The sequence below is a fragment of the Microbulbifer maximicatervae (SeqCode) genome, assembly GCF_052467385.1.
On the sequence record NZ_CP174311.1, the window covers coordinates 3,978,059 to 4,035,729 of the forward strand.

Below are 57,671 nucleotides of genomic sequence, written 5' to 3' on the forward strand. Positions count from 1 at the left end.
CAAACGGGGCGGGCGCACTTTAGCTGACCACTGCCCAGCGGCTTGGTGAAATTGGAACACTACCCAGATATGGCTATTTTGCTCCAGACCGGCAACTGCATCTGGCGTATCCAGGGGAGGTAACAACGCAATACTGGCGCGACTGGCATCCGCCAATAGTGGCTGGCGGGGCACTCCAAACTTTTCTCCAAAGCAGGAATGCACCCGCGCTATAGGCTCTACAACCATTTAAAATCCAAACACCTTAACAAACTACTTATCAATACCGCCGACACACAGATATTTTATTTCCAGGTAATCCTCAATACCGTATTTTGAGCCCTCGCGCCCCTGCCCGGATTCCTTTACACCGCCAAAGGGTGCCATTTCGTTGGAAATAATACCCTCATTGATACCGACCATACCGTATTCAAGCCCCTCTGCAACACGCCAAATACGACCGATATCCCTGGAGTAAAAATAAGAAGCCAGACCAAATTCCGTATCGTTGGCCATTTTAATGACTTCCTCTTCAGAGGAGAATTTATATAGCGGAGCTACCGGACCGAAGATCTCTTCTTTGAACAAGTTCATTTGATCGGTGGCCCCACCCAATACTACGGGAGAATAAAAGCATTCCCCCATAGTACTGGGACCACCAGCAACTAGAGTTTGCGCGCCTTTTTGCAGCGCATCTTCCACCAGAGATTCCGTTTTCTTCACTGCTTTGGTGGTAATCATAGGACCCATGTCGACACCGCTATCAAAACCACTGCCCATGGAAAGCTGGTTTACCGCGGCGGAAAATTTCTGTGCAAATTCATCGTAAACACCTTCTTGCACGAAAATGCGATTGGCGCATACACAGGTTTGACCGGCATTGCGATATTTACAAACAATTGCGCCCTTAACGGCTTCGCCAATGTCAGCATCATCAAAAACAATAAATGGGGCATTACCGCCCAATTCCATAGAGGTTTTTTTCATGGTTGCTGCACACTGGGCTTGCAGCAATTTTCCGACAGCGGTAGAACCGGTAAAAGTAAATTTCCGCACTAAGGGATTGGCCGTCATTTCTGCGCCAATCTCCGGTGCCTTATCCCCTGCGACAATATTAAAAACACCTGGGGGGATTCCTGCTTCCTCAGCGAGAACTGCGAGTGCCAGTGCGGATAGAGGTGTTTCGGAAGCGGGCTTGGCAATAAATGGACAGCCTGCGGCAATAGCGGGAGCCATTTTGCGTGCGATCATAGCGCTGGGGAAATTCCATGGCGTTACAGAACAGGTCACACCAATCGACTGCTTGATAACCAAGAGCCGTTTATCACTGGAAGGCGGGCTAATAACATCCCCGTAGACGCGCTTGGCTTCTTCCGCAAACCATTCGACATAATTAGCACCATACACAATTTCGGTACGGGACTCTGTCAGTGGCTTGCCTTGCTCTGCGGTCAAAATAATGGCTAGATCATCGGCGTTAGCAATTATCAGCTCATACCAGCGTCTGAGAATTTTCGCTCTTTCTTTTACCGGAGTATCGCGCCAGGCAGGCCAGGCTTTATCAGCAGCTTCTATAGCACGGCGAGTCTCATCTGCCCCCAAGTTGGCGATACTGGCAACCGGCTTGCCAGTTGCCGGGTCCAACACATCGAAGGTATCGCCAGAATCAGCGTCAATCCACTGGCCATTGATATAGGACTGGTTGCGCAGCAATGCAGGATTCTTCAGCTTCAACATCGTATTCTCCTTGTGGTTTCTTCCCTGGCCCCGTCAAAAACGGGATCACTGGTACGATAGAAATCCCACAATGCCATTCCACTGTGGGTTAAGGCTGTAGAAGCTGGAGTGGTGCGTAAACCGGCAGTATCCCTTGCCGGCTTACAGGTAACCTAAGTTACCGCCTCTTATTTTTTCTTCTTTTTAACAAACTTCATCAGGCGGCGTTTCTTGGCCTTCTGGCGGTCACTCAGCTTGTTCTTTTTGTCCGCGTAGGGGTTAGCGCTGGTGCGGAACTCAATTTTTACCGGAGTACCGTGCAAATCCAGAGCCTTGCGGAAAGTCTTCTCCAGGTAGCGCACATAATGTGCCGGTACCTGCTCAGTCTGGTTACCGTGGATCACAATAACCGGCGGATTTTGTCCGCCGGCGTGAGCGTAGCGCAATTTGATACGATGTCCGTGCACCAAAGGTGGTTGGTGCTCACTTACCGCCCACTCCAGAATACGAGTGAGGTGATTAGTGGACAGTTTGTCTGTAGCGCTCTGGTAAGCACCCTCAATGGACTCGTACAGATGCCCAACACCGGTGCCATGCAGTGCAGAAATAAAGTGCACATCAGCAAAGTCCACAAAGCGCAGGCGGCGCTCCAACTCGGCTTTCACATAGTCGCGATGATCCGCTTCCAGCCCATCCCACTTGTTCAGGGCAACTACCAGCGCGCGTCCCGCCTGTACTACGCTGCCCATCAGGTGCATATCCTGGTCCACCAGGCCTTCGCGGGCATCGATCACCAGCACCACCACGTTGGCATCTTCCACCGCCTGCAAGGTTTTGACGATAGAGAACTTCTCCACCGATTCCTTGATATTTTTCCGGCGGCGAATGCCCGCAGTATCGATCAGGGTGTAAGGCTTTTCGTCGCGTTCATAATTGATATAGACGCTATCGCGGGTTGTGCCGGGCTGATCGTAGACAACAACCCGGTCCTCACCCAAGAGGCGGTTAACCAGGGTGGATTTACCCACATTGGGGCGGCCCACAATGGCAATCTTGATTCCGGTCGCTTCTTCGGCTTCCTCTTCAACTTCCTGCTCGGGCAGGTCCTCGATAACCCGCTGCATCAGGGAGCGAACACCGCGCCCGTGGGTAGCAGTCGTCGGGAAAAGCTCACCAATACCCAACTCATAGAAAGGTGCCAGGGCAATATCCGGGTTTACCCCATCAACTTTGTTGGCCACCAGGAAAGTGGGCTTGGAGCGGGTGCGCAAGCGTTCGGCAATCATCTCGTCGGCTGGGGTCAGGCCGGCGCGGCTGTCCACCAAAAAGAGTACGAAGTCTGCTTCTTCGATGGCCTGCATAGATTGTTCGGCCATAGCCGCATCGATGCCTTCTTCGCCACCGGAAATACCACCGGTATCGACCAGTAACAGCTTGCGCCCGTCGATCTCCGCCTCACCGTACTTGCGATCGCGGGTAAGCCCGGCGTAGTTGGCCACCAAAGCGTCGCGAGACTTGGTCAACCGGTTAAAAAGTGTGGATTTGCCCACATTGGGGCGCCCGACCAGGGCAATTACTGGCAGCATACAAATTCTAGTTTTAGCCGTATAAAAAAATACAAAAGCCCGCGCGAGGCGGGCGATTTCAACTTGCCTGCGCAGCAGGCTCCTTTTGCGGGCTCTAAGCCCTAAGGCGGACAGCCTGTCCGCCTCTCGTCAGTTGGCTGCGATTATCAGGTATCAGCGAGGCGCAGAGCTGATAACTTGCCGTCATCCGACAGCACAAATATCAGGTCGCCATCAACCAGAATGGGGATGCGAATCGCATCACCGTCCACCTGCTCGCGGCCAATAAATTGTCCGGAATTGGGGTCCAGCACATGCAGGTAGCCTTCCAGATCTCCCACAACGACCACGTCCTGGAAGAAAGCCGGTCCGCTCAATTCGCGGCGCAATAGTTCGTTATTACTCCACTCGATCTGGCCGCTGCCCACATTGTAGGCATAGACGCTACCGGAGGCATCACTGAGGTAGACATGGCCACCACCTACTGCCACTTCGTGGTGGGTAGAGGCATCGCGAGCCCAGAGGCCGCGGCCATTATCTTTGGACAGGGCGACAACACGGCCCTGGTAGCTGGCGGCAAACACCAAATCACCGCGCACTACTGGAGCACCGTCGATATCAACTACCCGCTCCAGCTCCGCAGAGCCCTGGGGAATAGCGACTCGCTGTTCCCAGCGCTGAATGCCATCGCGGGCGTCCAGGGCCAGCAGTTTGCCGTTATCCAGGCCGGCAATCACCATACCACCGCTGATAACAGGTGCTGCAGTACCGCGCAGGGTCAGTACTGGCAAATTGGTATTGTGGCTCCACAACTCTTCACCGCTGGTAGCGTCGAGGCCAACCAGCTTGCCATCTACGGTCTGCAGGACAACCACGCCAGCACCGATCGCTGGAGCGGCAACTACTTCGCCGGAGACTTGGTAATTCCATAGCTCAGCGCCGTTTTCGAGGTCCAGAGCCACGGCGCGGCCGCGGTAGTCAGAGACTACCGCCATGCCCAGGCCAGTGCCCACACCACCGCTCAGATCTACATCCAGATCTGTCTCCCAGAGCTTACGCCCGGAGCTGCGATCAAAAGCACTGATTTCACCATCGCTGCTGGCAGCTATCAGGCGACCATCGATAAGGCTCGGCTGCAGCATCGCGTAACGCTTTTGGTCAATACCGCCAATATCGGCAGACCACACCTCTTGCAGGGCAACAGTGGAGTTAATATCCACCAGTTCGACGGGGTCGACATCTTCCTTCTCGTCATTAGAGGCACAGGCAGCCAGGGCCACCGCTAGCGCCACCGCTGCAGTGCGACCCGCAGCGCGATTCAGAAATCCCATTACTCGTCTCCCTCAGATACAGGCTCGGTTTGGTTCTGAGCGTCACTGCTCTCGGTTACCGCCAGGCTTTCAGCCTTCAGGCGCAGAAGTTGGGTGTTGCCCGCTTGCTCTGGCAGAAGCTCTGTCAGTGCTTGCTCGTACGCGGCACGCGCACCGGCGATGTCACCCTTTTGCTTCAGGATATCACCACGAGTCTCAGAATAAAGGGCCGCGAATGCCGGGGGTATAGTGCCCTCGAGCAATTTCAGGCCTTCATCTGACTCACCGCGGGCCGCCAAAACAGCGGCCAGGCGGCGTTTAGCGAGCAGCTCCAGGCTTGCTTCACTGGTGTTGTTGAGTACCCACTGCAGCTGCTGCTCGGCAGCTTCCAGGTCATTGCTCTCCGCTGAAATAGCCGCGAGACGCAGTGCAGCCTGGCTGGCGTAGATGCGCTTGGCAAAATCATCTTTCAGCTGCTCGGCCACATTCTTGGCAGTGGTAAGCTGCTTGTTGTCCGGTTGATTGTTGTTGGCGGAGACCGCTTCAACGAAAGTCTGGTACAGGTCAGAGGCCGCTTCAGCCTTAGTGCGCTGATCTCCCTGCCACCACTGATAACCGAAATAACCGGCCAGGGCCAGCACGACGCCAGTCACAATTCCCTTGCCATTTTCCGCCCACCAGCGCTTCAGCGTTTCTATTTGTTCTTGTTCGGTAAGATGCTCAGCCATTGGGTAATTTGCCTTTCCTGTAGATTACTAACTTTCCCGGCGGGGGCCTCCGCCTCCCTCAGTGTTTCTTTCAGCCTTGCAGCAGTGCTGCCAGCTCTTTTGGTGCCAGCGTTTGCTGCGGTTGGTCAGCGCGAAGGTACTTCACAGTTATCTGACCATTTGCAGCCTCATCTTCGCCGATAATCAGCGCATAATCGGCGCCGCTCTTATCAGCTTTCTTCATCTGGCTTTTAAAGCTTCCTCCACCACAGTGCAACTGCAGTCGCAACCAGGGCAGCTCGTCGCGCAATTGCTCGGCGGCTGTCATGGCAGCTGATTGTACATCACCAACGGCAACCAGGTAGGCATCTACCTGTTGCGAAAGGGACTCAGGCAACACTTCTAGGGTCTCCAGCATCAATACAAGACGCTCAACACCCAGGCCAAAACCCACTCCCGGAGTGGCTTTGCCACCCATCTGTTCTACCAGGCCGTCATAGCGGCCACCGGCACACACAGTGCCCTGGGCACCGAGGCTGTCGGTCACCCACTCAAATACAGTTTTTCCGTAGTAGTCGAGACCGCGCACCAACTTGGGATTGATCTCATACTTAACGCCAGCCCCGTCCAAAAGTGCCTTTAGCTGACTAAAGTGGGCGGCGGATTCCTCATCGAGGAAGTCCAGTAGACAGGGCGCATCCGCCAGCAGTTCCTGAGTTTGCGCATTTTTACTGTCGAGAATTCGCAGCGGATTGCGCTCCAGACGGCGCTGGCTGTCCTCATCCAGCTGGTCACGACGCTCACTTAAATAAGTGACCAGCGCATCCCGGTAAGCAGCGCGGCTCTCGGCGTTACCCAGGGAATTGAGCTGCAGGGTCACATGTTCGCTGATACCCAGCTGACGCCACAGTCGCGCAGTCATGATCAGGATTTCTGCATCGATATCCGGCCCTTCAATGCCAAACACCTCGACACCAAACTGGTGGAACTGACGCAGGCGCCCCTTCTGTGGGCGCTCATAGCGGAACATAGGGCCGAAATACCACAGGCGCTGTGGCTGGTTCAGCAAGTTGCTCTGGATCGCTGCACGCACAGTGCCCGCTGTGCCCTCAGGGCGCAGGGTAACGCTGTCACCGCTCTTGTCATCAAAGGTGTACATTTCCTTCTCGACAATATCGGTAGCCTCACCCACCGCACGGCAAAATAACTGGGTCGACTCCAGGTAGGGAGTACGAATTTCGGTGTAGCCATAGCGACTAGTAAGTTCACTCAGTGTGGCTTCCACGTACTGCCATACCGGGGACTGTTCCGGTAGCAGATCGTTCATGCCGCGAATTGCGCGAAGCTGTTTCAACGCTGTTCCTTAATTTTTCACTCAATTAATTGGGGCTTGCGCAGGGAGCTGTTGCCCTCTACGCCTTGGCGATGATATCCGCTTCGCGCTCGGCCTTGGCGGCCGCCTTCTCGCGAATCAAACGCTCTAAATCATCCACCAGATTTTCATTCTTAAACTTGCGGTCTGGCTGCCCATCCACATAGATGGCATGGCTCGGGGTACCACCAGTCAGGCCTACATCGGCCTCTTTCGCTTCGCCGGGGCCGTTGACGATACAGCCAATTACTGCCACATCCAGCGGTGTGATCACATCTTCCAGGCGCGTCTCCAGCTCATTCATGGTTTTCACCACATCGAAGTTCTGGCGCGAGCAGCTGGGGCAGGCAATAAAGTTAATACCTTTACTGCGCAGACGCAGGCTTTTGAGCAGATCCCAGCCCACTTTGACCTCTTCCACCGGGTCTGCAGCCAGGGAAACCCGCAGGGTGTCACCGATACCGTTGAGCAGAAGGGCACCGAGACCAATCGCCGACTTCACTGTGCCGGCACGCAAGCCGCCAGCTTCGGTAATACCCAAGTGCAGCGGTTGCTCAATCTGCTGGGCCAGCTTGCGATAGGCAGCCGTGGCCATAAAGATATCGGATGCTTTTACACTGACTTTGAAGTCCTGGAAGTCCAGGCTGTCGAGGATCGATACATGGCGCAGCGCCGACTCTACCAGAGCATCCGGCGTGGGCTCGCCATACTTTTTCTGCAGGTCTTTTTCCAGGGAGCCCGCATTGACACCGATACGAATCGGGATATTCAGATCGCGCGCTTTATCCACTACGGCCCGAATACGCTTCTCTCGGCCAATATTGCCGGGGTTAATACGCAGGCAATCCACCCCCAGGTCTGCAACCCGCAGGGCGATACGGTAATCGAAGTGAATGTCTGCGACTAACGGGACATTCACCTGTTTTTTAATTTCTCCAAACGCCTCTGCGGCATCCATGCTGGGCACAGAAACCCGCACTATATCGGCTCCAGCCTGTTCCAGGCGCTGGATCTGGCCAACAGTAGCTGCTACATCGCAGGTTTCGGTGTTGGTCATACTTTGCACCGAGATCGGGGCATCCCCTCCGACCGGTACATCACCCACCATGATCTGGCGCGACTTGCGGCGGACAATGGGAGATTCAAATTGCATAGGCTGACCTGGTGGTATTACTGATAAAAATCGAGGGGAGATTATAGAGAGATTGGGCGCAAACCTACAGGGTTCGCGCCCAAACGGGGAAGATCATCTTAATCGCCGACAATCAGACGACGAGTGCGGCGGTCGCCAATAGGCTGGCTGTCGATAGTTTCATCGCGGTAAACCACATGGGTTGCACGGGCATTTCCCAACATCAGCTCAAATGGAGCATCTCCATCTAAAGATTTGGCACTGCCAGCAGCTTGGACCCCGGCCAGTAAAATCACACCTTGTGCGTCTTTCACCTCAACCCAGGCATCTTCATCAAAGCGAAGCCGCAATGCGCCTTTCAGGGCCTGGTCCAACTGGGCTACTTGGGCGGGAACAGGCTCAACCACTTTTTCCACAGAAGCAGCGGGTTTATTCTCCACCGTTTCAGCACTGCCAACCTCAAGCTGAACATGAGCAACTCCATTTGATGCTGGTGCAAATGGCTCTGAACTCAACTCTTCAACTGCGACTTCCTGCCGCTCTACTTCAGCAACCGGATCAGTTACAACTTCACTGGCAACGGGGGCTTCGGCAACCAGGTCCGCAGTATCCTCACCCATGGGCATACCGGGAATATTGACTGGAGTACCGTACTTCCACCAGAAGACACCACCTGCGAGCAACAGGGGAATCAGGGCCAGGGCACCATGTCCGCGCTTGCGCTCAGGGCGAAATGCCTCGGCTTTAGTGGTTCGCCGGGATTCACTGCACTGTGCTGGCTGCGGCCGATCCCTATCATAGGCTTCCAAAGCCGGCTCAGCAGGAATATTCAACTCGCGACAAATATTGCGGATATAGCCTCGCGTGTAGACAGCTTCTGGCTGCTTTTCGTAATTATCGCTTTCAATCCACTCAACTGTGTTATCAATAATACACAGGCGCTGCGATAACTCCTCTCGGGACAGCCCGGCCGCTTCCCGAGCCGCCAGCAAAAGATTGCCAGCGGAACCCTTAGAAGTTTGCGTATTGGATACGACCTCACCACCTTCGCAGTGTTCGGGACTACTATCCGTCATTACCACTCAACTCCTGATATTTCAGTGTCTCCGCAGAGTACGGGTACAAATTCTTCAAAGCAAGGGCGTAACTCCGCTCCTTGTCACGATTGCCAAACACCTTCTCGATACGAATCCCAAGCCACAGTGACTGGGGTGTCTGGCGATTCTTTTCACTAAATTGATCCAGGTACGCCTTGGATTTTGCATAATCACCGGCGTTAAATTTCAGCTCAGCCATTTCGATCAACGCCAGCGGCAAATCGGAGTTCAGCGCTAACGCCCTGGCATAGGCCCCTTCCGCCTTGTCAGTGAAACCCAGACGCGCGGCCGTACGGCCGTAGTTAACCAAGGCAAAAGATCGACGATTATAGGTGAGGTCTGTAGAGGCGAGTTCGAACTGTTTGAGGGCCTCTTTGTAGCGCTCTTGTTTATAGAGAAAAACGCCGTAGTTAGTGTGAGCCATGGAAAACCCGTCGCTATAGCGCAAGGCTTTCTTGAAGTGAGACTCCGCAATATCCAGCTCACCATCCGCTTGATAAAGCAGTGCCAGACCGTGATGTGCCAGTGGGTTCTTTTTGCCCAATTCCAAAGCGCGGTTAAAATGACGGCGGGACTGCTCCCTGCTGTTGGGGTCCCGCAAATAGCGAAGCCCCAACTGAACATGGGTCTCCAATGCCTTATCCAGGTCAACTTCCTTGCGCTCGGGCATCCCAGAGGTTACACACCCCCCCAGCAGAGTACCGAGCAGCACCAGGAGCGACAGGCTCTTAAATTTCGCGGACACTACATCACCTGTATCTTTATTTTTCACTTATCGGCCCAGCGAGATTGCGCGGGTGTCACCAATACACCAATGAGTGCTAACGCCAATCCCTGGACAAAGCAAGCCCGCAAAACACAGCAAAACCCAACATCGACCACCGGCATCCACTGGCAGTGGTAAAAGTACATATCGGTATTTTGTGTGAGAAATCTGATCCCGCCTCAGCTGGCACTTTCCAAATCCCTATACTGCCGGAAAGCCTTGCCAGTTGCAGCCCTAAAACCCAATCAATTCCATTTAGTGATGACTTTGTCGAGTATTGTCAATCCGCCAGTACCGGTGTACCGGCGGAATAAGTAAAAAGGGCTTAGAAGAGTTAGAGTTGATTACCTTCCTGGTCAACCGCATCCAGCTGCATGCCATCTGGACCAGTGTCCCGCGGCGGAATCAATGACTGGACTGCATTGGAGTCAGTATTTGCCGCATCTGGATCAGTTAGGGTTTCGAGGAACGCTACCAGTAAATCAACTTCCTCGTCGTCCAAATTCACAGCGCCGTCGCCATTTTCAGCCAACAGTGCTTCAGTCAGTGCCTGGCCATTGGGCGCAACTTTCGCCGCACACTCATCCACCTCTGCAAACTGATCCAAATCGCACATCTCACTGTTGGTGAAATATTGGGAAACAGAGTCGGCTCGACCAGTGTAGTGTTCGACATTTCTTTTCAATGTACCGAACTGACCTGCGTGCCCCCAGGGGCCAGTGAGCGCCACGTTAAGCAGCGTTGGCGTGCGGAAGCTGCCGCTTCCATTACCACCCAAGTCAGCACCACTGCCACTCTCATCTTTACCAACACCAATTTGTGGATAACTGACAGCTCTCAACCCTTGATTAGAGAAAAAGGCTCCTGAGTGGCAATTTGTACACCCTGAATTTCGTGTCATAAAGGTAATTGCCCCTCGCTTTTCATCGTTATTGAGGGCCGCAAGGTCTCCATCAACATAATCAAAGAAGGGGTTATCAATAAAAATTTGCACCGCTTCGTAAGAGGCAATTGCCTCTGCAATTCTGCTGAAGTTAATTGCCGAATCGCCAAATGCTGCGGTAAACATTGCACCCCACGAGTCCTGGGTTAATTTTTCAGCGAGAATATCCTCACGATAATCAGTAAAACCATCATCGCTGGTATCGTCGTAACCGAACTGGGTGATATCCCCCATCTCAGCAGCTTCTGTGACCGGGAAGTGGGCTTGGGCCATCATCAGTGCGAGGGTACCAGTACCCACGGCCGCCTCTGTGTTGCGAGTAACATCCCGGGAGTCTGTCCTGAGCCCTCCATTACCATTGATCGCCACTCGGTTATCCCAAAACAAACCGTTATCCCAAAGGGCTACATTGCAGATAGGCTGGGCATTTCGAGGTACCAGCGGAACTTCATTCTGGCCGTCGGAGCGACCGGGACCGACTAATTCAGCATCAACGGGATCAACGCCAACTGGCATGGATAAGTCATCGCCACCACAACCTATTGCCGGGTGGTGGCAGGAAGAGCAAGATGCATCGCCATCAGCGCTCAGGTTTTTATTGTGAAACAAGCGCATACCCAGCTCTACCATGGCAGGGTCCTGTTCACTTCTGACCCGGGCAGCAAAGGCGCGCATATCTTCCAACTGCTCGGCCATGCCAACGTCATCCAGCACTGCCTGTAAGCAGCTATCGAGACTGCCATCAGCAATATTGACCGCTGAACGCGCATTTTGACATTCATCAAAATCGGAAATTCGGCTATCAGAACCACCTGCATCAGAACCATTACTGAGGCCGTCATTAGTATTATTTACCAATGTTCTGGCAGTGACGCTGGCGGTCTCATCTTCGCTGTCGACATCGCCGGTGGTTACTGAGTAGGTATATTCAGTGTCTGATGAGAGACCCTCATCGACATAGTATCCGCTAGTCGTCTCAGCAATTCGTTCGCTGCCACGATAGATAACATAGGTCGCACCGGTGCTTTCCCAGGAAAGACCGATACTGGTACCGGAAAATGCGTTGCCGATCAGTTCTGCAGGAATAATTCCCTGACCTGAGCCTGTATCGCCATCGCCATCGCCATCGCCATCGCCATCGCCATCGCCATCGCCATCGCCATCGCCATTATCATCATCACCTGAACCAGAATCGCCATCACTGCCAGTATCAGAAGTTTCAGTAGGCGTGTCATTGCCACTACTTGAGGAACCACCTCCTCCGCAGCCCACCATCACAAGAAATAGAGGTAGGACCAGCAGCTTTACCAGAGCCGTTAGCGATAGTGTGATTTGATTTTTATCAACATTCATAGTTCTTGACCTGCCCGTCAATGACCTTTTCTTATTCCGAGTTCTGGACAGCAAATACAGACCTAAGTGCCAGCGCTGGCATCAAAGGGTAAGGAAACACTTACTATATCTAAGAATAAATTCTGCGTTGCAACCTAATGAAAGATCTAGGGAGCCTCGCAGTGATTGCGGACCGTCCTGAAAATCAGCGGCATTGCGAAAATACCCAATTACTCCCAGGGCCTACTGTAATGACTTAAAACAGGAATAACTGCTAATAAGGTCGCAGTAAGCTACTACATCCGTTCTCATAGTCAGAAATTTAATAAAAATTAGTAGTTTCAGTGTTTGCTTAAGAGAATATGTAAATTCAATCAATGAAATTTGGGCGTTAACGCCCAAACCCCAATGAAAATATTTTTGCGCCGTTGAATCAGAGGTGGGAAAAGCAAGGAAAGTTTGTAAAAACAAACTGTGTCAGGATTATTTCAGATAGATTAAAAAAAGCTGCCGGCAATAACCGACAGCTTTTTAGTGGTGACTACCGACAAATAGCCGGCTAATCCAACTTAGGAGAAACGCAAAGCGCTCTTGACGCAACCATTTCCCAAAGAGTTATGGAATGAAGGCTATAAACTTTTACCATCGCTATCTTTTGCATCTAACTGCTTTCCATCTGGTCCACCATCCCGAGGAGGAATCAGAAACTGAATCTCATTAGAGTTGGTATTCGCGGCCTTGGGGTCAGTAAGAGTTCCCAGAAATACCACTATAAGGTCCATCTCTTCTTCGCTCAGGCGATTTATACCCCCACCCTCATTTCCATCTAAGATCGCCTGAGAGTGTGCCAAACCATTGGGAGCCAGTTTACTGGCGCAATTTTCAAGACCCTTGAATTGAGCGAGATCACACATTTCACTATTTTCAAAGTACCTGGAAATGGATGCTCCATGATCACTGTAGTGTTCAACATTTCTCTTCAGCGTGCCAAACTGCCCGTTGTGCCCCCAGGGACCGGTGATCGCCACATTCAGCAAGGTCGGTGCCCTGAATGCTCCGAACCCTAAGGAACCCTCTCCACCCATATCTTCCCCACTGCCACTCTCATCGGTTCCTATACCTATCTGCGGATAATTTGCGGCCATCAAGGCTTCAGACGTGAAGAAAGCTCCCTTGTGACAGAACGTGCACCCAGCATCCTTCGACATAAAAGTAATAGCACCACGCTTTTCCTCTACATCGAGCGCCTCCAGGTTACCGCCCACATAGTCAAAGAAGGGGTTATCGATAAATATTTGCACGGCTTCATAAGCTGCAATTGCTTCAGCAATGCGACTGAAATTGATTTCAGAATCCCCAAAGGCAGACGTAAACAGCGGAGCCCAAGCTTCGACATCCAAATTAGCCGCTAATATATCTTCGCGGTATGCAGTGAAATTTTCATCGACAGAATCATCGTATCCAAAGTCCGCGATGTCACCCATTTCTGGCGGGGCCGTTACCGGGAAATGCGCCTGCGCCATAAGTAGGGCTAACGAACCAGCCCCCACAGCATCATTCGTATTATCGGTAACATCTCTTGAATCCGTACGGAGAACGCCATTCGGACTCAGTGAGACCCGGTTATCCCAAAACAGTCCACGAGACCATAGTGACGCATTACAAATAGCTTGTGAATTTCTCGGCACTAAAGGCACTTCGTTAGTTCCATCAGATCGACCTGGCCCGAGCAAAGCGGTATCTACAGCATTCACTCCAACCGGCATCGAGAGGTCATCTCCCCCACAACCAATCGCAGGGTGGTGACAAGATGAACAAGAAGCATCTTGATTAGCACTGAGAGACTTGTTGTGGAACAGACGCATGCCCAGCTCCACCTTGGCAGGATCCTGCTCACTGCGGACCCGTGCGGCAAAAGCCCGAATGTCTTCGACAAGAGAGACCATGCGATTGTACTCGAGCATGGCTGCCAAACAATTGTCCAAGTCCTCTTCGAGTAGATCTAGTGCCGTCGCAGTATTTTTACACTCTGCAAACGTGGAGATGCGCTCATTTAAAACATCATCTTCTGTACCGTTATTCAGGCCAGCATTGGTGTCATTAACTAATGTCTTGACCGTAACCTGCGAAGCTTCCGATTCGTTTGCAGCATCAACCGTACTGACAGAGTAAACATATTCGGTGTTAACTGAGAGGCCCTGTTCGACATAATAGTTATTGCTGGTTTCCGCGACCTTTTCACCGTTTCGATAGATAAAGTAAGTCTCACCATCTCTTTCCCAGTTAAGACCGATACTGGTTCCCGAGTGGGCATAGCCAATTAGCTCAGCGGGTTCACCGGCTTCTTCAGGCTCAGGCTCAGGCTCAGGATCGGTGCCCGTTCCTGAGCCAGAACCGGAACCGGAACCGGAACCGGAACCGGAACCATCATCACCCTGAACGGTATCTGCAGGCGAATTATCCTCACTACCAGATGACCCGGAGCCGCAACCAACTAACAGCGAAAACAGCGTGAGGAAAAAGAGTCTAAGTAGGACTCTGGGAAAGACTTTTTGATCGAACTTCTGAGCACTCATAAGAATCCTAGTGGTCCCTTCCATATATTTTTAATAGTTCGTAGGTGATAACGCGACACCAATAGATTTGGTTGACCAATTAAGGAAGAAATGTGAACAAAAGTCCTGAGTGAATCCCGGAGGGAACGACCAACTCACCAGAATTTCAGGGGATAGAGTTTTTTTCCAGCAACAATTGACTAAAAACTTTGCAATCCAGACGATGACTTATACCTAGCCCTGATCGCAGGAATTCACTCTCGGATCAACTTCGGCCTGGCTCTGGAAGCAAAATAAGAATGAAACTGTGGTGAATTTTAAGGCAGAAGGTGGTTGCCTGAATGATGAATGCGAATAAAGGTCGCTAATGAAGAGCTGGCATCTCACCAGTAAGTCAATATTAGTGAGATGCTCAAATAAAATGCAGGAATATTAAAGTTCGTTGCCGTCCTGATCCCAGGCATCCAGCTGCATTCCATCGGGTCCGCCGTCACGGGGAGGAATCAGGGATTGGGTTGCATTTGAATTTACATTCTCTGCATCCGGGTCAGTGAGCGCCTCAAGAAATGCCGCTAACAGCTTCACTTCATCGTCGTCTATCGGAAGTGCTGCATCACCATCTATCTCCAGAATTGCCTCGGTCAACTCCAGACCATTGGGCGCAACTTTCGCTGCGCAGTCTGCTAGCTCGGCAAACTGATCCAGGTCGCACATTTCACTATCTGCGAAGTACCGGGACACCGAATCCGCTTGCCCGGCATAGTGCTCAATATTTCTTTCTAAGGAGCCAAACTGCCCGGCGTGCCCCCAGGGACCAGTAATGCCTGCATTGAGCAGTGTTGGAACACGAAAGCCACCGAGTACTGCCCCTCCCCAATCAGCGCCATCATCCTCTTTTCCGACACCAATTTGAGGATAGTTAACGACCCTCAAACCCTGGTTAGTAAAGAAGGCGCCCGTATGGCAAGCAGTACAACCAGAGCCTGGCGTAAAATAAGTAATTGCTCCCCGCTTCGCATCGTCATCCAGCGCTGTCAGGTCACCGTCGATATAGTCAAAGAAGGGGTTATCAATAAAAATATATACCGCTTCATAGGCGGCAATCGCCTGTGCGACCCTACTGTAGTCAATACTGTTGTCTCCATAAGCGGCAGCAAATAAGGGGCCCCAGGACTCCTCATTGAGCTTTGGTATAAGATATTCCTCACGGTAGTCAGTAAGGTCATCGTCGCTACTTTCGTCGTAGCCAAAGTCAGAAATATCCCCCATCTCAGCAGCATCAGTCACCGGAAAATGGGCTTGGGCCATCATAAGTGCCAAAGTACCGGTACCAACCGCCGCTTCAGTATTATTGGTTACATCCCTGGAGTCTGTTTTAAGGCCACCGTCGCTCGTGAAAAGAACGCGGTTGTCCCAGAATAATCCATTATCCCAGAGCGCCACATTACAAATAGGCTGGGCATTGCGTGCAACCAACGGCACTTCGTTTTCACCATCGGAACGCCCTGGGCCAAGCAAATCGGGATCAACGGCATTAACCCCAACAGACATGGAAAGATCATCACCAGCGCAGCCTATTGTCGGGTGGTGGCAAGAAGAGCAGGCGGTATCACCGTTAGCACTAAGACTTTTACTGTGGAATAACCGCATACCCAACTCAACCATCTCCGGGTCTTGCTCACTTCTAACTCGAGCAGCGAAAGCGCGCATATCCTCCAATTGCTCTGCCATTCCCACTTCATCCAGCACAGCCTGCAAGCAACTGTCGAGACTACTATCGTCAACATCTAAGGCTGAGCGCTCATTTTGACATTCATCAAAATCAACAATGCGCTTTTCAATGGCCTCTGCTTCAGTACCATTGCTCAGGCCATCATTCGTGTTATTAACCAGAGTTTTTGCAGTAACACTATTAGTATCACTATCAATACTCCCCACACCGACCCAATAACTATATTCAGTATTAACTGAGAGGACTTCATCCACGTAATGGTTATCTGTAGTTTCTGCGATCAATTCGCCATCGCGATAGATGCTGTAGGTCTCTTCAGAGTCCTCCCAGGAGAGCCCTATGCTGGTGCCGGAGAAGGGATTTGCAATCAGTTCAGCAACCAAGATCCCCTGCTCTGAATCGGAATCATCATCTGGCCCAGTATCACCATCCGAACCACCATCCGAACCACCATCAGTATCACCGTCCGAATCGTCACCATCGTCTGAGCCAGAGCTATCCCCAGAGCCGCTATCATTTTCAGTAGTTTCTGTCGGTGAATCATCCTCACCGCTAGAGGAACCACCTCCCCCACAGCCCACCATAAATAGAAATAAAGAAATGAACAGCAGCTTATTCAGCGCTACAAGCAATTGGGTTAATTGGTTTTTTTCCGCGTTCATAATGTTCGAACAGTCCCGTCGATAACTTTTCTTTTCCTAAGCCAGGCAACTCAGAGAACTCCATGCACTTCAACTCTCAACACAGCTGTGCAAGCATTTCTACACTTTGTTTTTCCTGAACCTAAGCACGCTGTAACAGCTCCAGGCCAAATGAAAATGACTGGATAGCACGCTATAGCGTCATAATGTTTTGATGGATGTTGGAGATACGGGTGTAGCTACTGCAAAGATCCAGTGCCAGACGGTCTAGTGAAGACCTCTCTCCAATGGCCAGCTATTTCATTCAAAGTCAAAATGTTGCAAGCAAAATGCAAATTAAAAAATATGATCGTTTTGACCTAATCTCATGCATATATCCAACGCTCCCTTCCCGGGTAAATTTTCCTCGAGCGTTAAACGTTAGATAAAGCAATTTCGTTGACACGAAAAATAGAATAGAAAGGAACTTTTAGGCTAAACAGAGTTTTTTTGAGAAGGGGAAAATCGAAGCCAATAGGCTGCCAACAATTTGGCAACCTATACAAAAAATTACCAGCGACTAGTTAACAATACGAACGGGGCGCTCTGCATTGCGGTAGCGCTCGGAGCGGCGGGTACGGTCATTAACACTGCCTGCCAACTGACCACAGGCCGCATCAATATCATCGCCGCGTGTAGTGCGCACAGTCACGGTATAACCTTTGTCGAGCAAAATCTGCTGGAAGCGACGCAGTGCGTTATTACTCACTCGCTGGTAGTCGGACAACTCAAACGGGTTAAAGGGAATCAGGTTAATTTTCACCGGAATCTCTTTAAGCAGCTCTGCTAATTGCTCAGCGTGCTCCGGGCGGTCGTTAACCTCGCGCATCAGCGTGTATTCAATGGTCATTTTACGGTGCGTATCCGGCATGCGGTCGATGTAGCGCTTGGCGGAATCCAGTAGCACCGCAATAGGGTATTTTTTATTGATCGGCACCAACTCGTTACGCAATTCATCGTTGGGCGCATGCAGGGAAATTGCCAGGCTCACATCGGTCACATCGGCGAGGCGGTCCAGTGCGGGCACTACACCCGAGGTCGACAGGGTAACGCGGCGCTTGGAAATACCGTAGGCGTTGTCTTCCATCATCAGGTTCATGGAATCGACCACATTGTCGAAATTGAGCAGCGGTTCACCCATGCCCATCATCACCACGTTGGTAACCTTGCGCGGTCCTTTCGGGTCCAATTGACCGAAAGATTTACAGGCAATCCAGACCTGCCCGATAATTTCTGCCGCCGTTAAATCGCGGTTAAAGCCCTGCTTGCCAGTTGCACAAAAGCTGCAATCCAGGGAACAGCCCACCTGGGAGGAGACACAAAGGGTGCCGCGATCACCATCGGGGATATAAACAGTCTCGATAGCATTGCCACCGGAGACTTTAATTAACCATTTCCGTGTGCCATCGGCGGAATCCCACTGATTCAATACTTCCGGGGCACGGACTTCGGCCACTTCCGCCAGCTTTTGACGCAGGGCCTTGCTGACATTGGTCATCTCAGCAAAATCATCAACCCCATTCTGGTGAATCCACTTTAAAACCTGAACAGCGCGGAAGCGCTTCTCGCCCAATGATTCAAAAAAGGCGGCCAGCTTTTCTACCGAAAGGCCGAGCAGGTTGGTTTTCTCTGTGGTCATTCATTTCACCTCGGGGGAAGAATTGCACCGGTCCGGACAGACCGGTGCGATTTGTGGCGCGGATTAAGCGCGCGCGCAGATTTCGTCGTCGGCGAAGAAGTAGCTTACTTCGCGAGCAGCGGACTCTGCGGAGTCGGAACCGTGTACAGCGTTGGCGTCGATGCTGTCAGCGAAGTCAGCGCGGATGGTGCCAGCAGCAGCTTCTTTAGGGTTGGTAGCACCCATCAGGTCGCGGTTTGCCAGGATAGCGTTCTCGCCTTCCAGAACCTGTACAACAACTGGACCGGAAGTCATGAAGTCAACCAGGTCTTTGAAGAAAGGACGCTCTTTGTGCTCAGCGTAGAAACCTTCAGCTTTTTCGCGGGACAGTTGAACCATCTTCATGGCAACAATGCTCAGGCCAGCTTTCTCAAAACGGCTCTCGATTTCACCGATTACATTCTTGGCGACTGCGTCCGGCTTGATGATAGAAAGGGTACGCTCCAGGGCCATGGTTATCTCCAAATTGATTTTTTGTAACTTAACTTAGGAGTCTCCAAACAACTCTGTAAGCCCCGCAGGGCGGGCCTTCAAGGCTCGCAGAGGTGTTGCGGGATTGTTGCGGAGTTGTTCAGAGGCTCCCTACATAAAGAAAGAGCAACCTACTCAGTTGCTCTTCCCTGATATTCCTTTCATACCCACCGGGGGTACTCAATTTTTGATCACCGCATTTCGCGGCCGGCGGATTATACGGGGTATTGATCGACTTTTGTACTCTCTTGCCAATACTGCCCCCGAAGGCCGGTCACTCCTGCTCTTCGATCCAGGCAGCCTGGATCGCTTCGAGGATTTTCTCTCCGCAGCGATCGGGATCGTCATCAAATCCGGGCAGCGCCATCACCCAGTTGCGCAGGTCGACAAAGTTGACCGTCAGAGGGTCCACATCCTCGTGAGCTTCGCTCAACTCTATGGCAATATCGTGAATATCAGTCCACTTCATGATTCGGCTTCCTCAGCGTGCAGGTCAGTGCTTTTCCGACACCTGGTTGATGGTGTACTTGGGAATCTCGACCACCAGGTCTTCATCCTCCACAATCGCCTGACAGGACAGGCGAGACTCCGGTTCCAAGCCCCAGGCTTTATCCAGCAGGTCCTCTTCAAGCTCGTCCGGCTCTTCCAGGGAATCGAAGCCCTCGCGCACAATGACGTGGCAAGTGGTACAAGCACAGGCTTTTTCACAAGCGTGCTCAATTTCAATATCGTTGGCCAGGGCCGCGTCGATCACGCTGACACCGCTCTCCGCTTCCACCACTTTGCCCTCAGGGCACATTTCCGGATGGGGTAAAAATACTATCTTCGGCATGGGGTACTGAACCTCTGTGGTCTCAATCCGACGGGGAGAAAGTAACGACTCCCCGGCCGCCGGCAGCGCAGAGTCTGCGCCTGATCATGGTTATTTATCAAATTCATCCAAGCTGTGGCCCTGCATAGCGCGCTTAATGGAGGCATCCATACGCTTTGCAGCAAAAGGCTCAGACAGCTTATTCAAGGCTTCGATACGTCGACGAATTTCCTCTGCGTCGCCGCCGTTATGGGCCAGGCGCAGAGCTTCCATCGCGTGCTCAAGCTCGTTTAACTCACCTTCGTCCAGCAGCTGGGCACCGTTCTCACGCAGGGCCACCAACATGCTTTCCAGGGTTCTCTCCGCTTCCACCTGGGCCTCGCGCAGGGCACGCAGGGCGATATCCTCAGCGGCGTGGGTGTAGGATTCCTGCAGCATTCGCGCAATATCCTTGTCCTCCAGCCCATAAGACGGTTTAACCGTAATATCGGCACTGACACCACTGCTTTTTTCCATGGCTGTCACCGATAAAAGACCGTCAGCATCCACCTGGAAAGTCACACGGATATGGGCGGCACCGGCCACCATCGGCGGTATGCCGCGCAATTCAAAGCGCGCCAGTGAGCGACAGTCACTCACCAGCTCCCGCTCGCCCTGCACGACATGGATCGCCATGGCAGTCTGGCCATCTTTAAAAGTGGTGAACTCCTGGGCTTTGGTGACGGGGATGGTCGTGTTGCGATCAATCAGTTTTTCCGCGAGGCCGCCCATGGTTTCAATCCCGAGGGAGAGGGGAATAACATCCAACAGCAGCAGTTCTTCGCTGGACTTATTGCCCACCAGTACATCAGCCTGAATCGCAGCGCCGATTGCTACCACTTGGTCGGGGTCAATTTCCGCATGGGGGGGACGGCCAAAATAACCCTCAACCCGCTCGCGCACGCGCAGAGTACGGGTGGAGCCACCCACCAGAACCACTTCCTGCACCTCATCGGCACTGATACCGGCGTCGCGCAGGGCGCGCTTGCAGGCGCGTAGGGTTTTGTCGATCAGGGGGTCCAGCAGTGAAGCCATAGTGTCGCGGTCAAGCACACCGGACCAGTCGCCGTATTGCACTTCCACCTGCTCGACACTGGACAGGGATTCTTTCGCAGCACAGGCGCTGTCTAACAGGACTCGCTGGGTCGCGGCGTCGAGATCGGTACCCAATCCCACTTGCTCGGCGATCCAGGAAGCGATAGTGCGATCGAAATCGTCGCCACCAAGGGCTGTATCGCCGCCGGTAGACATGACTTCAAACACACCCCGGGACAGGCGCAGAATAGAGATATCGAAGGTGCCGCCACCGAGATCATAGACCGCGATCACACCCTCTTCGCCTTTATCCAGGCCGTAGGCAACAGCCGCTGCTGTGGGCTCGTTGAGCAGGCGCAGGACTTTCAGGCCCGCCAGTTGGGCGGCGTCTTTGGTCGCTTGGCGCTGGGCATCATCGAAGTAGGCAGGCACGGTGATCACCGCACCATCCAGCTCACCGCCCGCCTTGCCGTAGAGCGCTTCGCGGCCGCGCGCGGCCAGTTTTTTCAGGATTTCTGCCGATACCTGCACCGGGTTTACCGGTCCGGCTGCAGTTTCAATCGAAGGCATACCGCCACTGCTCTCAGCCAGGCGATAGGGCAACTGTTCACCGAAACTTTTGATATCCGCAACACCTCGCCCCATCAGGCGCTTGATAGAAATCATGGTGTTGTAGGGGTCTTCTGCAGCGCACGCGCGGGCTTCAGCACCCACGGTAATCGCCTCGGCTCCATAGTGCACCGCTGATGGCAGGATCACGTCACCCTGCTCATCGGCAATGGCCTCTGCCGATCCACTGCGCACGGTCGCTACCAGTGAGTTAGTGGTCCCCAAATCGATACCCACTGCATGCTTGCGCTGGTGGGGAGCTGGGCTCTGGCCCGGTTCAGAAATCTGCAGTAATGCCATTAGTTATCTCTTCTTTAAGCGGGGCGCGGTACCGTCTGGCCCTCTCAGTCAGTGCTCTCGCAACTAGTCGTTGAAAAGGTCTTCTTCCAGCTCGTCAATTTGTTTCTCAAGCTTGGCCAGGAACTGAAGCTTGCGCAGAGAATCCTCTGCTGCGCCCAGATCGCCCCCGTCATAAGTTTCGGCAAAGCGCTGTTCCTCATTGGAGATCAGCCCCCGCGCCTCAGCACTGAGCTCATCTAGCGCAGCTGCGGGATCGGGCTGCTCGCGCACTTCTTCCAGGCGCTCGCGCAACATCATCTGCTGCATCAGAAATTCAGTATCTTTGGTGGTCTGCTCAGGTGGCACATCTACCCCGGCCAACTTGAGTAGGTAGGCGGCGCGCTGTACCGGGTCGCGCAAAACGGTGTGCGCCTCATTGATCTGAGCCGCCATTTTGATGGCCAACAATTGTTCGCCCTCGGAATGGGAAGCGTATTTATCCGGGTGGAATTCCCGCTGTAACTCCCGGTAGCGGGTCGCCAGGGCACTGCGATCGACCGCGAACGCGGGTTGCAGACCAAAAACTTCGAAATGGTTCAGGTTGGTTGCCATCTGAATATACCTACTGGGGCACAGCCTGGGACGCGGCTGAAGTTGCCGCTTACTGCTGCACGGCCCCCAACTGTCCGAGGAGCCAATAAAAAGGCCGGTATGCGCAGCGCACCCGGCCTTGTGGGGCGAGAGCGAATCAGACGTGGAAACTCTCGCCGCAGCCACACTCATTTTTTACATTGGGATTCGAGAAGGTGAAGCCTTCATTCAGGCCTTCCTTGACGAAATCCAGCTGGGTGCCGTCGAGGTAAACCAGACTCTTGGGGTCCACCACCAACTTGACGCCGTTTTGCTCAAATACCGTATCTTCGGCTTCGAACGAATCGACAAATTCCAGCACATAGGCGAGACCGGAACAGCCGGCCGTTTTGACACCGACACGAATGCCGATTCCCTTGCCTCGCTTGGCCAATTGACTTTGAATGTGGGCCTCAGCGGCCTCGGTCATACTAATAGCCAAAACAACACCTTCGCTATGTTTAGACGCTACATTTGGACGAAAAGTTAACCCGCCGCAGATTCCTTGGCTTCTACAGCGTCATCGGACTCACCGCGCTTTTCACGGATATCGCGAACCGCAGCCTTGATCGCATCTTCAGCGAGAACCGAGCAGTGGATTTTTACCGGCGGCAGCGCCAGCTCCTCTGCAATGGCAGTGTTCTTGATCTGCTCCGCTTCGTCGATCGTCTTGCCTTTCACCCACTCGGTCAGGAGGGAGCTGGAGGCAATGGCGGAACCACAGCCGTAGGTCTTAAACTTGGCGTCTTCGATAACGCCCTCGTCGCTTACCTGAATCTGTAGGCGCATCACGTCACCACAGGCGGGCGCACCCACCATACCGGTACCTACATTGTCCGCCTTGTCGTCCATACGTCCAACATTGCGGGGGTGCTCGTAGTGGTCAATTACTTTATCGCTATAGGCCATGACTTTTCTCCTAACTCTTGCGCGCGCTTAGTGAGCGGCCCATTCAATCTTGTTCAGGTCTACGCCGTCTTTGTACATATCCCAAAGCGGTGACAGTTCACGTAGTTTCTCCACTGCCTTGCGCACTTCTGCGGCAGCGGTGTCGACATCACTCTCGCTGGTAAAGCGACCGAAGCTGAAGCGCAGTGAGCTGTGCGCCAGTTCGTCGTTAACACCCAGGGCTCGCAGTACGTAACTGGGCTCCAGACTCGCAGAGGTACAGGCGGAACCGGAGGAAATCGCCAGGTCGCGCAGCGACATGATTAGGCTCTCACCTTCTACAAACGCAAAGCTCACGTTCAGGTTGCCCGGAATTCGCTGCTCGGCGGAACCGTTGATATGGACCTCTTCCATATCCTTGATCTGATCCCAGAAACGGTCGCGCAGAGAGCGCAGACGCTCGGCTTCCTGAGCCATTTCTTCTTTAGCAATACCAAAGGCTTCGCCCATACCGACAATCTGGTGAGTCGGCAGGGTACCGGAGCGCATACCGCGCTCGTGGCCGCCACCGTGCATCTGGGCTTCCAGACGGACGCGGGGCTTGCGGCGTACGTAAAGGGCACCGATACCTTTGGGGCCGTATATTTTGTGGCCGGAGAAGGACATCAGGTCAACCTTCATTTCCTGAAGGTCGATCGGCAACTTGCCGGCGCTCTGGGCCGCGTCCACATGGAAAATAACTTTGCGCGAACGACACAGTTCGCCGATTGCAGCGATATCGTTGATCACCCCGATCTCGTTGTTAACGTGCATCAGGCTCACCACGGTGGTGTCCTCGCGCATGGCTTCCTCAACCTGCTCCGGATAGACGATGCCGTCTTCGCGGGGATTCAGGTAGGTCACTTCAAAACCTTCCCGCTCCAGCTGGCGGCAGGTATCCAAAACAGCTTTGTGCTCAATTTTGGAGGTAATGATGTGCTTGCCGCGACTCTGGTAAAAGTGGGCCGCACCCTTGATACCCAGGTTGTCGGACTCGGTGGCACCGCTGGTCCAGACAATTTCGCGCGGATCGGCGTTGATCAGCTCCGCCACTTGGCGTCGGGCATTCTCCACTGCTTCTTCCGCTTTCCAACCAAACAGGTGGGAGCGGGAGGCCGGATTGCCGAAATTGCCTTCCATCGTCAGCTGCTCTGCCATTTTCTTGGCGACGCGTGGGTCAACCGGACAGGTAGCCGAATAGTCCAGATAGATGGGAAGCTTCATAGTCATACCGTTTCCGCTTAGTAAATCTCTAATATCTGTCTGCTGGCCCGTTTGGGCCCCAATCACAGGCCGCCGAGTACAGCGACCCTCTCTTCCGGCGCCTCGCGCATATCTTGCCGACGCGCAACTTCCTGCACCTCAGCTCGGGAAACCAGGTTGGCCAAGCTGATACTGCTGAGGAAGCTATGAATCTGATCGCTCAAATCTGACCAGAGGTAGTGGGTCAGGCACTGTTCGCCATTGGCACAATCCGCATTGCCGCCGCAGCTAGTGGCATCTACAGACTCATTGACTGCATCAATGATCTGCGCCACAAAAATCTCTTCACCATCCCGCGCCAGGCGATAGCCACCACCGGGTCCACGCACACTGGACACCAGCCCAGAATGCCGCAACCGGGAGAACAACTGCTCCAGGTAGGACAGTGATATACCCTGGCGCTTGGATATGTCTGCCAGACTGATCGGTCCGCGATCAGCGTGCAACGCCAGGTCCAGCATGGCAGTCACCGCGTAGCGGCCTTTGGTTGTCAAACGCATATCAGCTCCCAACTGATGTACAGCCCTTTTCCGATCGGGGCGCGAGTATGGAATAACCCACTACTGTAGTCAAGTATATAACCCAGCGGGACACTCGGGTACTCAACTAGTCGGGTCGCCCCTTACCACCAGAGCGATGAATGTAATTCTGGATTGAGGTCAACATACCGCGCAGGATACCCAGCTCCATATCATCGGGGCGCACCCGACTATACAGTCGGCGCAGGCGGGTCATTGTTTGGCGGGGGTTATCCGGGTCAATAAAGCCCAGCTCGCCCAGCGCCTGTTGCAGGTGATCGAAGTACAACTCCATATCGCTAGCCTTGGCCGGTGGGCGATCCCAATCGGTGTAATTCACAGGCTCACCCTTTTCCGCTTCCAGGGCCGCCATACGCACTTCGTAGGCAAGTACCTGAACAGCAGTCGCCAGATTCAGGGAGCTGTATTCCGGGTTGGCAGGAATATGCACATGGTAGTTACAGGCCTGTAACTCTTCGTTGGTAAGCCCTCGATCCTCGCGGCCAAACACCAAAGCAACCGGATGAGACGCGGCCTCGGCGACGGTACGCCCTCCACACTGGCGCGGGGTCAGCAGCGGCCAAGGGATTCGGCGCTCGCGAGCGCTGGTGGCCACAACAAGACCACAATCAGCCACGGCTTCTTCCAGGGTATCCACCACAACGGCGCTATCGAGCAGCTCAGCTGCCCCGGCTGCACGCCAAACCGCATTGGCTGCAGGAAATTCCCGAGGCGCTACCAGGTACAGCTGGCTCAGGCCCATATTCTTGAGCGCGCGCGCCGCACCACCAATATTTCCGGGGTGTGCGCTGTTAACCAGAACCACGCGTACATTGTCGAGTGCAGCAAGTGGAGTCGTGTCTAAAGGTGACTTGGCCATACTGAAAGTAATAAATCGGTGTCATGGGGGCGCGCGAGTGTAGCAAAAACCAATCGGAATCCCTACAATCGCGTCCGTCGCAGTTAACCTGCGGCCTGCTTTTTAACCCCTTTAACCACTTTGTGCGGAATAGTTATGGAACCCATGCTAAATATTGCCCTGCGCGCGGCGCGTAAGGCAGGAGAACTGATCGAACGGGCCTGGGAGCGCGGCGACCTGATGAAATTCGAAGAAAAGACGCGCAACGATTTCGTTACTGAAGTGGATAAGGCCAGCGAACAGGAAATTATCTATCACCTGCGCAAGGCCTACCCCAAGCACAGCATCCGCGCTGAAGAAAGCGGCCTGCAAGAGGGCGCAGAGCCCGATTACGAGTGGATTATCGATCCCCTCGATGGCACCACCAATTTTATCCACGGCGTCCCACAGTTCGCTGTTTCTATCGCCTGTCGCTATCGCGGCCGCATTGAGCACGCAGTCGTACTGGACCCGATCAAACGCGAAGAATTTACCGCAAGTCGCGGTCGCGGCGCTGCCCTGAATGGCCGCCGTATCCGCGTCTCTTCGCGACAAGGCATGCGCGGCTCTCTGATTGGCACCGGCATTCCCTTCAACGGCCTGCCGTTGGATAACATCGACGCCTACCTAGCCGCCCTTAAAGATATCGCTGGGCAAACTGCGGGAATCCGCCGCCCCGGCGCTGCAGCTCTGGATCTTGCCTATGTTGCTGCCGGGCGATTCGATGGCTTCTGGGAAATGTACCTGAACACCTGGGATATCGCAGCGGGCTCCTTGTTGGTCAAAGAAGCCGGCGGCCTGATCAGCGATTTCCGCGGTGGTGAAGACTACCTGGACTCCGGCCACCTGGTCTGTGCAACTCCGAAAGTATTTAAGCCCCTGGTGAAAATCGTGGGCAAACATATGGGGCACATACGCTAAAAGCCTGAACGGCACTCCGGCAAATAAGATGCCGGGGTGCTGATTCCAAAAGCCCAACTCACCTCTTCCCCGTCAAACACTCCATCAAAACTCGCGCAAGCTGCGGTCGATCAAAGTTATCCGGCAAAGCGGTTGTCACCCCCGAGGAAGACTCTCCTCCCATAACCACCAAACAGGTTTTTTGAGTGACTTGATCCTGCTTGAGGATACTTACCAAATCCCCAACCGACATTCCCGGTAAGGTATTGTGAAATAACACCACATCCGGTGCTTGGGTACGCGCCATAAATATGGCCTCAACAACATCTGCGGCCACAGAAAGCTGTACTTGCGGCGCCCCCTGCAAAAGTTTTTCCACCCGAGCCACACTTTCAGGGCGGTTATCCACTAGCAGCAATATACAGTCGGGTAATGTTGACGGGGCATCAACAGAACTTGCAAATGACAGGAAAGACTCCGCAGCATCAACCATTGGGAATTCAACCCAAAATACCGACCCCTGCCCTTCCTGACTGTCAAAATCGATCCGCCCCCCCATCGCCTCCGCCAGACGCTTGGCAATTGCAAGACCGACACCCGTACCCTCGATATGCCCTTTTTCCTCCCCCAGACGGTTAAAGGGCTCAAAAACTTCTTTGCGCCTCTCTGCTGCAATCCCCTTGCCGGTATCCAAAATATTCAGCCTCAACCAGCCATCGGCCTGCGGCGTAAAATTAATAATGACACGGCCATTTTCACGATTGTATTTCACCGCGTTGCCCGCCAGGTTCAATACAACTTGCTTATAGCGCACAGGGTCCGCACAAATATAAGCGGACTCCCAGCCAAGAGGCTCAAACATCAAACTGACACGACGGGTTTCAGCCAGGGGCTCGAGCAAACGTTTACATTCTGCAACCAAATCAGCCGGCCGAATCAATTCCATCGAGGGGCCCAAACGCCTACTGTCGATTCTGGCCAGCTCCAATACATCGCCGACCAAATGCAATAAATGCTGCCCCGCGCGACGAATTTCTGATAAGCGCTGACGTTGGTCTGCGTTGAGACTCTGATCTAATTCGACAATTTGGCTGTAACCTAAAATTGCATTAAGTGGCGTGCGTAATTCATGGCTCAGGCTAAACAATAAATCTGCCCGATGCGCATTTTCCTCCCGCTGCAACTCCAGCTCCCGCTCCATTTGCGAAAGTCTTTCCCGGCTGCGGCTGACGTCTTGTAAAACTCCCAAAACCCGCACGGGCTGACCGCGACTATTTAATTGGGCCTTACCGCGGCAGCGAACCCAAACCACACTGCTATCCGAACGCCAGATGCGAAATTCCACATCGAGCGATAACCCCTCGCGCACATGATCCCGCATGGACTGCTCAACCCGAGGGAAGTCCTCCGCTAAAATTCGAGCCTTCCACTGCTCCGCGGCTGAAATACCGATACTGCGTATCGGGCTCACTTCGTAACCCAGAATCCCCCAGCAGGCATCATCAAGCACCATTTCATCTGCGCGTAGATCCCACTCCCATAAACCATCGCCAACTCCAGACAGTGTTTGTAAGGGGCGCTCGCCAGGCAGGTTGGATAGGTAGCGCTGGGCCAAGGTTTCAGTGAAGTCAGCGCAACTTCCAATCACAACAAATCCACTGTCATCCTCGAGGTTTATTGCGCGTCCCCGCAATCGTAACCAGCGCAGCTGACCGAAACTGTCGTAGGCCCGAAAAGTAGTATCGAAGTATCCACCTTTGTTAGTAAGACGACGCCGCACAGTGATAATTCGATCCCGCTCATCAGAGTGAACCGAACGCAATTCATCACCCGTCCACAGGGAAGTCAAAGAGAGTTCTGCAGTTTCTGCAAACAGGAGCCAAATTTCACCCTGAGCACGCTGGGCACCGGAATCCGGATGCCACTCCCACAACCCGCAATCTGAATCCAAAAACAAATCTTGCAAACAAGCGGTATGACGAGGCAGGCGCGATGCATCCAAAGAAGAGAGCTCATCGCTGGTTGCCAACTGGAACACTACGCTGGACGGATTTGGGGTTAGTGACTCTGACACACAGGGCTCGACTATCGAAATTAGCTCATTAATTACCTGGCTCATGCATCCTTGCCATAAAAGAGAGCCTCTCTCCCGGGGCCGTCAAATTTGGGGACGCCTTGGGAGACCCTAAACTAAAGCATTATGAGCTTTGCGCAAAGTGCGGGCAAAAAAAAGGCCCCGCAATGCGGGGCCGTAATCAGCGATGATGAGAGAAAACGGGAAGTCACCCAGTGTTAATGGTTTGCCATAACCCTAAGAAACTCTCCCGAAATGCGGGTCCTTTGCCCCGCACCTTTACCAATGCAACCCTTATGCCAACTTTTAAAACAGCGTTTTTTAAGGCCTTAGCTTTCATACTCCAGCGCTTCTGTGGAATAGCGAACCAATGCGATCCTTCAGATGGCCAAAATGCACCAAAACAATGCATTCAAGTGAAAAGCTACGAAGAGAAAGTAAAATCTGGCCAAAGGAAATACTTTCACCCCTATCTCAAAATAGTCATGGGCAATACTCAATAAAGGGGGCCTGCTATGAACGCAACTCCTCTAAGTTCCAGCAATCAGCGAAAACGTTTTTGGATTCCCACAATTTTATTTGCCAGCACAGGTTTGTTAGCACTTACCGCAGTACCGATTTATGGATTTGTCTACGGGTACCACTGGTATCAATGGCTTGCATTTGCCATTTTTGGTGCACTTTGCAGCTTTTCTATAGCAGCAGGAAATCACAGGTTGTGGTCACACAAAAGCTACGAAGCCCACTGGTCAATTCGACTTTTATTTATTTTATTCAGTGCGGCAGCCATGCAAAACACCACTTTAAATTGGTGTGCAAGCCATAGATACCATCACCAATTTATCGACGATAACAATCGAGACCCCTATTCAGCAGGGCGCGGCTTCTGGTTCTCCCATATGGACTGGATGATGCACGAATATCCCAGCAGTTATCTCGATTACAAAAATGTTAAGGATCTTCAAAGGGACGAGTTGGTAATGTGGCAACACAATAACTATGTTCCCATCATTATCGCCATGAACCTTGGCCTACCTATAATCTTGGGGATCATTACTGGAGACGTTCTCGGTATGATTTTACTGGCCGGAGTATTGCGCCTTGTGGTTAATCATCACACGACTTTTATGATTAACTCATTTGGGCATTTATGGGGCCGGCGCCCCTATAAGGGATCAATCAGCGCAAGAGATAACGCTTTCCTCAACCTATTTGTATTTGGCGAGGGTTATCACAACTATCACCACACCTTTCAGATAGATTATCGAAGTGGTATTCGCTGGTTCCAGTATGACCCTACCAAATGGTTGATCAAATCATTGAGCCTTGTTGGACTCACCTATAATTTAAGGGTTGCTCCACCTATTCAGATCCAAAAAGTAAAGGTAGAGCAGCTTTTCAAACAAGCCAGGGAGAAAATTGAAAAGATTAAAGATAAAGAGAGCTGGCAAGAGGTTCTGGAAAGTGAGGCTCGTGGATTCGCCAAGTTATTGAAGAACTGGAAATCCCTTCAATTTTTACGCCATGGAGAAAAACATGGTCAGCCACCCAGCGAGTGGGAACTCACTTCGATCCAAACGAAAATCCAAGAACTTGAATATGGACTCAAAATGCAAGGAAAACGCCTAAAGGTTCTAATTGAAAAAATTCGACCAAGCGAAGGAGCGGCCACTCCCTAACCAGACAATAGGTATTGCTTCGCAAGATAATAAAATCGATAAACTATTAGCGGGCTTTCCTAGTCGCTGGCAAATTTGCGCATGGAAAATGCCACCCGTTCATCCACATTTTTCCTGAACATTTCTTCATCAAATTTTTCGATAAAGCCCAAGCGCTCGCGCAAGCCAACACCGTTGGCGATTTGGATTGCCAATCCCGGGCGCGCATTAGCCTCCAATAAGAGGGGGCCACGTTCACGATCCAGGACAATGTCACAGCCTAAATAACCCAGCCCAGTCATTTCGTAACAGCTTGCCGCCAAGCGGACCAACTCGTACCAACCCGGTACCTGCAATGCATCGAAAGGCACTTCAGTATCCGGGTGCTGGTCAATTCGCAACCCGCGCATTACCGCATGACAACTTTTGCCCGTGGCCAGGTCGATACCAACACCTACAGCGCCCTGGTGCAAATTGGCTTTACCATCTGAGGCGTGGGTTGAGCAGCGCAGCATGGCCATCACCGGATAACCGCGAAAAACAATAACCCGCACATCAGGCACACCCTCAACAGAGTAGCGATCGAAGACCGGGTCAAAGTCCACCAGGGCCTCCACCATCACCCTGTCGGGTTTGCCACCGAGACTGTATAGGCCGCTGTGAATATTGCTCACGTGCCGCAAGATATCCAGCGCATCAATTTCAGCACCGGATATCTTTTTATATTTGTCGCCATTGCGACCGGCAATAACGAGAATACCTTTACCACCCGAGCCCCGTGCCGGCTTGATTACAAACTGCCATAGAGGGTCAATCACCTCCATAACTCGCTTGCGGCTGGCAGGGCTTTCAAATGCCTCGATCAACTCGGGCACAGGAATTCCCGCTTTTTTAGCCGCGCGCTTAGTGTTTAGCTTGTCGTCGACGATGGGATATTTTTTGCGGTCGTTATAGCGCGCAATATAGTCAATATTACGCGCGTTCATCCCTAACACCCCCATGCGGCGCAGGGTCAGCGGAGATACCACTCCGCCGCGAACTTTATTGAAGATATGCTTAACTGAAAACTGCAGCATAACGCCCCCTAGCGAACCAGCGGACGGAAACGCATCAACTCACTGAGTCGATATCCGGTGTAGTTGCCCACCACCAGAATAAAGGCCAGCAATACCAACAGTAACTCGGGGAAGTTGAACGTCCAATGCTCAATATAGCGGTTGGTCATTACCCACCAAGCCAGTATCGCCACTAACAAACTGCCCCCGGACTGCACCACCACTTCGTAGGGGCCATCCTCCTCCCACACAATCGACATACGCTCGATAGTCCAGGCAAGGATAATCATCGGGAAGAATGTCACTGTGAGAGCCTGCTCAATGCCCAGCTTATAGCTGACCACACTGATTGCCCCCATTATTATCACCACCGTCACCACGACGGCGGCGATCCTCGATACCAATAGCAAATTGAGCCTACTGAGATAGAACCTCACCCAAAGGCCGAGGATCAGGATCAAAGTAAAAATCGCTAAACCGGTAATCAGCTGGGTTTCGATAAAGGCAATTGCCAGCAGTACCGGCATAAAGGTACCGGAGGTGCGCAGACCTACAAACACACGCAGCAGCACCACCACCAGGGCCCCCACAGGCACCAGCAGAATCAGCTTGAAAATACTCTGCTGCTCAATGGGCAAACTGTAGATCGAGAAATCCACCAGCGCATCTTTCTCATCTTTGGTGCTGCGCATAGAGACATCGCGAGCGGGGACATCATTGGCAATCACAGAGAAAGTCACTTGGGAGTTACGACCGCCCTCAAGATCTAAAAGACTCTTGCCGCCGCGCTGCCAAATAAAGAAATTTTCCGGCACACCAGGCTGGCCACTGCTGGGTTCAAACACGATCCAACGCTTGCCATCATAGACCTCAAGCAGATCTTCTGGAGATAGTCGACGTCGATCATCCTCCAGGTAGAGGCCGCGAATACGGTGGGCGGGGATATCGGCTGTGGCCAGTACAAGCAAGGCAACATCCACAAAAGAGCGGTCAGCGTAATGACGGAAGATCAGGTTGCGATCCTGATTTTCATCGTCATTCAATTCGAATAGTAACTGGGTAGTGAGAGATTCCACATCAGAAGAGCGCTCGCGGGCCTGTTCAACCAGGGAGTAAATCGCCAAGCGTACCGCTTCTTGCTCACGGGCCCCCAGGAAGGGTTTTTGTATCTCAGTGCTCAGATCCAGAGGCTGCGCCAGCGCGGCACCGGGACGCTGGTAGACATCCAGCTGATAGAAGAGAGATTGGGGGCCTCTTGCGGCCCGGCGAGACCAAATGGCCCGATAGGCATCATCTTCTCTCGCGATATAGAAACCAAAACCGGAGGAACTGAAGGTCTCCCCCAGTATTTCCATATTGCGCTGTTCGCGCGGGAGGGTCAGTGCGGCCTTTACCGGACCGCCATCGGCATCGAAACCCACTTTTGCTTCGATAGTCCACACGGTGCGGTACTCACCCGGCAACAGCGGAAAACCCAACTCAAGGTTTTTATAGGCGGTCAGGCCTGCTCCTACCAATGCGAGTAACGCCGCAATTACATAAACTTGGACACGCGGCGACATTCGCCATTCCCCGTAACTCTGAGGTCCCAATTAGGAACCCAATTGGATAACTGGCCTATTTAACCCCGTCTATTTGGGGTTGGCCCTGGACATTGCGCCGGCTCACATCGACAACAGCGGCATCTTTGAGGAAGTTGCGTCCCAGCAGCATCAATAAATCAGAGCCGCCCTCATCGGTCAGGTTAACTTCGACTTGGTGGGTTATACGCCCAACAGTCAGGTTAAGCTCCACTACCGGCCTGCGCTGATTATCAAAGCCCAGGCGCTCCACTCGAACATGGCGTTTTATCGGCAGCTCTACCGAGACCGGGTCCATTTTGCTCGACTGAACAATCTGGAACCTGATCCAGTCCCTGCCATCCCGCTCGAAAGGAGTCAGCTTCCTGACCCGCAGTGTGGAGGTTGGTGAACCTGTATCGACAACGGATTCCAGGATCAGGCCGGGAGGCTCTATGGCCACTTCTTCTACCGATCCCAAAACCAACTTATCTTTGGCAACGGGCACTTCGACTACTTTTTCTACAGTTCGTTCGATTACCCGCTCAACAACCTTCACTTCCGGTTCCGCACAAATCACTTCCGCAGGCTCTGGGCACTGCATCGCAGAATCTGGTGATTCTACCGGTGGTGCAACTTCCGCTGGTTGAGCGGCCCTGTCCCGCCCCGGATACATCAGTGACTCACAACCGGCGAGCACCGAAAGCGTCAACATTAACCACAGAAGGGAAAATCTCTGCATACCGACCAATTACCTCAAGCCCCATTAGCAATGCCATTCGGACCGCTACAAACGCGCGGTGTTCGCTTATCTGACGGAGAAATTGCTCCCCGCCTCAGGCAAAAGGTCGATATTAGCTCATGAGCGCGGCCACTGCACAGCGATGTCCGCTGAGTCGCGGGACTCAACACTAACAATGTGACATGCCGCCCAGAGTGATTGAGAGCACTGGGCTCTGGGGATCAGAAGCTGGTTAGCCCTGCTGCAGGCGCTGGTCGATAGTTTCCAAAATAGCCAGCAGTGCCGCAGCATCATCCCGCCCCTTGAAGAACTCTTCGGCAACCGGAGCAATACCACACTGGCCCGGTAGGGGCATCTCCCCTTCAATCAGGACCTGCATACGCGGCAAAAAAATAAATTGAAGCCACTGGGGCAAGGTCAAAGTATCCACACAAAATGGCTCGGTGCTGGCCAGGGCTTCTGCGGGTGGCGCATTATCCTGCCAAACCTGCAGGCTGCGCAGTTCAGATTCAAGGAACAGGAGCTGATCAGCGATTTCAGAATAAATAGGTTGCATAACTCATAGAACCTTCACATTTACAGCCGTGATAATACGCAATAGCCACCTGCCCAATCTGAGTAACAGCGCAAATACGACTAAAGATTTTCTAAATTTTTCGATTAAAGGGCGGCAGTGAATTGAGTATTGCCTGACCATAGCGACGGGTAACCACTCGGCGATCCAGCAAAGTGACTGTGCCGCTGTCCCCTTCTGCCCGCAGTAAGCGCCCGCAGGCCTGCACCAATTTTAGGGCTGCATCCGGCACTGTGATTTGCATAAATGGATTGCCGCCCTTAGCTTCAATCCACTCCGCCAGCGCCGCCTCAATCGGATCATCGGGCACCGCGAAAGGCAGTTTCGCAATAACCACGTGGCGGCAGTAGTCACCAGGCAAGTCCAATCCCTCAGCAAAACTTGCAAGCCCGAACAGGATACTGCTGCCACCGCCATCGATAATCTCACGGTGGCTATCCAGCAACTGCTGGCGGGATTGCTGCCCCTGCATCAGAATTCGGTTGCGCCAGGTACCAGGGAGCGCCTCGTAAACCGTCTCCATCTGGCGCCGGGAGGAAAACAGCACCAGAGCGCCACCCTCCCCTTTCAATAGGTCTGGCAACGCATCGATAATGGCGTCTGTGTGTTGCTCTGCATTGCCCGCATCTACAGCTTCCGGGGGCACTTGCAGTGTTGCACGGGAAAAATCGAAAGGACTCGGCACCACCTGATAGCTGGCATTGTCTGGAGTACCGGCACGCATTTGCAAACGATCAAATTTCCCCAAAGCTGTGAGTGTGGCCGAAGTCAGTACCGCGCCGTAACAGCGGCGCCACAAGCTGTACTCCAGGGTTTTGCCTGCGAGTATCGGTGAGCTGCAAACCTCAAAATCTGTGGAGCCGCCCCAGTCCACCAGGGTGACCCAGCGCGCCTGGGGCAATGCGCCATCAGCATCGGCACGGGCGTAATTCGCCCACAACAGAAGATTGGCCTCAGCGCGCCCATGCCAACTGCCCAACTGGGGGTACCAGCGCTCCAGATCTGCCAGGGGTACCGGCGAGTGGCCGTCCTCCATCATGCGTTGGGCGGTCTGCAACATCTTGCTGAGCAGGCTTTCCAACTCATCAAAGTCTTCCCGCAGCTTTTCCGCCAGCTGCGACATGGAATCGGGGATTACCCCACCTTCAAAGCGATGGCGGGTGGTATTGCCCCGCTCATCTTCAAATTCACACAACTCTTCAATCAGCGGCCACATCTGCTCCAACCCCTGCTTGGCAGAGGTGAGAACCGCCGGCAGCTGCTCGCCGCAGCGGTCGATCTGGGCGCCGTCACCAATCTCACCCAGCATCTGCCCCAGGGCCTTATTGGTTTGATCCAACCAACCGGTAGAAGCCCCGACGCGACTGTGGTGAGAGAAATGATTGAGAGCCTTTTCCGGTAGATGGTGGGCTTCATCCAGTACATAGATAGTCTCTTCCGGGGGCGGAAGAATTGCGCCACCACCCAGGGCCAGGTCCGCCAGCAACAGGTCGTGGTTAGCAACTATCACCTGTGTCTTGCCCAGGCTCTCTCGCGCTCGGAAGAAGCTGCAATTGGTGACATGGGGGCAGCGGCGGCCACTGCACTGGCGATGGTCAGTGGTAACCCGACTCCAATCATCCGTCTCGATCGTATCCGGCCAGTTATCCCGATCGCCATCCCAGGTACCCGATGTCAGGCTATCCGTCATCTTCTGGTAGAGAGCGACACTCTCCGCTTCCACCTGCGGGAGCTCATCCTCATAGAGACCAAGGGAAAGGCCAGTGCCGGAGGCAGAAAAGCTGGACAAGAGTTGATCCAACTTGGATAAGCAGAGATAGCGGCCACGGCCCTTCGCCAGGGCAAACTCAAATTTGAGCCCGCTGTGACGAGCAACTTCTGGCAGGTCCTTGTGGATAATCTGTTCCTGCAGGGCCACCGTGGCGGTGGATATCACCAAGGTCTTGTCCTGGGCCTGGGCCAGGGGAATAGAGGCGAGAAGGTAAGCAACGGTTTTACCGGTACCCGTACCCGCTTCAACCACACAGATATGCTCGCCATCGGTCTTGTCGCTATCGCGCTCACCACTGGCATTCTGGGTGATAGAACCCAGGGATCGGGCAATGGCGGCTACCATCAGCTTCTGCCCATAGCGGGCTTTCAGCCCTCGGCCGGACAGAAATTGGCTATAGGCGCCCTGAATGGCGCTTTTGTGTTTTTCGTTGAGCACGGGGGTGAGGTCTATTCGCTAAGTGGCTGGCGCAGGGGGCGCTATTATCCACTAAGCGCCCTCTCCCCACCAGCATCTGAACTCAGCGGGCCTCACTCATAGGCGAGGCGAGATACCACGGGGTTAGCGTAGGCCTGAATAGCCTTGTCGCGCCAGCGCTCATCGACCCGAGCCATGCGCGCTTCAAACTTCTCCCGCTCTTCTTTATGTGCAGCGGGGTCCCAGGCTTTAGCCGGATATCCCACCGGTAATTGCGGAACCTCACCGTAAACTATCTCGTAGGCAATCATATTGGATGGATGCAGTGTGTAGTTGCCGATAACTTGTCGATCTATTTCTTCAGCCAGGCTGTTTACATCGTTAAAATCACCTTCAATCGGCGTGCCGAAGGTGGCATGTACACGGCCTTTGTGACCGACAATGCCCTTACCAATCGAGGCCAAGTCCTCGTTTTTACCCTTCTTGTACTCGTCCTTGTGCTCGGTAACGTAAATTTCCTTGGCCTTTTGTGCATCACAGGGGTCCCATTCGTAGGAAATAGACACCGGAACAATATGCAACTTGCGCCAAAAATCGGCAAAGGGCGTTTCCCGGTCCTTAGTCATGGCGAACATGGCGCAGAGTGCTGGATTGGTGCGATCCAGGCCATCTTTGGCGCGCCCGGAACGCTGTGCGATCCACACATGCTCGTTATCGTTGACGATGGAGTGATAGATGTAATTGGACAACTGGGTTGCTGCCTGCAGCTTTTCCCGACGACTGCCAGAACTGCGCACCACGGTGAAGCACTTGTTCAACTTCATCAGGTCGCTGGCAAACTGCTTGCTGAGCAGATTGTCTCCAATCGCAATGCGGGAGGTCTCATGCCCTTCGCGGAACATCGCCTGAATCATCAGCGCCGGGTCCATAGCGATGTCGCGGTGATTGCTGACAAACAGGCAGGCGCGATCCCTGGGCAGGGTGTCCAGACCAGAAATGCTCAGGCCGGAGGTGGTGCGCTTGATCACCTTCTCCATATATTTGCCGACAATCTCTTGAAGATCCCGCACATTGCGAACATTGCGCAGTTCAAAGCGCAGAAACTGACGTACCAACCAGGCGACGGCGCCCTCCAGCTGAGCCAGTTTGGGGACAAGGAAATGCGCAGCTGCGTGGGACATTTCCGGGTCGGCAATTAGCCTTTTGATAACCTCGCGCACTTCATCATCGCGATAGGGGCGCATATCCTCGAATTGAGAGGGGTCTAACTCACTTGCTCTCATGAAATACTACCTGTCGGGCCTGCCTCAGACGGCCCGCACTTATTTATTTTGCGGCTGGGTCAGCCGGGACTACTGGGCGCAGAACATACCGGAAGCGTCGACGAACTGCCAGCACTGGACCCGACCAGATAGTTGACCGCAGTGATAAATCCGGTTTCGACGACCAAGTCAACGCCAAAATACAGCGATGGTGCGATGATACAAAGTGGACTTCACCGCCCCAAGCTATGAGAATAAGGCTATTAACCGCCGCCGACGGCAAAACAACGATAACGAATACGGCGCTAGCCACGCAGTCAAGCAGGAGTTCACCTTGTCTCAATCCAACCCCAGCTCAGAGCCGCGCGCTCCCAGCTTAACGGACGCCCTGATCCCTCTCGGGATTCTCGTCGCCCTGTTGTCACTATCCGTATATTTCTACGGTGCAGACTCCTCCTACGGTCCCAATCAAATAGCGCTACTGCTCTGTGCCTGCGTTGTGGCCCTAATGGGGATGAAGAACGGACACAGCTGGAACGACATGGAAGGTGGGATGCTCCATGGCATTGGCCTGGTATTTGGCGCTATTCTGATCCTACTGTCTGTAGGTGCACTTATCGGTAGCTGGATTCTGGCCGGCACAGTGCCTTCAATGATCTATTACGGCGTGCAGATTCTATCGCCACAGTGGTTCTACGCCGCCAGCTGTATTATTTGTGCCGTAGTAGGACTGAGTATTGGCTCCAGCTGGACCACAGCGGGCACCTTAGGTGTGGCACTGATGGGAATTGCCGGCGCTCTGGGCCTATCCCTTGAGGTCACTGCCGGAGCCGTAATCTCTGGCGCCTACTTCGGCGATAAGATGTCTCCGCTATCTGACACTACCAACGTGGCCGCAGCGGTAACATCCAATGATCTGTTTCAGCATATTCGTCATATGATGTCCACAGCGATCCCGGCCTTCGCGATCGCCCTGGCAGTTTTCGCTTTCCTGGGTTTTACCTCTGAAGCCAGTTCTGCGTCCGCAACTGATATCGAATTATTGCTCACCGCGCTTAGCAGCGAGTTCAAAATTTCCCTGGTTAGCTTGCTGCCTTTGGTCTTGCTGCTAGCAATGGCTTGGCGCAAAGTCCCCGCTTTCCCAACATTGATCATTGGCTCCCTGGTTGGCTGTGCCATCGCACTGATTTTCGAACCGGAAGCCGCCCGTCGCCTCGGTGGCGGTGAAGGTGCTTTGGCCCCCCTGAAGGGCGCCTGGTACAGCCTGTTCGATGGCTATAAGTCCACTTCCACCAACGAGAACGTGGCTGAACTGCTGTCCAAAGGCGGTATGAGCAGCATGCTCAACACCGTATGGCTAATCACCTCCGCCATGGCCTTCGGCGGCGCAATGGAGCGGGCCGGATTCCTTCAGGTCATCGTCCAGGGAGTTTTGTCACTGGTTAAAACAGTGGGCGGCCTGGTAACTGCCACCGTCTTCACCTGCTTTGGAATGAACCTGGCCGCAGGCGATCAGTACATGGCGATTATTATTCCGGGCCGTATGTTCCGCGAAGCCTTCAAGGAAAAGGGCCTACACGGGCTTAACTTGTCTCGCACCCTCGAGGATTCCGGCACCATCACCTCTGTGCTGATTCCCTGGAATACTTGTGGTGCCTTTATGGCGGCAACACTGGGTATTGCTACCTGGGAGTATTTACCTTTTGCCCTATTCAATATTATCTGCCCTCTGTTGGCGATCGCCTATGGCTGGCTGCACTTTAAACAGAAGCCCATTTCTGTAGCGGCTACGGCATCTTAAGGAAATAGACAAAACCCCTATGAGTGAAAGCGGTACCCTAAGCGCCCTGATCGAGCAGGCTGACTTCAAATTGCGCTGGTTCAATCTGGGCCGGCGCTTGCAGTCGGTTTCGAAATCCACTGCGGCATCCTTCGAAGCAGGTCTGGCTCCCTGGCCACACCCATACTTGCGCCAGGCTTGGACGGGCCTGCTGCTGCAACCAGCCGAAGGCGGTGAACCCATCGTCTGGTTCCTGCGCTTTCCGCTGGACGAGCAGGGCAAGCTGCAACTTCAAGCCCGAGATGGATTACTTCGCGCTCTGGCACAGGAACTCAAGCAGGGACCCGCTTCTGAATCTGCTGCGCAGCTGGACCAGCTGCTGCAGCAAAGTGGCTTGCTGTTTACCCCATCAACTGAGCGGCAGGCAGCATTTCACTCCCAAACAGCGCTTCTGCTGGGCCGCCAGCCCAGCGAACATTACGAGCCTGTCCTGCGCTATTTTGGCGACCCGGAAAATCACCGCTGGGACAACCTTGCGCTGCAAGGGATTGCCGACTTGGCCGTGCGCTGGGAAAAAGAAAGCACTTTGCTAATGCGCCAGATTGGAAAAGTCGCGGCTCCGGTTTTTATTAACATTTGCCATTGCCTGGAAAACCAGCCGGTCGACCACCGTCTTGCAGCAGCCATTATTGAGCGAGCAGAGCAAGAACTGACCGCAAACACGCCGGATATCTCGGTGGCCGCTGCTGCTATCAGGGGTATCTCTCACTCACCAGCCACAGGATTGAGACAGGCATTTATACAGTCACTTTTGGCTGAAGATGCCAGCAACCGGAATAAAGAAGTCCTGGCCGCAATAGGCAGTCGCTGCGTCCAAGATTTGGAAGGACAAGAATTGGCCGCACAGTGGGTTGGCAAGCTGGCCGATGCCGCTGACCAGCAGACTTTTAACTTACTGCTTTCCGATTTAATGTTCATTCCGAAAGTGCGGATCGCCCTATTGAGTGCTCTCCGTGACCCGGCAAGAAAAGAAAGTCTCGCAGTAGCCTTTGGCAATTTTTTGCACGGACCCAAACCGACACACTGAAGGCCTAAAGATAACGCCTCAGCTGGTGCTCCCTCACCCATTAAAGCTACTTTCACGAGTGAGAATTTTTAACAGAAAAAACTCTTACTCGTGAAACCATTTTCTTTGCATCGCAAAAAAACTCCCCAATCCATCAAGCGGCATTGTCAGCCACAATAATAATTCTTAGAGTCTGCCTCAAAACTGGCGCGATCAGTTTCAGCGCGTAGATTAAACAACCGAAATTCACCATAAAAAATGGTCAGCACAAACCACATTTTTTAAAAAAGCCCTTATTTAAGTAGTTTTTTAAAATAAATTGGCGCACCTCTTTTCATAACTTGATCATTGACAGACATTTAAACCCAACGCCTATTACACTCAAATAGGCGGTACCTTTGTAGAACAGATTTTACAAAGCTGACCAACAGGTGACGTTTTATTGGCTATGCTAATGGCTAACATCAACGGAAAGGAGTTAGGGGATGAATTTCACTCCAGCCAAGTACTTAATTGGAATTATCAGTGCACTGGTTCTTGCAGGTTGCTGTAGCCCTCCGGCACCTCCAGCTTACTGCCCACCCGGCGCTGAACAAATTCCTCTATCCATGGCTTGTCCTGCAGATGCCGACTGCTGGATGGCTTCCGACAGAGTGCGCTGCATGAAGGTGGTCAAGTAAAATCTTTTTCTTGCCCGACAGCGTGGTGATTCATACTAAATGAAGTTTTGACCAAATCACCGCTGACAGACACCCGATTTACAAAGCCTTATTTAGTATGGATCACCACAAAATGCCGCTCTAACGAGCGGCATTTGTCTTTCCCCACACAGTTCCTTATCTCGAAACATTCCCTGTAATAGACTGTGATGCCCGCGGCGCTGGCCCGGCAAAGAAAATGCCGTTAGCATTGCCGCCCAGAAATAATAAATAAAATTTGATTTGTGTACGTTTTAGCCAAGTGGCAATAAAAAGGCTCAGAAGAGAACAAACCGAATACCATGACTAGTGAAACCCTGGCTTTAAGCCGTGTAGCGGCAATCTCACGGTTGAAGTCCCATTTTGACCAACATAAGTGGTCCTTGAGAGAGCTGTTTGCAACGGATCCCCAAAGGACAGATAAGTTCAGCTCAGACGCAGCCGGAATCTATCTGGATTACAGTAAGAACCACTTGCGTGAAGACACCCTTAAGTTGCTGTTGGAATATGCAGAAGAGCAGGGTCTGAACAACCAAATTACTGCGCTAGTGAACGGGGCCATTGTCAACAATACCGAACACCGCCCTGCCCTGCACACCGCACTGCGATTTCAGGGGCAACCGAAAACTGAACAAGAGCGGGCGGTAAAAGATTGCCGCGAGCAAATGAAACAGTTTGCCGAATCGGTGCACAACCATAGCTGGCGCAGCTTCTCAGATAAACCGATCCGCCATATCGTGAGTATCGGTATCGGCGGTTCCGACCTGGGTCCGCGCATGGCGGTAGAGGCCCTCAGTCCTTGGCACAAAGACTCTATCGATGTGCACTTTGTAGCAAATATCGATGGCGCAGACCTTAGCGACACCTTGGCTGGTATCGATGCGGAAGAAACCCTTTTTGTAATTGCTTCCAAGTCCTTTTCCACCTTGGAAACCCGTGAAAATGCGCTGTCCGCACGCCGTTGGATGTTATCTGCCGGTTGCGATGAGTCGCAGTTGGCCAAACACTTTGTTGCGGTGAGCAGTAATATTACTGCTGCTCAGGATTTCGGAATTGCTCCTGAGAATATTTTCCCAATGTGGGATTGGGTGGGTGGTCGCTACTCACTCTGGTCTGCTATCGGCCTGCCCATTGTTCTTGCTTGCGGCTATGAAGTTTTTGAACAGCTTCTGCAAGGCGCCAATGCAATGGACCAGCACTTCGCCACTACTCCACTGGAGTCCAATCTACCCGTACTGATGGCGTTGACCCAGTTCTGGTATCGCCAGTGCTGGCATACGACCAGCCATGTCGTGCTGCCCTACGCGCAGCGCCTGGCCCGATTCCCCGCCTGGTTACAGCAGCTGGATATGGAGAGCCTGGGTAAAAGTGTCGACAAGGACGGGCAGGCGCTGGGCTACCCCAGTGGCAGCGTTATCTGGGGCAGTGAGGGTACGAATGGCCAACACTCTTTCCACCAATTATTGCACCAGGGAACCGACCTTATTCCAGCAGACTTTATCGCAGTCAAGGAACCGACGTCTGAACTCCTCGAACAGCACCGCTGGCTGCAGGCCTGTTGTATTAGCCAGAGCCAGGCGCTACTGCGAGGCAAAAGCCTGCATGAGGCCCGCCAGGAGCTGGAAGAAGCTGGTCACACTCATCGTGAGGCCCACGCCCTAGCCCCACATAAAGTAATCCCTGGTAATCGCTCCAGCAACACCCTGATTCTGGAAAAGTTAGATCCTTTCCACCTGGGCTCGCTCCTGGCACTGTACGAGCACAAGGTCTACGTTGGCGGCTGCCTGCTGGGGATCAACCCCTTTGATCAGTGGGGCGTCGAACTTGGTAAGCAGTTGAGTTCAAAAATCCATAAGGCTGCCAAGGGTGAAATTCCTCAGGATGACTGGGATAGTTCAACCCGCAGCCTGATGAAAAAGCTGCTCTAAACTCTACAAAAAAGGCCGCACTAATTAGTGCGGCCTTTTTTGATCTTTGCTAAGGACATCGTTAACTGGATGCAGAGCCCCGCTTCAGCATTGGCTCAATTAGATCCAGTGGCAACGGAAATACAATTGTAGAGCTGTTATTTGCGCCGGCAATATCAATCATGGTTTGCATATATCGCAAAGTAATCGCGTTGGCATTTTTCGATAATTGATTCGCTGCCTCAGTCAGCTTTAAAGCCGCCTGCGCCTCCCCCTCTGCGTGTATAACTTTAGCCCGCCGCGCGCGCTCCGCCTCTGCCTGCTGTGCGATAGCCCGCACCATACTTTCATCAAGATCGATATGCTTAATCTCTACATTAGTAACTTTTACACCCCAGGCATCTGTTTGCTCATCGAGTATTTTTTGGATATCTACATTTAGCTTGTCTCGCTCACATAACATCTCATCCAGCTCGTGCTTACCCAGTACCGAACGCAATGTAGTTTGCGCTAACTGGCTTACAGCCTCGTGATAAAATTCCACATTAATAATTGCAGACTGTGGATTAATTACCCGGTAATAAACCACTGCGTTGACTTTTACTGAGACATTATCCCTGCTGATAACATCCTGGGTGGGTACGTCCATCACCACAGTGCGCAGATCCACGCGCTCCATAGTTTGAACAATGGGAATGATTATAATCAGTCCTGGCCCTTTCACTGTTTGGAAACGCCCCAGGAAAAATACCACTGCGCGCTCATACTCCCGCAAAATACGAATGGCATACATCAGTAGCAGTATGAGTGCGACTACCAGTATCCCAAAAAAATAACTGAGCATCATTGGACTCTCCTTAATCCCACCTTAACTGTTGAGCGCTGTCATTAGCTCAATTGATTGCCCTACCTATTCCACCTCTACCCGTAAAACCATGCCGTGTTGGGCCACTACTCTAACTTTCTGACCCACCTTCAGAGGCTGGTTACAGGTCGCCTGCCAAATCTCTCCATCGAGATGCACCAAGATCTCTGCGTCCTTAACTTCGCTTACCACCGCAGAGCGACCCACAAAAGCCTGGTCTGCCGGGACTTTCGGCTGGCGTAAACTGCGTCCAACAGCGGTCAACAACATCAATAAAAAAACACCACTTACACCGGCAATAGCCCCAATCAGCTGTTTGGAAACCTGCATTCCCGGCACATCACTATCAATAAGCATTACAGAGCCAATCACCAATGCAACAATTCCGCCGATCCCCAGGGCACCAAAACTCGGCATGAAAACCTCTGCCACAATCAGCAATGCGCCAACAATAATTAATGCAAGACCAGCGTAATTAATCGGTAAAACTTGCAAGGCATAAAATGCCAGAAGCAGGCAGATAACACCAACAATCCCGGGAACAAAAGCACCGGGGCTATAACCCTCAAAAATAAGCCCATAAATACCCACCAATAACAAAATATAGGCCACTTGAGGATTGGTAATCAGGGCCAGTAATTCATTGCGCCAATCCGGCTCGTAACTTTCACTTTGCAACTCGGCAATATTTTCCGGAATCGTATAATCACCGGTATCGAGTAATACTTTTCGACCGGCAACCTGGCGCAATAAATCGTCATCATTATCCGCAACAATATCGATAACATTCATTTTTAACGCTTCCGGAGCTGTCAGGGTCGCTGCTTCGCGTACAGCTTTTTCCGCCCAGTCTGCATTGCGCCCATGGCGCTGTGCCAACCCTCGGATAAACGCGACAGAGTCATTAACGACTTTGCGCTCCATGGCCGTTCCCGCAAGCGGTTTTTCTTTTTCTTCATCCTCTCCGTCTTCCGCCTTTTCTTTTTTCTCTTCCTCCTGCTTTCCTCCCGGCATAGGTGTGCCCTGAGGTCCGCCAATCTGCACTGGCGTAGCCGCTCCCAAGGTGGTAGCAGGAGCCATAGCGGCGATCTGGCTGGCATAGAGAATATAAGTTCCCGCACTGGCAGCGCGCGCGCCGGAGGGGTAAACGTAGGTGGCAATAGGGATAGGAGACGCAAGGATATGTTGGATGATATCCCGCGAAGCCGCATCCAACCCCCCAGGGGTATCCAGATGCAGAATCACCAACTCTGCGCCCTGGTCCACAGCCTCCTGCGTAGCCCGCTTGAAATAATCAGTCGTCGCGGGACCTATGGCCCCATCAATTTTGAGTATGGCTACATGGGGAAAGGGCTCTTCCTGGGCGGCACTTTTGTACACAAAAAGGCTGAGCAGCAGCGCCAGGAAAACCAGGCTGCGAAAGAACAAAATGGGCGAAATCTGCTTCGACATGCATCCATCCCTGATGCGACATCTGGCTCAACGCCAATATTTGGATATTGAGTGCCACAGCGAAAAAGCAAAATCACTTTAGCATTCACGACACCCTAAACCGGAAACAAAAAACCCCGGCTAATTCCATCAGATTAACAGAATTAGCCGGGGCCTTGTTTATTTCCACCGGGATTTACGCCCAGTTGAGTAGTTTTATACCCGATTGCGTCGGCTATACCAGTTCACATCGCGGGAATATTTATCTACCTGATTCTCAACACCCAGCAACATAGCAAACAGAGCCATACGCACCAGCAAGCCATTGTCGGTCTGGCGGAAAATCGCCAGGCTCGGATGTTCATTCAGGTCGGTATCCAGTTCATTCGCCTCTGCCCGTGAATCCCGTGGCAGGGGGTGCATAATTACCGTGTTAGGCTCTGCGTGGCGGGTAAAAATAGCCTTATTCAGGCGGAAGCGCCCACGGTAGCGGTTGGCCTCTTCCTGAGAGGCGAAACGCTCTTCCTGGATACGGGTGGAGTAAACAATATCCACATGGGAGATAGAGGATTCCAGCTGATCAGTAACCGTCACCTCGTGCCCGGCCCCGCGCAGCATCTCCACAATCATTTCCGGCATGGCCAGTTCCGGTGGAGAAACCAGGGTAATCTGCACCTTGCCAAACAAACACAGCAGTTTGCACAGGGAGTGCACCGTGCGGCCGTGCTTGAGGTCGCCGATCATGGCGATACGAAAATCATCCAGGGTGCGACCGTGCGCGGCCAGCTCCTTGCGAATGGTGTAGAGATCCAACAGTGCCTGGGTGGGGTGCTCATTGGCGCCGTCACCGCCGTTGACCACCGGCACACGACTCGCTTCAGCAAACTCAGCCACCGACCCTTCTTTTGGGTGGCGCATACAAATCACGTCGCTATAGCCCGATAGCACTCGGGCGGTGTCGTAAAGGGATTCGCCCTTTGCCATAGCGCTGGCAGTAATTCCTACCGTTTCACGTACAGTACCGCCCAACAGATTAAAGGCGGCTCCAAAACTCAGGCGAGTACGAGTGCTCGGCTCCATAAACATATTGCCGAGAATCGCCCCTTCCAATACACGCGTTACCTTTTCACGCTGTGCATAGGGGGTCATGGCGTCAGCTACATCAAATACGCGCTCTATGTCGGCGCGCTCAAATTGGCTGACCGACAGAATATTGGCTCCGATAAAGTCCATGGTTACTCCAGTGGTTGCGCCTTTTGGGCGCCGGGTATTCGCGAGCGGCATTCTACTCGGGCACCAGGAAAGAGCCCAGTGGAAGAACGGCCGCTGACGTGATTCGACACATTAGGCGAGTAAGCTATCGCCCCAGTTCTCCAGCTCTGTGATCAGGGAGATGCGCTCCGGGTTCTGCACCCGCAGCTCAGACAGCTGGCGGAAATAATCTTCCAGGGTGATTGAGGCCCCGGCAGTAGCGTCAGTTAAGCGCTGGAAACACCAGATCTGCCAGCGCTGGTGCTCTTCCTCAGACAGGGTCTCGGGGAAATTGCGCGCCCGCATACGGAATAGCAGCTCGGGTAAGCGCTTATCGGTGAAAGGCACTTCACCCGCCAAAGCTTCCGGACCTCGGGTCGCCAGTCCACGGTGCAGTTCACGGCAGATATCGCGGTCAGAGTCGCTGAGGAATCCACCGTAAAGGTCCGCTTCCACATCTCTCTCAGGGAATTCCCGATCCAGGAATACGTTGTGCAGCTTTTCTGTCAAATCGATATCTTTGAGCTTCTGCCAGTTCGCCTCACAGGTTGTGCGATCGATACCCAGCTCAGCGGCACGCTTGTCATCCAGCATATTTGCAGGCGCCAATACCGGGCACTTGTTCAAATGCACCAGTTTCAGCCCTACCGGCAACTCGCCCTCACCCAGCTTGTCGCGAGAGGTGTACAGGCGCTCTCGCAGAGTGTCTGCATCCAGGCTGAGTAATGGCTCGGGGTCCATCGCCAGGTTGGCAACAATAACCGCATTGCGGTTAACCGGGTGACTGGCCAAGGGCATCACATAGGTCAAGTGACCATGATTAGCAGAGACCTTGCCGGAAATATGCAATAGCGGACGGCGCTCGGGCATATCGATCATCTTGGCGGCCTCCTGCTTGCGGCGCAGGCGGAACACATAGTCGTACAGCTTTGGTTGCTGTTTGCGGATCAGCCTCGCCATATCAATGGTGGCGTGCACATCCGACAGCGCATCGTGGGCGCCCTCATGGGAGATCCCATTGGCAGCGGTCAATTCTTCCAGGCGGAAGGACGGCGCACCGTCCTCACGGGTGGGCCACTGGATTCCCTCTGGGCGCAGGGCGTAGGTGAGGCGCACCATGTCAATAATGTCCCAACGGCTGTTGCCGGAGCGCCATTCCCGTTCATAGGGATCGAGCAGATTGCGATAAAGGGTGTAGCGAGTTACCTCGTCATCAAAACGCAAACTGTTGTAGCCCACCCCACAGGTGCCCGGCGCACCCAGTTCGGCGAGGATGCGCTGGATAAACTCTATTTCCGGCACTCCATTGGCCAGGGCTTTCTGCGGGCTAATGCCAGTCACCAGGCTCGCCATCGGCTGCGGCAGGCAGTCCACTGAAGGGCGGCAGTAAATCATCAATGGCTCGCCGACGATATTCAGTTCTTCGTCGGTCCTGATACCGGCAAACTGCGCCGGCTTGTCGGCACCCGGGTCTGTACCCCAGGTTTCATAATCGTGCCAATAAAGTGTGGTAGAACTCACGGTACCTCCATAATTTGGCGGCATCATACCACCGAGAACCTCCTCGTCTGGACACCCAAGTCGAGATTTCGAGCACTCCGGACCAACTCCTTTGCCAACGCTGGTTGCAAAGCCGCCACCGCCCATTAAAATTCGGCGTTTCCACGAATTTAAGACAGCACTTCACTCTATGAATATTCGCCAGCTCCTCACCGACAAATTCCAGGCCGCCATGCTCGCCGCCGGTATCCCCGAAGAATGCGGCCCGATTGTGGCACCTGCGAAGAAAGCCGGATTTGGCGACTACCAGGCCAATGGCGCTATGGGCGCTGCCAAGCGTATGGGCACCAACCCGCGTGAGCTGGCTGGCAAGATCCTTGAGCAGCTGGATAAGGGCGCTATGATCGAAAAGGTCGAAATCGCAGGCCCCGGTTTCTTGAATATTCACTTGAGCGAACAGTGGCTGAGCCAGCAGCTATTGGCCGCCCAAGGCGACAAGCGCCTGAATATCGCCTCGGTTGAAGAGCCCAAGACCGTAGTCATCGACTATTCCCATCCCAACCTGGCCAAAGAAATGCACGTAGGCCACCTGCGCACCACCATTATCGGTGATGCCCTGGCACGACTGTTGGAGTTCCAGGGGCACAAAGTAGTTCGCCAAAATCATATGGGCGACTGGGGCACCCAATTCGGCATGTTGCTGGCACACCTTTCCGACAAACTGGCAGACAGTGATGCAGAAGTGGCACTGGCCGACCTGGAAGTCTTCTACCGCGAAGCCAAGGTTCGCTTTGATGATGAAGAAGGCTTTGCCGATCGCGCCCGTGAATACGTTGTAAAACTGCAAGGCGGAGATGAGCAGTGCCTGAAACTGTGGAAGCAATTTATTGATATCTCTATCAGCCACTGTGAAGAAATCTACTCCAAGCTGAATGTCACCCTCAAGCAGGAAGACGTTTACGCTGAAAGCCAGTACAACGATGATCTGCCGGTGCTGGTAAAAGAGCTGCTGGATAATGGAATCGCCGTTGAAGACCAGGGCGCGATTGTTGTTTTCCTGGAAGAGATGGCCGATAAGGAAGGCAACCCCAGCCCGATGATTATCCAGAAGAAAGGCGGCGGCTATCTGTATGCCACCACCGACTTGGCCGCTATCCGCTACCGCGCCAACCAACTCAGTGCCGACCGTATCCTATATGTTGTTGATGCTCGCCAATCCCTGCACCTACAACAGGCCTTTGTCGCCTCACGCAAAGCGAGCTTCCTGCCGGAGTCGGTTTCTCTTGAGCATTGCGCTTTTGGCACCATGATGGGCGACGACGGTAAACCATTTAAGACCCGCACCGGCGGCACCGTAAAACTGGCAGCCCTCCTGGATGAAGCAGTAGAGCGTGCAGAGAAACTGGTGGCTGAGAAAAACCCGGAGCTGGATGAAAAAACCTGTGCAGAAATTGCGCGCAAGGTGGGCATCGGTGCGGTGAAATATGCGGACCTAAGCAAGACCCGCACTAACGATTATATCTTCAGCTGGGAATCCATGCTGAGCTTTGAGGGCAATACCGCCCCCTACCTACAGTATGCTTACACCCGCGTACGCAGTATTTTCCGTAAAGCCGGTATTGAGCCGAGCGAGCTCAAGGGCGATATCCAACTGGAAAGCCCACAGGAACGCGCCCTGGCAATTAAACTAAGCCAATTTGGCGAAGTACTGGACCAGGTAGCCAAAGATACCTTCCCGCACGTACTCTGCACCTACTTGTACGAACTGGCCAGCGCCTATATGAGCTTCTACGAAGCCTGCCCAGTATTGAAAGAAGGCGTAAGTGAACAGCAGAAGCACAGCCGCCTGCAATTATGTAATCTAGTGGCCAGCACTATCGCTACTGGCCTCGATCTGCTTGGCATTGAAGTGATGGAGCAGATGTAAATTGCTTCAGCCCGGTATCACCTTCTGTAACTTTTCAGATAGGCAAACCGGGCAGCATCCGGGTAGGCCGCCTTCAGTTGTGGCCTACCCAACCATCCTGCGCCATCTTTTATCCCACTCAGGCCACACGTTTCCCGCCAGCCTGACAAAAGGAAATCACCCGTGAAAATACTGATTACCGGCGCCTCCGGCCTATTGGGGCGCAGTGTATTTAAACAGCTTTCCAGCAATCCGATTTTTTCTGTTACCGGAACCGCCTTTTCCCGCGCGGGAGAAAATTTAATTCGCCTGGACTTGTCCGATAGCGAAGCGGTGAAGACCTGCCTGCAACAGGTTAATCCCGATATTGTCATTCACTGCGCCGCCGAGCGCTGGCCTGAGCGCTGCGCCGACAGCCCCGACACCGCCTGGCAGCTCAATGTCAGCAGCACGGAATTCCTGGCGAAATACTGTAACGAAAATGATACACAATTAGTGTATATCAGCACCGACTATGTTTTTGATGGCAGCACTCCGCCCTACAAAGCTGATGACAATCCCAACCCGGTTAACTTCTATGGCCGCAGTAAATTGGCAGGGGAAGAGGCCGTACTGAATAACGGAAACCACTGGGTATTGAGGTTGCCCTGGTTATTCGGGCCCGTTGCCTATCTGGAGGAATCCGGTATCACCGCCCTACTGGATACTTTGCGCGAGCAAAAGCCAGTCACGTTGGATCACTGGGCTATTCGTTTTCCCACCAGTGTTGAGGAAGTGGCTGAAGTATTGGAGCAATGCCTGCTAAAAATCCGTAGTGGCATCAATTTTGAAGGCATTTACCAGTGGAGTGGCGATACGGCCTGCACACGCTACGAGCTCGCACACATTATCGCCAAGGCTTGTAACCTGAATACTGCACACCTGAGCGCTGATAGTGAACCCAATTTCACAGTGACACGCCCTTACAATTGCCAGTTGGATAAATCAAAACTGACAGATATGGGGATTAACAGTAGCGAACCCCTGGAGCAACAGCTATTACGAAATTTAAAGCCATTTATTGAAGGCTGATTTAAATAGCTTTCAGACAAAGCGCTACAGGGAAGTATCGCTGCCGGCCATGTTCCGGCTCACACCTGTGTAATACCGTTAACTCATACAACAAATGGTGCTACAAGGTGGCAATCGAGTAGATCAGGGAAGAGCTATTGGATTGCCGAGTAAAACCACTCGAATATTTAGGGAAGGATAAATGAAATTAAAACACTGGTTCTCTGCAGGAGCTCTGGTACTGGGCAGCCTAACTACATTGGCTTCTTGCAACGCGGATAGCGGACCTCACAGCAAGAAACCACACCAGGCCATCAAGACTGAAAACGCCCAACCCATTATCTGGATTGGCGACTTCAATAACTTTGATGATGCCGTAGCACTGATGCTAATCGCCAAAGACCCACGCTATACCCTGGAGCTGGCTGTCGTTGAGGACTCTTTCAATACCGTAGCGCACGGGGCCAACACTGTTTACAACATCCTCGAATGGCTGGGAAATAACGATACCCAGGTTATTCGCGGAGCCTACTTTGCCACAGAGGAAGTCGCCTACGGCGCAAACGGCAAAGCTTCAGTATCTCCGGTAAATGACGATAAGGCCGTTCTCGGCAGAGAAGACTATCAACTACCCAACTCCTCCGATTTCTCCACCGGTACCTGGAACCTGGAGCGCCGCAACGCCATGGGTATCAATCTCTACGGCCAGTATGTACCCGGCCCCTGGCGTGACAACGGCTCCACCTTATATGGAACTGACCACCTAATCCCGCGCGCCAAACAGGAGCACTACCGCTACCAAGGTAACAATGGTGTCTCCTTCAATTTTGAGCTGGCCGAAGACATTATCCTGGAAACGATGGATAACCTGGAGCAACGCCCAATAGTTTTCAACACCGGTAAACTCACCACCCTGGCCCGGGTACTTGGCAAAGCCAGCGAAGAACAGCTGGCTAAAATTGACCGCGTTATTATGATGGGTGGTGGCTTTGAGAATTATGAGCCGTTTACAGAGAATCACGAAGCAGCCTGCTTTGGCGATAAATCTAGAAATCTGGGCGGCAATATTTTCTCCCACCCCAGCTTCGGCTGTGACAGCGACTTCAGTACCCATCAAGAGTTCAATATTCTGCTCGACCCACTGAGCGCACAATGGACCTTCGACGCCCTGAGTGAAAATAGTATTGAAACCTACCTGGTTCCGACCAACTCAACCGATATGGCCAAAGTACAAGGCAGCACCATCGAAGCCCTCGCAGAGCGCCGCGCAACTCCGGAAGCCTGCTACACCTCCCAACTCCTCAGTTCCATTCGTGAATTTGAGGGTGGGGATTTCCAAGGTAATGGTGACTTCGCCATGGATGCCGTTATTCGCCTGTGGGATATTATTGCTGCGCTGGTACTACTGGAGCCTGAAACCTTGGAAATGGAATTAGTGCCCGGCTATATCACCGTCGATCAACTAGATGCAGGCCTAGCCGATAGCACAACACCTTATGATCCGATTACCTTTGACCCAACAGTAGGGAAGACTACTTTTGCTGAGACCGGTGAGGGCTTGGCAGTAAATGTGGTTATGGGTATAAACCACGATGCTGCGCGCTCAGCGATGATTGAGCGCTTGCGTGACCGCTTTAATGCTGCGCGGAAGGCGCCTAGATGCCGTGTTAAGTAATAATAAACGTTACCACGTCTGATGCAGAGGAGCCTTTTATGTATTTGTAGTCTACGCAGATACTTAAATAGGCTCCCAAATAAATGAGAGGTTGAGCACACTTACACACTTACACCGATTGAAAGAACATAAAATAATTTATGTAGAATGATAATTGCAGCCAACTAAAAATACATCTCCCAAACGAATCATCTAGAAAGCTGAAATCCCTTTATCGACAAACAAATAATTGGATTACCCATAACATTGGGCAACAGAATAGAGAACTAAATTAAATGACTCTTTATTAATAATCGAAAATTATGGTTTTAAGAAGGCACTTGAAAGCTATAATACGATAACACTTCAAAAATGAAGTCTATGACTATATCTGCATCTATAATATAGACATATTTGATACCCACATCAAACTAAACCATATTCCATGTTAACTAACACTCAAAATCAAACCTGCTGTTGATTGACTTCCGTAATAATTGTATAGCTTCGCTATGGAGCTGAGCTGATCTAGTCTTACTAAGGTTTAAAGCTCTACCAATTTCAGAAAAACTAGCCTCCTCAAAATATCGCATCCGAATAACATCTTGATGAACATTCGACATTTTCCCTACTTTATTCAAGATTTCTGACAAAAAAGAACTATACTCTGGGGATGAATACGGAGATTCGTTATTAGTAATCTCTTCAACGTAATCATATGCGTCAAGCACATATGAATAACCCAAATTCAAAGTTATAGATATTAATGTTTGAAATAGATTACTTTCAAAACTCTCATCTGAAAAATTTACCTCTTGTTGTATTTGTTTTCTTGCAGTAAGGCCGGCATAATAGCTCGCCCTTTCTGAATAATTTTCAAGGCCATTTGCAATACTACCTCGAATACGAAACGCTGCATATGTCTTAAAATTTACTTTCTTTGTTCTATCATATCTATCTATCGCTTCAATCAGCCCAACATCAGCCAATTGATATAAATCATTAACATCTACACCTGTAAATTTTCTGCGAGCATATATACGTTTAGCAATATAATAGCCATAGTCCTTATAGTACTCATAAAGCCAAGTGCGAGCATTACTCATGCCGGGACGACTAAGGGCGTCCCACATTTCAGTTAATACATTGTCCTCAATAGACATTGAAAAGCATACTATGTAAAACTACCAACCAATGAATATGCTAAAAGTGACCAGCCCTCAATTAATACAAATACAAGAATTTTTATAGGAAGGGAAATAGTAGTTGGGGGTAACATGATCATACCCATCGACATTAAAACGCTGGCTACAATTAAGTCAATCATTAAAAAAGGAAGGAATATAACAAACCCAATAATAAATGCAGACTGGAGTTCACTAAGTAAAAAAGCCGGCACTAAAATAGACAGATCTAGCTCTTGGGGTTCATGAGGTATATCGCTATCGGACAACTCTGAAATAAGCACTATATCTTTTTCACGGGTTTGGCTTATCATAAAATCTTTAATTGGGGATTTAGCCAAATCAACAGCAGAATTTAAAGAAATTTGCTTCTTTAAATAAGGATCGATAGCGACATCGTTAATTTTCTCAAAAACCGGCAGCATTACGTAGATAGTTAAAATTAGAGCAAAACTAATTAAAACACTATTAGGCGGAGTGCTAGGCATAGCAAGTGCTTGCCTTAACATTGACAATACAATGACTATTCGCGTAAATGCTGTCAACATGATTAGAATTGCTGGAGCCACACTTAGTAGAGTTAGCAGCAATAATATTTGTAATGGTGCAGCCAGGTCTCCCTCTTCTCCCCCTGCATTAACTGAGAACTGAATTTTATCATCAGCGAAATTTATTGTCTCAGATTGAGCGAAAGCCTCAAGAGATAAAAAGCAAAGAATAAGTATTGCAAAAACAGAAAATTTACGCAGCACGATCAACTTCCAAAACATCCTGCCCAGACAGTAACGCTATATCCACTCCGCTTGGCTGCTGTATTAGTAGTGCTTTATTACCATCTACAACCAGAAGGTAAGCCACTAGTTTATTATCAAGAACAGTTTTCTCAATTAATCTTATATTTTTTGAGCCCGATGAGATTTGCCGCCTCTTATTATCGTAAATTTTCAAAAACACAAAAAACCCAGCCAACAAAAAAATAGTGAAAAAATAATTATTAGGCAATAAATCTACGTATGAAAAATCCTCCTTAAAGAAAACTGAATCTTGAGAATTTACAATCTGTCCAGAACTGAAGCTAGTTTTTTCATTTGAGGAAACACCAAGCGACAGAAACATCAGAAGAAAACATAATATAAGTTGACGTAAATTACGAGACATCAAACTCTAAAGACCTCTTCAATCTTTACTCCATAACAACCATCAACTACAACTAGCAGCCCCTTCGCAAAAACTTCATCCCCGACTTTAAGATTTATATATTGCTCGGAAGGAGCGTCCAACTTGACAATATTCCCTATAGAAAGTGAAGTTAACTCCTCTAAAGCGATACTCGTATGACCAAATTCAACCTTTATTTCAACCTCTATCCCTTTAAGAAATTTTGGGTTTATCCTGTCAAACAACTTACCTCCATCACTCTCATTAAACTCAGACAACTCTAACATATCTACTTCACGACTCTCAGACATAAAACAACCCCCTAACCTTCTAGGCTTCACTCAAACCACTAACCAATACAGACCTATAAGAATTTCTCTTACAAATATAGCCCCGTATGTACAACTGATTGTTACTTGAAATTAAATTTACTTCCTCGTTAATCTTCACATCAGTTTTAACGACATCTCCAACTTCCAAATCTTTAAGCTGTTGCAAGCCCAATCGAACCATACCGATACCGGCAGAAAACTCCAATGCGCACCCTTTAAATAAGGATGAAAAGCTACCAAAACTTGAATTATTAGAAAAAAATTCCCGCGGATTCCCTATTAATTTCTTAACTACATTTTCAGCTAAGTAGCACCTAAATAAAAATTCTTCATGGAGAACAATATCGACTGCGACCCATCCTGAGCCATAACTATGTAAATTTTTAGGCAATTTTTCCTCTAACGTATTTACCTCTTGAACCCCAGGAAAATTAGAGGAAAAGTCAGATAAAAAATCATGTAATACCCTTGAGCTTATAGCGTGCTCTACATCCTCCTTAACGACTGGTGCTTTAACGATTTCTTTGAGCAAAGTTAATTTATTCTCACCAGGAAAACAGATAAAAAAATCATCTGAAACGTAATTCGAATTATAACTATTTGAAATTTCAAGCTCAAATGCATTTTTTACTACATACTCAATAGAGCTATGTCCAAACCACTTTTCAGAATGGCTTAAAATGGCTGAATTCAGCGTCTCAGAAAGTTCTTTCTCTTCCATCTGAGAAAAAACATAGAAATTGCTAGAATTCATTTATCCACCCTTTGAGCTATTATATAATTCTTCAATCATTTGATTAGAAACAGTAAGGACTTGCGAACAGGCTTGATAACCACGCTGGATGATTATAATTTCAGAAAATTCATCTGTAACATCTACATTAGAGCGCTCTAATGAAGATGACCTAATACTCCCAACAATAGGCTCATCTGCAGTTGCTATTACATCCGGTGAGTTTTCAGCCTTAAAAAGGCTATTTGATAAAACCTCAAGGGAGCTAAGGTCTACAAAATTAGCAAGTGCAATTGTAAACGGTTCCTCAACTACACCATTGGTGTAGGTTAGAACTAAACTTCCGTCCGAATTAAATTCTGTACTTTGCAAGACTCCTTCCCCTCGCCCATCTACACTCAGCGCAGATAAATTGGCAGTTTGAGATGGAAAACTTGTTAGACCATCAAATTCCCCTGGTTCGCCAATTTTAAATGTAATGTCATGAGTGAGGTTATCTGATAGCTGCAATTGTACCAAAAGCTCATTAGCCCCTGCAATCGGCGACCCGGCAGAAGTGAACCCTAGCAGACCACTACCCACTAAATTGTTATTACTATCATGAACTTCTGCTGTCCAATCACCAGAAGCCTCTTTTCTATATTTGATAGTTAGCGAGTGTAATGTTCCAACAGAGTCATAAACATCGACCGTAATAGGCGGGTCACTACTAAGTGGGAATTCAGTATCAGCCGCAGAAAGCGAACTTAAATTTCCTGATAAGCTTACTTCTGTAGTGGGTGAAAAAGTAGATGACTGCCACTCCGAAGTACTAATTTCTTGCAATTCACCAGTTTCGGACAACCCCAGTATTGCCCCACCAGTAGTAGTATCGACAAGAAGGTCATCAACAAATGTAAATTGTCCTGCACGTGTATATAGAAAATCACCTTCATTTTCTATAATAAAAAATCCATCGCCTTCTATAGCCAAATCGGTATTTTGACCTGTGCTAAAAACATCTCCCTGAGTGAAATGGGTCTTTGTACCGGAAAATCGTACACCATCACCAAGTCCATTATCATTCAACTCCCTAAAAAAACTGTCTTGCTTTTTAAAAC

49 protein-coding genes (2 of these 49 running past the window's edge) are annotated in these 57,671 nt (G+C 51.7%); 9 read left to right on the top strand and 40 right to left on the bottom strand.

The features are described from left to right. The 23 genes from tsaA to trmJ form a co-directional block, all read right to left on the bottom strand. Positions 1 to 228, bottom strand: the 5' end (the start) of a protein-coding gene (tsaA, locus tag ACJJIR_RS17045) for a tRNA (N6-threonylcarbamoyladenosine(37)-N6)-methyltransferase TrmO (protein WP_413664568.1). Its footprint begins 456 nt before the window's first position; 228 of the gene's 684 nt are visible here — the first part of the coding sequence; its start codon is at positions 226 to 228; its stop codon lies off the left edge, out of view. 24 nt (positions 229 to 252) lie between these two features. Continuing rightward, on the bottom strand, positions 253 to 1,716 hold the full coding sequence (locus ACJJIR_RS17050) for an NAD-dependent succinate-semialdehyde dehydrogenase (protein ID WP_444906244.1): 1,464 nt from the start codon (positions 1,714 to 1,716) through the stop codon (positions 253 to 255). 167 nt (positions 1,717 to 1,883) lie between these two features. After that, complete coding sequence (gene der, locus ACJJIR_RS17055) at positions 1,884 to 3,281, bottom strand: ribosome biogenesis GTPase Der (RefSeq protein ID WP_282934066.1); 1,398 nt, start codon at positions 3,279 to 3,281, stop codon at positions 1,884 to 1,886. Between the two features lie 146 nt (positions 3,282 to 3,427). After that, positions 3,428 to 4,591, bottom strand: a complete 1,164-nt coding sequence (gene bamB / locus ACJJIR_RS17060) for an outer membrane protein assembly factor BamB (protein WP_444906245.1) — start codon at positions 4,589 to 4,591, stop codon at positions 3,428 to 3,430. Beyond that, complete coding sequence (locus ACJJIR_RS17065; RefSeq protein ID WP_444906246.1) at positions 4,591 to 5,298, bottom strand: YfgM family protein; 708 nt, start codon at positions 5,296 to 5,298, stop codon at positions 4,591 to 4,593. Before ACJJIR_RS17065 ends, bamB begins: the two co-directional genes overlap by 1 nt. A gap of 70 nt (positions 5,299 to 5,368) precedes the next feature. Next, positions 5,369 to 6,631, bottom strand: coding sequence for a histidine--tRNA ligase (gene hisS, locus ACJJIR_RS17070; protein WP_444906247.1), 1,263 nt, complete (start codon positions 6,629 to 6,631; stop codon positions 5,369 to 5,371). A gap of 58 nt (positions 6,632 to 6,689) precedes the next feature. Further along, entirely contained in the window at positions 6,690 to 7,802 is a 1,113-nt protein-coding gene (ispG, locus tag ACJJIR_RS17075; protein WP_444906248.1) for a flavodoxin-dependent (E)-4-hydroxy-3-methylbut-2-enyl-diphosphate synthase, read from the bottom strand. 98 nt (positions 7,803 to 7,900) lie between these two features. Beyond that, the gene (locus ACJJIR_RS17080) at positions 7,901 to 8,857 is read right to left on the bottom strand and encodes a RodZ domain-containing protein (RefSeq protein WP_444906249.1); all 957 of its coding nucleotides are present in this window, start codon (positions 8,855 to 8,857) and stop codon (positions 7,901 to 7,903) included. Next, positions 8,847 to 9,623: a type IV pilus biogenesis/stability protein PilW gene (gene pilW, locus ACJJIR_RS17085; RefSeq protein ID WP_444906250.1), complete on the bottom strand. Its 777-nt coding sequence runs from the start codon at positions 9,621 to 9,623 to the stop codon at positions 8,847 to 8,849. The genes ACJJIR_RS17080 and pilW overlap by 11 nt, the downstream gene beginning before the upstream one ends. Positions 9,624 to 9,978: 355 nt before the next feature. Beyond that, entirely contained in the window at positions 9,979 to 11,940 is a 1,962-nt protein-coding gene (locus ACJJIR_RS17090) for a cytochrome-c peroxidase (protein WP_444906251.1), read from the bottom strand. A gap of 608 nt (positions 11,941 to 12,548) precedes the next feature. Continuing rightward, a complete protein-coding gene (locus tag ACJJIR_RS17095) occupies positions 12,549 to 14,495 on the bottom strand; it encodes a cytochrome-c peroxidase (RefSeq protein ID WP_444906252.1) in 1,947 nt (648 codons plus the stop codon). A gap of 411 nt (positions 14,496 to 14,906) precedes the next feature. After that, positions 14,907 to 16,868 (bottom strand): cytochrome-c peroxidase, encoded by a 1,962-nt coding sequence (locus ACJJIR_RS17100; protein WP_444906253.1) that lies wholly within the window; start codon positions 16,866 to 16,868, stop codon positions 14,907 to 14,909. A 538-nt stretch (positions 16,869 to 17,406) separates the two neighbouring features. Then, positions 17,407 to 18,525, bottom strand: a complete 1,119-nt coding sequence (rlmN, locus tag ACJJIR_RS17105) for a dual-specificity RNA methyltransferase RlmN (protein ID WP_444892905.1) — start codon at positions 18,523 to 18,525, stop codon at positions 17,407 to 17,409. Positions 18,526 to 18,588: 63 nt separating this feature from the next. Then, positions 18,589 to 19,017 carry a nucleoside-diphosphate kinase gene (gene ndk / locus ACJJIR_RS17110; protein WP_108731991.1) on the bottom strand — a complete coding sequence of 143 codons (429 nt, stop codon included), beginning with the start codon at positions 19,015 to 19,017 and terminating at the stop codon, positions 18,589 to 18,591. Positions 19,018 to 19,309: 292 nt separating this feature from the next. Further along, on the bottom strand, positions 19,310 to 19,504 hold the full coding sequence (gene iscX / locus ACJJIR_RS17115; RefSeq protein ID WP_282934076.1) for a Fe-S cluster assembly protein IscX: 195 nt from the start codon (positions 19,502 to 19,504) through the stop codon (positions 19,310 to 19,312). A gap of 24 nt (positions 19,505 to 19,528) precedes the next feature. Further along, positions 19,529 to 19,867, bottom strand: coding sequence for an ISC system 2Fe-2S type ferredoxin (gene fdx, locus ACJJIR_RS17120; protein WP_108731989.1), 339 nt, complete (start codon positions 19,865 to 19,867; stop codon positions 19,529 to 19,531). Between the two features lie 90 nt (positions 19,868 to 19,957). Further along, the gene (hscA, locus tag ACJJIR_RS17125; RefSeq protein WP_444906254.1) at positions 19,958 to 21,829 is read right to left on the bottom strand and encodes a Fe-S protein assembly chaperone HscA; all 1,872 of its coding nucleotides are present in this window, start codon (positions 21,827 to 21,829) and stop codon (positions 19,958 to 19,960) included. 63 nt (positions 21,830 to 21,892) lie between these two features. After that, positions 21,893 to 22,420, bottom strand: a complete 528-nt coding sequence (gene hscB / locus ACJJIR_RS17130; protein WP_413664557.1) for a co-chaperone HscB — start codon at positions 22,418 to 22,420, stop codon at positions 21,893 to 21,895. A 136-nt stretch (positions 22,421 to 22,556) separates the two neighbouring features. Beyond that, a complete protein-coding gene (gene iscA / locus ACJJIR_RS17135) occupies positions 22,557 to 22,868 on the bottom strand; it encodes an iron-sulfur cluster assembly protein IscA (RefSeq protein ID WP_444895049.1) in 312 nt (103 codons plus the stop codon). A 56-nt stretch (positions 22,869 to 22,924) separates the two neighbouring features. Further along, complete coding sequence (gene iscU, locus ACJJIR_RS17140; protein WP_108731985.1) at positions 22,925 to 23,347, bottom strand: Fe-S cluster assembly scaffold IscU; 423 nt, start codon at positions 23,345 to 23,347, stop codon at positions 22,925 to 22,927. A gap of 27 nt (positions 23,348 to 23,374) precedes the next feature. Further along, complete coding sequence (locus ACJJIR_RS17145; protein ID WP_444908430.1) at positions 23,375 to 24,589, bottom strand: IscS subfamily cysteine desulfurase; 1,215 nt, start codon at positions 24,587 to 24,589, stop codon at positions 23,375 to 23,377. Between the two features lie 62 nt (positions 24,590 to 24,651). Then, on the bottom strand, positions 24,652 to 25,128 hold the full coding sequence (iscR, locus tag ACJJIR_RS17150; protein WP_282934079.1) for a Fe-S cluster assembly transcriptional regulator IscR: 477 nt from the start codon (positions 25,126 to 25,128) through the stop codon (positions 24,652 to 24,654). A gap of 106 nt (positions 25,129 to 25,234) precedes the next feature. Beyond that, positions 25,235 to 26,026, bottom strand: coding sequence for a tRNA (cytosine(32)/uridine(32)-2'-O)-methyltransferase TrmJ (trmJ, locus tag ACJJIR_RS17155; protein ID WP_444906255.1), 792 nt, complete (start codon positions 26,024 to 26,026; stop codon positions 25,235 to 25,237). Between the two features lie 135 nt (positions 26,027 to 26,161). On the opposite strand from trmJ, the gene ACJJIR_RS17160 reads away from it, so the two are divergent. Continuing rightward, positions 26,162 to 26,965 (top strand): inositol monophosphatase family protein, encoded by an 804-nt coding sequence (locus ACJJIR_RS17160; RefSeq protein WP_282934081.1) that lies wholly within the window; start codon positions 26,162 to 26,164, stop codon positions 26,963 to 26,965. 58 nt (positions 26,966 to 27,023) lie between these two features. Here the strand turns inward: ACJJIR_RS17160 and ACJJIR_RS17165 are convergent, their stop codons facing one another. Then, positions 27,024 to 29,063, bottom strand: coding sequence for an ATP-binding protein (locus ACJJIR_RS17165; protein WP_444906256.1), 2,040 nt, complete (start codon positions 29,061 to 29,063; stop codon positions 27,024 to 27,026). A gap of 470 nt (positions 29,064 to 29,533) precedes the next feature. On the opposite strand from ACJJIR_RS17165, the gene ACJJIR_RS17170 reads away from it, so the two are divergent. Beyond that, positions 29,534 to 30,697, top strand: coding sequence for an acyl-CoA desaturase (locus ACJJIR_RS17170; protein ID WP_444906257.1), 1,164 nt, complete (start codon positions 29,534 to 29,536; stop codon positions 30,695 to 30,697). A gap of 59 nt (positions 30,698 to 30,756) precedes the next feature. Here the strand turns inward: ACJJIR_RS17170 and ACJJIR_RS17175 are convergent, their stop codons facing one another. The 6 genes from ACJJIR_RS17175 to ACJJIR_RS17200 all read right to left on the bottom strand — a co-directional run bounded on the left by ACJJIR_RS17175 (position 30,757) and on the right by ACJJIR_RS17200 (position 38,077). Beyond that, positions 30,757 to 31,752: an alpha-L-glutamate ligase-like protein gene (locus tag ACJJIR_RS17175; protein WP_444892899.1), complete on the bottom strand. Its 996-nt coding sequence runs from the start codon at positions 31,750 to 31,752 to the stop codon at positions 30,757 to 30,759. Positions 31,753 to 31,760: 8 nt separating this feature from the next. Continuing rightward, positions 31,761 to 33,293, bottom strand: coding sequence for an inactive transglutaminase family protein (locus ACJJIR_RS17180; RefSeq protein WP_108731979.1), 1,533 nt, complete (start codon positions 33,291 to 33,293; stop codon positions 31,761 to 31,763). Between the two features lie 55 nt (positions 33,294 to 33,348). After that, positions 33,349 to 34,032, bottom strand: coding sequence for an ATP-dependent zinc protease family protein (locus ACJJIR_RS17185; RefSeq protein WP_413664553.1), 684 nt, complete (start codon positions 34,030 to 34,032; stop codon positions 33,349 to 33,351). Positions 34,033 to 34,264: 232 nt separating this feature from the next. Continuing rightward, a complete protein-coding gene (locus tag ACJJIR_RS17190) occupies positions 34,265 to 34,588 on the bottom strand; it encodes a YqcC family protein (RefSeq protein ID WP_282934088.1) in 324 nt (107 codons plus the stop codon). Between the two features lie 91 nt (positions 34,589 to 34,679). Next, complete coding sequence (gene dinG / locus ACJJIR_RS17195; RefSeq protein WP_444906258.1) at positions 34,680 to 36,815, bottom strand: ATP-dependent DNA helicase DinG; 2,136 nt, start codon at positions 36,813 to 36,815, stop codon at positions 34,680 to 34,682. 92 nt (positions 36,816 to 36,907) lie between these two features. Continuing rightward, complete coding sequence (locus tag ACJJIR_RS17200; protein ID WP_444906259.1) at positions 36,908 to 38,077, bottom strand: 1-acyl-sn-glycerol-3-phosphate acyltransferase; 1,170 nt, start codon at positions 38,075 to 38,077, stop codon at positions 36,908 to 36,910. Positions 38,078 to 38,390: 313 nt separating this feature from the next. On the opposite strand from ACJJIR_RS17200, the gene nhaC reads away from it, so the two are divergent. From nhaC to pgi, 4 genes are all read left to right on the top strand, one after another. After that, positions 38,391 to 39,857, top strand: coding sequence for a Na+/H+ antiporter NhaC (gene nhaC, locus ACJJIR_RS17205; RefSeq protein WP_444908431.1), 1,467 nt, complete (start codon positions 38,391 to 38,393; stop codon positions 39,855 to 39,857). A gap of 19 nt (positions 39,858 to 39,876) precedes the next feature. After that, positions 39,877 to 40,923: a DUF3549 family protein gene (locus tag ACJJIR_RS17210; protein ID WP_444906260.1), complete on the top strand. Its 1,047-nt coding sequence runs from the start codon at positions 39,877 to 39,879 to the stop codon at positions 40,921 to 40,923. Positions 40,924 to 41,387: 464 nt separating this feature from the next. Beyond that, on the top strand, positions 41,388 to 41,582 hold the full coding sequence (locus ACJJIR_RS17215) for a hypothetical protein (protein ID WP_157533369.1): 195 nt from the start codon (positions 41,388 to 41,390) through the stop codon (positions 41,580 to 41,582). A 320-nt stretch (positions 41,583 to 41,902) separates the two neighbouring features. Further along, positions 41,903 to 43,528, top strand: coding sequence for a glucose-6-phosphate isomerase (pgi, locus tag ACJJIR_RS17220; RefSeq protein ID WP_444906261.1), 1,626 nt, complete (start codon positions 41,903 to 41,905; stop codon positions 43,526 to 43,528). 61 nt (positions 43,529 to 43,589) lie between these two features. Here the strand turns inward: pgi and ACJJIR_RS17225 are convergent, their stop codons facing one another. The 4 genes from ACJJIR_RS17225 to sbcB form a co-directional block, all read right to left on the bottom strand. After that, positions 43,590 to 44,354 (bottom strand): slipin family protein, encoded by a 765-nt coding sequence (locus ACJJIR_RS17225; protein ID WP_413664548.1) that lies wholly within the window; start codon positions 44,352 to 44,354, stop codon positions 43,590 to 43,592. A 63-nt stretch (positions 44,355 to 44,417) separates the two neighbouring features. Next, the gene (locus tag ACJJIR_RS17230; RefSeq protein WP_444906262.1) at positions 44,418 to 45,824 is read right to left on the bottom strand and encodes an NfeD family protein; all 1,407 of its coding nucleotides are present in this window, start codon (positions 45,822 to 45,824) and stop codon (positions 44,418 to 44,420) included. A gap of 195 nt (positions 45,825 to 46,019) precedes the next feature. Continuing rightward, positions 46,020 to 47,036, bottom strand: a complete 1,017-nt coding sequence (locus tag ACJJIR_RS17235; protein ID WP_413664546.1) for an aspartate carbamoyltransferase — start codon at positions 47,034 to 47,036, stop codon at positions 46,020 to 46,022. Between the two features lie 111 nt (positions 47,037 to 47,147). Next, positions 47,148 to 48,602, bottom strand: a complete 1,455-nt coding sequence (gene sbcB, locus ACJJIR_RS17240) for an exodeoxyribonuclease I (RefSeq protein WP_444906263.1) — start codon at positions 48,600 to 48,602, stop codon at positions 47,148 to 47,150. A 142-nt stretch (positions 48,603 to 48,744) separates the two neighbouring features. Here sbcB and argS point away from each other — a divergent pair, with 142 nt between their 5' ends. The 3 genes from argS to ACJJIR_RS17255 all read left to right on the top strand — a co-directional run bounded on the left by argS (position 48,745) and on the right by ACJJIR_RS17255 (position 53,185). Beyond that, positions 48,745 to 50,481 carry an arginine--tRNA ligase gene (argS, locus tag ACJJIR_RS17245; protein ID WP_444906264.1) on the top strand — a complete coding sequence of 579 codons (1,737 nt, stop codon included), beginning with the start codon at positions 48,745 to 48,747 and terminating at the stop codon, positions 50,479 to 50,481. Between the two features lie 162 nt (positions 50,482 to 50,643). After that, positions 50,644 to 51,531 carry a dTDP-4-dehydrorhamnose reductase family protein gene (locus ACJJIR_RS17250; RefSeq protein WP_444906265.1) on the top strand — a complete coding sequence of 296 codons (888 nt, stop codon included), beginning with the start codon at positions 50,644 to 50,646 and terminating at the stop codon, positions 51,529 to 51,531. A gap of 181 nt (positions 51,532 to 51,712) precedes the next feature. After that, entirely contained in the window at positions 51,713 to 53,185 is a 1,473-nt protein-coding gene (locus ACJJIR_RS17255) for a nucleoside hydrolase (RefSeq protein WP_444906266.1), read from the top strand. A 431-nt stretch (positions 53,186 to 53,616) separates the two neighbouring features. Here the strand turns inward: ACJJIR_RS17255 and ACJJIR_RS17260 are convergent, their stop codons facing one another. The 6 genes in view from ACJJIR_RS17260 to ACJJIR_RS17285 are tightly spaced (at most 19 nt apart) and all read right to left on the bottom strand, a layout consistent with a single transcriptional unit that may run on beyond the window. Beyond that, a complete protein-coding gene (locus tag ACJJIR_RS17260) occupies positions 53,617 to 54,327 on the bottom strand; it encodes a sigma-70 family RNA polymerase sigma factor (RefSeq protein WP_444906267.1) in 711 nt (236 codons plus the stop codon). Between the two features lie 11 nt (positions 54,328 to 54,338). Next, a complete protein-coding gene (fliP, locus tag ACJJIR_RS17265) occupies positions 54,339 to 55,100 on the bottom strand; it encodes a flagellar type III secretion system pore protein FliP (protein WP_444906268.1) in 762 nt (253 codons plus the stop codon). Next, positions 55,090 to 55,506 carry a hypothetical protein gene (locus ACJJIR_RS17270; protein WP_444906269.1) on the bottom strand — a complete coding sequence of 139 codons (417 nt, stop codon included), beginning with the start codon at positions 55,504 to 55,506 and terminating at the stop codon, positions 55,090 to 55,092. Before ACJJIR_RS17270 ends, fliP begins: the two co-directional genes overlap by 11 nt. Next, positions 55,506 to 55,817 carry a FliM/FliN family flagellar motor switch protein gene (locus ACJJIR_RS17275; RefSeq protein ID WP_444906270.1) on the bottom strand — a complete coding sequence of 104 codons (312 nt, stop codon included), beginning with the start codon at positions 55,815 to 55,817 and terminating at the stop codon, positions 55,506 to 55,508. The genes ACJJIR_RS17270 and ACJJIR_RS17275 overlap by 1 nt, the downstream gene beginning before the upstream one ends. Before the next feature lie 19 nt (positions 55,818 to 55,836). Beyond that, positions 55,837 to 56,592 carry a FliM/FliN family flagellar motor switch protein gene (locus ACJJIR_RS17280; protein ID WP_444906271.1) on the bottom strand — a complete coding sequence of 252 codons (756 nt, stop codon included), beginning with the start codon at positions 56,590 to 56,592 and terminating at the stop codon, positions 55,837 to 55,839. Next, positions 56,593 to 57,671, bottom strand: partial view of a flagellar hook-basal body complex protein gene (locus tag ACJJIR_RS17285; RefSeq protein ID WP_444906272.1) — the 3' portion only. The gene runs 103 nt beyond the window's last position; the window shows 1,079 of its 1,182 coding nt (coding positions 104–1,182); its start codon lies off the right edge, out of view; the stop codon is at positions 56,593 to 56,595.

What these genes read in the sequence shown, in the direction of transcription:
- ACJJIR_RS17175 (WP_444892899.1), bottom strand. Translation starts at nt 31,752, where the DNA reads ATGCTGCAGTTTTCAGTTAAGCATATCTTCAATAAAGTTCGCGGCGGA.
- ACJJIR_RS17170 (WP_444906257.1), top strand. Translation starts at nt 29,534, where the DNA reads ATGAACGCAACTCCTCTAAGTTCCAGCAATCAGCGAAAACGTTTTTGG.
- ACJJIR_RS17210 (WP_444906260.1), top strand. Translation starts at nt 39,877, where the DNA reads ATGAGTGAAAGCGGTACCCTAAGCGCCCTGATCGAGCAGGCTGACTTC.
- ACJJIR_RS17225 (WP_413664548.1), bottom strand. Translation starts at nt 44,354, where the DNA reads ATGATGCTCAGTTATTTTTTTGGGATACTGGTAGTCGCACTCATACTG.
- ACJJIR_RS17200 (WP_444906259.1), bottom strand. Translation starts at nt 38,077, where the DNA reads ATGAGAGCAAGTGAGTTAGACCCCTCTCAATTCGAGGATATGCGCCCC.
- ACJJIR_RS17095 (WP_444906252.1), bottom strand. Translation starts at nt 14,495, where the DNA reads ATGAGTGCTCAGAAGTTCGATCAAAAAGTCTTTCCCAGAGTCCTACTT.
- iscU (WP_108731985.1), bottom strand. Translation starts at nt 23,347, where the DNA reads ATGGCCTATAGCGATAAAGTAATTGACCACTACGAGCACCCCCGCAAT.
- ACJJIR_RS17050 (WP_444906244.1), bottom strand. Translation starts at nt 1,716, where the DNA reads ATGTTGAAGCTGAAGAATCCTGCATTGCTGCGCAACCAGTCCTATATC.
- ACJJIR_RS17230 (WP_444906262.1), bottom strand. Translation starts at nt 45,824, where the DNA reads ATGTCGAAGCAGATTTCGCCCATTTTGTTCTTTCGCAGCCTGGTTTTC.
- ACJJIR_RS17180 (WP_108731979.1), bottom strand. Translation starts at nt 33,293, where the DNA reads ATGTCGCCGCGTGTCCAAGTTTATGTAATTGCGGCGTTACTCGCATTG.
- ACJJIR_RS17165 (WP_444906256.1), bottom strand. Translation starts at nt 29,063, where the DNA reads ATGAGCCAGGTAATTAATGAGCTAATTTCGATAGTCGAGCCCTGTGTG.
- ACJJIR_RS17235 (WP_413664546.1), bottom strand. Translation starts at nt 47,036, where the DNA reads ATGGACTTTATCGGAGCCAATATTCTGTCGGTCAGCCAATTTGAGCGC.
- ACJJIR_RS17090 (WP_444906251.1), bottom strand. Translation starts at nt 11,940, where the DNA reads ATGAATGTTGATAAAAATCAAATCACACTATCGCTAACGGCTCTGGTA.
- ACJJIR_RS17280 (WP_444906271.1), bottom strand. Translation starts at nt 56,592, where the DNA reads ATGAATTCTAGCAATTTCTATGTTTTTTCTCAGATGGAAGAGAAAGAA.
- iscR (WP_282934079.1), bottom strand. Translation starts at nt 25,128, where the DNA reads ATGCGTTTGACAACCAAAGGCCGCTACGCGGTGACTGCCATGCTGGAC.
- ACJJIR_RS17275 (WP_444906270.1), bottom strand. Translation starts at nt 55,817, where the DNA reads ATGTCTGAGAGTCGTGAAGTAGATATGTTAGAGTTGTCTGAGTTTAAT.
- ACJJIR_RS17100 (WP_444906253.1), bottom strand. Translation starts at nt 16,868, where the DNA reads ATGAACGCGGAAAAAAACCAATTAACCCAATTGCTTGTAGCGCTGAAT.
- ACJJIR_RS17080 (WP_444906249.1), bottom strand. Translation starts at nt 8,857, where the DNA reads ATGACGGATAGTAGTCCCGAACACTGCGAAGGTGGTGAGGTCGTATCC.
- ACJJIR_RS17160 (WP_282934081.1), top strand. Translation starts at nt 26,162, where the DNA reads ATGGAACCCATGCTAAATATTGCCCTGCGCGCGGCGCGTAAGGCAGGA.
- rlmN (WP_444892905.1), bottom strand. Translation starts at nt 18,525, where the DNA reads ATGACCACAGAGAAAACCAACCTGCTCGGCCTTTCGGTAGAAAAGCTG.
- ACJJIR_RS17185 (WP_413664553.1), bottom strand. Translation starts at nt 34,032, where the DNA reads ATGCAGAGATTTTCCCTTCTGTGGTTAATGTTGACGCTTTCGGTGCTC.
- bamB (WP_444906245.1), bottom strand. Translation starts at nt 4,591, where the DNA reads ATGGGATTTCTGAATCGCGCTGCGGGTCGCACTGCAGCGGTGGCGCTA.
- argS (WP_444906264.1), top strand. Translation starts at nt 48,745, where the DNA reads ATGAATATTCGCCAGCTCCTCACCGACAAATTCCAGGCCGCCATGCTC.
- fdx (WP_108731989.1), bottom strand. Translation starts at nt 19,867, where the DNA reads ATGCCGAAGATAGTATTTTTACCCCATCCGGAAATGTGCCCTGAGGGC.
- iscX (WP_282934076.1), bottom strand. Translation starts at nt 19,504, where the DNA reads ATGAAGTGGACTGATATTCACGATATTGCCATAGAGTTGAGCGAAGCT.
- ACJJIR_RS17270 (WP_444906269.1), bottom strand. Translation starts at nt 55,506, where the DNA reads ATGTCTCGTAATTTACGTCAACTTATATTATGTTTTCTTCTGATGTTT.
- ACJJIR_RS17215 (WP_157533369.1), top strand. Translation starts at nt 41,388, where the DNA reads ATGAATTTCACTCCAGCCAAGTACTTAATTGGAATTATCAGTGCACTG.
- trmJ (WP_444906255.1), bottom strand. Translation starts at nt 26,026, where the DNA reads ATGGCCAAGTCACCTTTAGACACGACTCCACTTGCTGCACTCGACAAT.
- ACJJIR_RS17190 (WP_282934088.1), bottom strand. Translation starts at nt 34,588, where the DNA reads ATGCAACCTATTTATTCTGAAATCGCTGATCAGCTCCTGTTCCTTGAA.
- iscA (WP_444895049.1), bottom strand. Translation starts at nt 22,868, where the DNA reads ATGACCGAGGCCGCTGAGGCCCACATTCAAAGTCAATTGGCCAAGCGA.
- hscB (WP_413664557.1), bottom strand. Translation starts at nt 22,420, where the DNA reads ATGGCAACCAACCTGAACCATTTCGAAGTTTTTGGTCTGCAACCCGCG.
- hscA (WP_444906254.1), bottom strand. Translation starts at nt 21,829, where the DNA reads ATGGCATTACTGCAGATTTCTGAACCGGGCCAGAGCCCAGCTCCCCAC.
- pgi (WP_444906261.1), top strand. Translation starts at nt 41,903, where the DNA reads ATGACTAGTGAAACCCTGGCTTTAAGCCGTGTAGCGGCAATCTCACGG.
- ACJJIR_RS17255 (WP_444906266.1), top strand. Translation starts at nt 51,713, where the DNA reads ATGAAATTAAAACACTGGTTCTCTGCAGGAGCTCTGGTACTGGGCAGC.
- ACJJIR_RS17065 (WP_444906246.1), bottom strand. Translation starts at nt 5,298, where the DNA reads ATGGCTGAGCATCTTACCGAACAAGAACAAATAGAAACGCTGAAGCGC.
- ACJJIR_RS17145 (WP_444908430.1), bottom strand. Translation starts at nt 24,589, where the DNA reads ATGAAGCTTCCCATCTATCTGGACTATTCGGCTACCTGTCCGGTTGAC.
- sbcB (WP_444906263.1), bottom strand. Translation starts at nt 48,602, where the DNA reads ATGATGCCGCCAAATTATGGAGGTACCGTGAGTTCTACCACACTTTAT.
- ispG (WP_444906248.1), bottom strand. Translation starts at nt 7,802, where the DNA reads ATGCAATTTGAATCTCCCATTGTCCGCCGCAAGTCGCGCCAGATCATG.
- ndk (WP_108731991.1), bottom strand. Translation starts at nt 19,017, where the DNA reads ATGGCCCTGGAGCGTACCCTTTCTATCATCAAGCCGGACGCAGTCGCC.
- ACJJIR_RS17260 (WP_444906267.1), bottom strand. Translation starts at nt 54,327, where the DNA reads ATGTCTATTGAGGACAATGTATTAACTGAAATGTGGGACGCCCTTAGT.
- der (WP_282934066.1), bottom strand. Translation starts at nt 3,281, where the DNA reads ATGCTGCCAGTAATTGCCCTGGTCGGGCGCCCCAATGTGGGCAAATCC.